The 57671-nt window shown below is 54.9% G+C and carries 43 protein-coding genes (2 of these 43 cut by a window edge); 23 read left to right on the top strand and 20 right to left on the bottom strand.

The annotated features are described in order from the left end of the window. The 3 genes from BMZ14_RS03075 to BMZ14_RS03065 form a co-directional block, all read left to right on the top strand. Positions 1-7777, top strand: partial view of a SpvB/TcaC N-terminal domain-containing protein gene (locus BMZ14_RS03075; protein ID WP_074794493.1) — the 3' portion only. The gene continues 23 nt to the left of window position 1, outside the view; the window shows 7777 of its 7800 coding nt (coding positions 24-7800); its start codon lies off the left edge, out of view; its stop codon occupies positions 7775-7777. Positions 7778-8177: 400 nt separating this feature from the next. Continuing rightward, positions 8178-18149 (top strand): Tc toxin subunit A-related protein, encoded by a 9972-nt coding sequence (locus BMZ14_RS03070; protein WP_074794490.1) that lies wholly within the window; start codon positions 8178-8180, stop codon positions 18147-18149. A gap of 308 nt (positions 18150-18457) precedes the next feature. Then, positions 18458-19897 (top strand): carboxypeptidase-like regulatory domain-containing protein, encoded by a 1440-nt coding sequence (locus BMZ14_RS03065; RefSeq protein ID WP_074794487.1) that lies wholly within the window; start codon positions 18458-18460, stop codon positions 19895-19897. Between the two features lie 44 nt (positions 19898-19941). On the opposite strand, the gene BMZ14_RS03060 is transcribed toward BMZ14_RS03065, so the two are convergent. Continuing rightward, on the bottom strand, positions 19942-21876 hold the full coding sequence (locus BMZ14_RS03060; protein ID WP_143071868.1) for a galactose oxidase early set domain-containing protein: 1935 nt from the start codon (positions 21874-21876) through the stop codon (positions 19942-19944). Positions 21877-21997: 121 nt separating this feature from the next. On the opposite strand from BMZ14_RS03060, the gene BMZ14_RS14980 reads away from it, so the two are divergent. The 4 genes from BMZ14_RS14980 (at position 21998) to msrA (ending at position 24424) form a co-directional block, all read left to right on the top strand. After that, a complete protein-coding gene (locus BMZ14_RS14980; protein ID WP_177186892.1) occupies positions 21998-22162 on the top strand; it encodes a hypothetical protein in 165 nt (54 codons plus the stop codon). Positions 22163-22512: 350 nt separating this feature from the next. Continuing rightward, positions 22513-23040 (top strand): DUF1269 domain-containing protein, encoded by a 528-nt coding sequence (locus tag BMZ14_RS03055; RefSeq protein ID WP_074794482.1) that lies wholly within the window; start codon positions 22513-22515, stop codon positions 23038-23040. Between the two features lie 119 nt (positions 23041-23159). After that, complete coding sequence (gene msrB, locus BMZ14_RS03050) at positions 23160-23684, top strand: peptide-methionine (R)-S-oxide reductase MsrB (RefSeq protein ID WP_074794479.1); 525 nt, start codon at positions 23160-23162, stop codon at positions 23682-23684. Positions 23685-23728: 44 nt separating this feature from the next. Then, positions 23729-24424: a peptide-methionine (S)-S-oxide reductase MsrA gene (msrA, locus tag BMZ14_RS03045; protein WP_074794476.1), complete on the top strand. Its 696-nt coding sequence runs from the start codon at positions 23729-23731 to the stop codon at positions 24422-24424. A 97-nt stretch (positions 24425-24521) separates the two neighbouring features. Here msrA and BMZ14_RS03040 read toward each other — a convergent pair whose 3' ends face one another. Beyond that, positions 24522-25268, bottom strand: a complete 747-nt coding sequence (locus BMZ14_RS03040) for a hypothetical protein (RefSeq protein ID WP_074794473.1) — start codon at positions 25266-25268, stop codon at positions 24522-24524. Between the two features lie 273 nt (positions 25269-25541). On the opposite strand from BMZ14_RS03040, the gene tmk reads away from it, so the two are divergent. The 6 genes from tmk (at position 25542) to BMZ14_RS03010 (ending at position 30113) form a co-directional block, all read left to right on the top strand. Next, on the top strand, positions 25542-26177 hold the full coding sequence (gene tmk, locus BMZ14_RS03035) for a dTMP kinase (protein WP_256208344.1): 636 nt from the start codon (positions 25542-25544) through the stop codon (positions 26175-26177). Next, positions 26174-27307, top strand: coding sequence for a DNA polymerase III subunit delta' (holB, locus tag BMZ14_RS03030; RefSeq protein ID WP_074794467.1), 1134 nt, complete (start codon positions 26174-26176; stop codon positions 27305-27307). Before tmk ends, holB begins: the two co-directional genes overlap by 4 nt. 71 nt (positions 27308-27378) lie before the next feature. After that, positions 27379-28149 carry a TatD family hydrolase gene (locus BMZ14_RS03025; protein WP_074794464.1) on the top strand — a complete coding sequence of 257 codons (771 nt, stop codon included), beginning with the start codon at positions 27379-27381 and terminating at the stop codon, positions 28147-28149. Between the two features lie 2 nt (positions 28150-28151). Next, positions 28152-28802: an ankyrin repeat domain-containing protein gene (locus BMZ14_RS03020; RefSeq protein WP_074794461.1), complete on the top strand. Its 651-nt coding sequence runs from the start codon at positions 28152-28154 to the stop codon at positions 28800-28802. Positions 28803-28842: 40 nt separating this feature from the next. Continuing rightward, a complete protein-coding gene (locus BMZ14_RS03015; RefSeq protein ID WP_074794458.1) occupies positions 28843-29256 on the top strand; it encodes a VOC family protein in 414 nt (137 codons plus the stop codon). 113 nt (positions 29257-29369) lie between these two features. Next, the gene (locus BMZ14_RS03010) at positions 29370-30113 is read left to right on the top strand and encodes an SDR family oxidoreductase (protein WP_074794455.1); all 744 of its coding nucleotides are present in this window, start codon (positions 29370-29372) and stop codon (positions 30111-30113) included. A 20-nt stretch (positions 30114-30133) separates the two neighbouring features. Here the strand turns inward: BMZ14_RS03010 and BMZ14_RS03005 are convergent, their stop codons facing one another. Continuing rightward, complete coding sequence (locus BMZ14_RS03005) at positions 30134-30400, bottom strand: hypothetical protein (protein WP_074794452.1); 267 nt, start codon at positions 30398-30400, stop codon at positions 30134-30136. A 319-nt stretch (positions 30401-30719) separates the two neighbouring features. Here BMZ14_RS03005 and BMZ14_RS03000 point away from each other — a divergent pair, with 319 nt between their 5' ends. The 3 genes from BMZ14_RS03000 to BMZ14_RS02990 all read left to right on the top strand — a co-directional run bounded on the left by BMZ14_RS03000 (position 30720) and on the right by BMZ14_RS02990 (position 32411). Further along, on the top strand, positions 30720-31412 hold the full coding sequence (locus BMZ14_RS03000) for an MgtC/SapB family protein (protein WP_074794449.1): 693 nt from the start codon (positions 30720-30722) through the stop codon (positions 31410-31412). A gap of 88 nt (positions 31413-31500) precedes the next feature. After that, positions 31501-32019, top strand: coding sequence for a YybH family protein (locus tag BMZ14_RS02995; RefSeq protein ID WP_256208343.1), 519 nt, complete (start codon positions 31501-31503; stop codon positions 32017-32019). Then, positions 32010-32411: a VOC family protein gene (locus tag BMZ14_RS02990; protein WP_074794446.1), complete on the top strand. Its 402-nt coding sequence runs from the start codon at positions 32010-32012 to the stop codon at positions 32409-32411. The genes BMZ14_RS02995 and BMZ14_RS02990 overlap by 10 nt, the downstream gene beginning before the upstream one ends. Before the next feature lie 60 nt (positions 32412-32471). Here BMZ14_RS02990 and BMZ14_RS02985 read toward each other — a convergent pair whose 3' ends face one another. Continuing rightward, positions 32472-33506: an NAD(P)H-quinone oxidoreductase gene (locus BMZ14_RS02985; protein ID WP_074794443.1), complete on the bottom strand. Its 1035-nt coding sequence runs from the start codon at positions 33504-33506 to the stop codon at positions 32472-32474. 297 nt (positions 33507-33803) lie between these two features. Between BMZ14_RS02985 and BMZ14_RS02980 the strand changes: the two genes are divergently transcribed. Next, positions 33804-34493 (top strand): type 1 glutamine amidotransferase domain-containing protein, encoded by a 690-nt coding sequence (locus BMZ14_RS02980; RefSeq protein ID WP_074794440.1) that lies wholly within the window; start codon positions 33804-33806, stop codon positions 34491-34493. Positions 34494-34589: 96 nt separating this feature from the next. Then, on the top strand, positions 34590-34808 hold the full coding sequence (locus BMZ14_RS02975) for a hypothetical protein (RefSeq protein ID WP_074794437.1): 219 nt from the start codon (positions 34590-34592) through the stop codon (positions 34806-34808). Positions 34809-34938: 130 nt separating this feature from the next. Here the strand turns inward: BMZ14_RS02975 and BMZ14_RS02970 are convergent, their stop codons facing one another. Then, positions 34939-35664 carry a glycosyltransferase gene (locus BMZ14_RS02970; RefSeq protein WP_074794435.1) on the bottom strand — a complete coding sequence of 242 codons (726 nt, stop codon included), beginning with the start codon at positions 35662-35664 and terminating at the stop codon, positions 34939-34941. Positions 35665-35856: 192 nt separating this feature from the next. On the opposite strand from BMZ14_RS02970, the gene BMZ14_RS02965 reads away from it, so the two are divergent. Beyond that, a complete protein-coding gene (locus BMZ14_RS02965) occupies positions 35857-36057 on the top strand; it encodes a hypothetical protein (protein WP_074794432.1) in 201 nt (66 codons plus the stop codon). Between the two features lie 294 nt (positions 36058-36351). On the opposite strand, the gene BMZ14_RS02960 is transcribed toward BMZ14_RS02965, so the two are convergent. The 13 genes from BMZ14_RS02960 to BMZ14_RS02900 form a co-directional block, all read right to left on the bottom strand. Next, positions 36352-37893, bottom strand: a complete 1542-nt coding sequence (locus BMZ14_RS02960; protein WP_074794429.1) for an NADH-quinone oxidoreductase subunit N — start codon at positions 37891-37893, stop codon at positions 36352-36354. Next, positions 37890-39392, bottom strand: coding sequence for an NADH-quinone oxidoreductase subunit M (gene nuoM / locus BMZ14_RS02955; protein ID WP_074794426.1), 1503 nt, complete (start codon positions 39390-39392; stop codon positions 37890-37892). The genes BMZ14_RS02960 and nuoM overlap by 4 nt, the downstream gene beginning before the upstream one ends. Then, positions 39389-41362: an NADH-quinone oxidoreductase subunit L gene (gene nuoL / locus BMZ14_RS02950; RefSeq protein WP_074794423.1), complete on the bottom strand. Its 1974-nt coding sequence runs from the start codon at positions 41360-41362 to the stop codon at positions 39389-39391. The genes nuoM and nuoL overlap by 4 nt, the downstream gene beginning before the upstream one ends. A gap of 1 nt (position 41363) precedes the next feature. After that, positions 41364-41690 carry an NADH-quinone oxidoreductase subunit NuoK gene (gene nuoK / locus BMZ14_RS02945; RefSeq protein ID WP_256208342.1) on the bottom strand — a complete coding sequence of 109 codons (327 nt, stop codon included), beginning with the start codon at positions 41688-41690 and terminating at the stop codon, positions 41364-41366. Next, a complete protein-coding gene (gene nuoJ, locus BMZ14_RS02940) occupies positions 41677-42246 on the bottom strand; it encodes an NADH-quinone oxidoreductase subunit J (protein ID WP_083396595.1) in 570 nt (189 codons plus the stop codon). The genes nuoK and nuoJ overlap by 14 nt, the downstream gene beginning before the upstream one ends. Positions 42247-42278: 32 nt before the next feature. Further along, complete coding sequence (gene nuoI, locus BMZ14_RS02935) at positions 42279-42803, bottom strand: NADH-quinone oxidoreductase subunit NuoI (RefSeq protein ID WP_074794420.1); 525 nt, start codon at positions 42801-42803, stop codon at positions 42279-42281. Between the two features lie 31 nt (positions 42804-42834). After that, a complete protein-coding gene (gene nuoH / locus BMZ14_RS02930; protein ID WP_074794418.1) occupies positions 42835-43791 on the bottom strand; it encodes an NADH-quinone oxidoreductase subunit NuoH in 957 nt (318 codons plus the stop codon). Further along, a complete protein-coding gene (gene nuoG, locus BMZ14_RS02925; RefSeq protein ID WP_143071867.1) occupies positions 43788-46607 on the bottom strand; it encodes an NADH-quinone oxidoreductase subunit NuoG in 2820 nt (939 codons plus the stop codon). Before nuoG ends, nuoH begins: the two co-directional genes overlap by 4 nt. Position 46608: 1 nt before the next feature. Further along, positions 46609-47880, bottom strand: a complete 1272-nt coding sequence (nuoF, locus tag BMZ14_RS02920; protein WP_074794414.1) for an NADH-quinone oxidoreductase subunit NuoF — start codon at positions 47878-47880, stop codon at positions 46609-46611. Next, positions 47858-48382, bottom strand: a complete 525-nt coding sequence (nuoE, locus tag BMZ14_RS02915; RefSeq protein ID WP_256208341.1) for an NADH-quinone oxidoreductase subunit NuoE — start codon at positions 48380-48382, stop codon at positions 47858-47860. Before nuoE ends, nuoF begins: the two co-directional genes overlap by 23 nt. Beyond that, positions 48369-50189, bottom strand: coding sequence for an NADH-quinone oxidoreductase subunit C/D (gene nuoC / locus BMZ14_RS02910; RefSeq protein WP_074794411.1), 1821 nt, complete (start codon positions 50187-50189; stop codon positions 48369-48371). Before nuoC ends, nuoE begins: the two co-directional genes overlap by 14 nt. Further along, the gene (locus tag BMZ14_RS02905) at positions 50155-50751 is read right to left on the bottom strand and encodes a NuoB/complex I 20 kDa subunit family protein (protein WP_442755791.1); all 597 of its coding nucleotides are present in this window, start codon (positions 50749-50751) and stop codon (positions 50155-50157) included. Before BMZ14_RS02905 ends, nuoC begins: the two co-directional genes overlap by 35 nt. Before the next feature lie 72 nt (positions 50752-50823). Then, positions 50824-51228: an NADH-quinone oxidoreductase subunit A gene (locus BMZ14_RS02900; RefSeq protein WP_074794405.1), complete on the bottom strand. Its 405-nt coding sequence runs from the start codon at positions 51226-51228 to the stop codon at positions 50824-50826. Between the two features lie 555 nt (positions 51229-51783). On the opposite strand from BMZ14_RS02900, the gene BMZ14_RS02895 reads away from it, so the two are divergent. The 3 genes from BMZ14_RS02895 to BMZ14_RS02885 all read left to right on the top strand — a co-directional run bounded on the left by BMZ14_RS02895 (position 51784) and on the right by BMZ14_RS02885 (position 53459). After that, a complete protein-coding gene (locus BMZ14_RS02895; protein ID WP_143071866.1) occupies positions 51784-52287 on the top strand; it encodes a hypothetical protein in 504 nt (167 codons plus the stop codon). 279 nt (positions 52288-52566) lie between these two features. After that, positions 52567-52887: a PEP-CTERM sorting domain-containing protein gene (locus BMZ14_RS02890; protein ID WP_074794400.1), complete on the top strand. Its 321-nt coding sequence runs from the start codon at positions 52567-52569 to the stop codon at positions 52885-52887. A gap of 227 nt (positions 52888-53114) precedes the next feature. Further along, positions 53115-53459, top strand: a complete 345-nt coding sequence (locus tag BMZ14_RS02885; protein ID WP_074795510.1) for an NrfJ-related protein — start codon at positions 53115-53117, stop codon at positions 53457-53459. A gap of 47 nt (positions 53460-53506) precedes the next feature. Here BMZ14_RS02885 and uvrB read toward each other — a convergent pair whose 3' ends face one another. After that, a complete protein-coding gene (gene uvrB / locus BMZ14_RS02880) occupies positions 53507-55594 on the bottom strand; it encodes an excinuclease ABC subunit UvrB (RefSeq protein ID WP_074794397.1) in 2088 nt (695 codons plus the stop codon). Between the two features lie 102 nt (positions 55595-55696). On the opposite strand from uvrB, the gene BMZ14_RS02875 reads away from it, so the two are divergent. Next, entirely contained in the window at positions 55697-56890 is a 1194-nt protein-coding gene (locus BMZ14_RS02875) for a pyridoxal phosphate-dependent aminotransferase (protein WP_074795508.1), read from the top strand. A 31-nt stretch (positions 56891-56921) separates the two neighbouring features. On the opposite strand, the gene BMZ14_RS02870 is transcribed toward BMZ14_RS02875, so the two are convergent. Beyond that, a protein-coding gene (locus tag BMZ14_RS02870) for an alkaline phosphatase family protein (protein WP_074794394.1) crosses the window boundary here: on the bottom strand, positions 56922-57671 show its 3' portion. The gene runs 624 nt beyond the window's last position; the window shows 750 of its 1374 coding nt (coding positions 625-1374); the start codon falls outside the window, past its right edge; it ends in the stop codon at positions 56922-56924.

Genomic DNA, 57671 nt, shown 5'->3' with positions numbered 1-57671 from the left:
CAATCAGGATAAAGACCAGCAGAAGCTCGCTGCCCCCTCCATCTCCCTGCCCAAAGGTGGCGGCGCGATCAGAGGCATAGGCGAAAAGTTCGCCGCTAATCCGGTAACCGGCACAGGTTCGATGTCGGTGCCTATAGCAACCAGTCCAGGTCGTAGTGGGTTTGGACCGCAACTCTCCCTTTCCTACGACTCCGGCTCAGGTAACGGCCCGTTCGGGTTCGGCTGGAGCCTGTCGTTGCCCTCCATCACTCGCAAAACAGACAAAGGCTTGCCGCAATATTTCGATGCCGAGGAATCCGACATTTTCATCCTTTCCGGCGCCGAGGATCTCGTGCCCGAACTCCTGCTCGACGGCAGCCGGTTCGAGGATACGACAACTGATCCTGCCTACACCATCCACCGCTACCGCCCACGGGTAGAGGGTCTGTTCGCCCGTATAGAGCGATGGACCTCAAATGAAAACGGAGACATTCACTGGCGCTCCATCTCCAGGGACAACATCCTCACCCTGTACGGTAAGGACACCAACTCGCGTATTGCGGATCCCTCCGACCCGCTGCGTATTTTCAGTTGGCTGATTTGCGAAACGCGCGACGACAAGGGCAATGCAGTTCTCTACAAATACAAGGCAGAAGACGACATTGGCGTCAACCTCTCCCAGGCACACGAGCGTAATCGCGGGGAACATGTCAGCCCTCAGCGCACTGCAAACCAGTACCTGAAGCACATCTTTTACGGCAACCGTACTTCGCTGCTGGATGAGACCGGGCGCCGTCCTCGTGTCCTGACCCAGGAACAGCTCGATAACGCCGTCTGGATGTTCGAGGTTGTCTTCGACTATGGCGAGCACGACGCCGAGAACCCGAAACCTGGAGATGCGGGGGACTGGGCACATCGCGCCGACCCGTTCTCCACTTACCGTGCGGGTTTCGAGGTGCGTACCACACGCCTGTGCCAGCGGGTCCTGATGTTTCATCATTTTCCGGGCGAAGAAGGAGTGGGCAGCGATTGCCTGGTGCGCTCCACGGACTTCACTTACTCGCACGAAGAAGATCCGACGAACGCTCGCAACCCGGTCTACACCTTCCTGCTGGCCGTTACCCAAAGCGGCTACAAGCGCAATAATAGTGGCTATCTCAAGCACAGCCTGCCTCCGCTTGAGTATGAATATACCCAACCCATCGTGCAGGATACGGTGCATGAGGTGGATCCCACCAGCCTGGAGAACCTGCCTATTGGGGTGGACGAAGCAGCGTATCAGTGGACCGACCTGCACGGCGAGGGCATCCCGGGCATCCTCACCGAGCAGGCGGATGCCTGGTTTTACAAACGCAACATCAGCCCTATCAGCGAGAAGCAGGTTGAGTTCGCGCCAGTGGAACGCATTGCCATCAAGCCAAACGTAGGCGTGAATGGCGGAGGTGCGGGCGGGCAGGCTCAGCCAGCGGCACAGTTCATGGACCTTGCCGGTGACGGCCAGCCAGACCTGGTGGTGATGAATGACCCGGTGCCAGGCCTTTATGAACACGACGAAGGGGAAGGCTGGACATCTTTCCGCCCCTTCCCCTCGCGGCTCTATCGCGATATGCGCGATCCCAATCTCAAATTCGTTGATCTGGATGGGGACGGCCACGCCGACGTGCTGATCAGCGAGAATGACGCTTTCATTTGGCATGCGTCCCTCGCGGAAGAGGGTTTCAGCCCGGCACGGCGGGTACAACAGGCGCTGGATGAAGAAAAAGGCGCCCGCCTCGTGTTTGCCGATGGCACAGAATCGATCTATCTCGCCGACATGAGTGGCGACGGACTGACCGATCTCGTGCGTATCCGTAACGGCGAGGCCTGCTATTGGCCCAACCTGGGCTATTGCCGGTTTGGCGCGAAGGTTGACATGGATAATGCCCCCCACTTCGACAGGCAGGAGCAATTCGAGCACAAGCGCATCCGCCTGGCCGATATTGACGGAACCGGAACCACCGACATCATCTACCTGCACCAGGATGGCGTACGCCTCTATTTCAACCAGTCCGGCAATAGCTGGGGCCAGCCCCAACCGCTACCCGTCTTCCCAAGAGTGGACGAACTGGTCAGCATCCACCCTACCGACCTGCTCGGCAACGGCACCGCCTGCCTGGTCTGGTCGTCGCCGTTACCCGGCGATGCGCAGCGGCACATGCGCTATGTCGATTTGATGGGCGGGCAGAAACCGCATTTACTGGTCAAGAGCATCAATAACTTAGGTGCCGAAACCCGCGTTCACTACGCTTCCTCCACCAAATTCTATTTACAGGACAAGCGCGACCGCAAACCCTGGATCACCCGCCTGCCGTTTCCCGTGCATGTGGTCGAGCGGGTTGAAACACACGACCATATCAGCCGCAACCGCTTCGTCACCCGCTACGCGTACCACCACGGCTACTTCGACGGCGTGGAACGCGAGTTCCACGGTTTCGGCATGGTCGAGCAGTGGGATACGGAAGAATTTGCCACGCTCGCGGAGGGAGGGGCACTGTCGGAGTCCACCAACATCGACCTCGCTTCGCATGTGCCGCCAGTCCATACCAAGACCTGGTTCCACACCGGTATCTATGTGGGGCGCAACCATGTGTCCGATTTCTTCGCCGGGCTGCTCAATGGTAACAACAAGGATGAGTATTACCACGAACCGGGGCTGAGCCCGGACCAGGCACGGGAACGCCTGCTACCTGACACCGTCATGCCGTCCGGATTGACGCTCGAAGAAGAGCGCGAAGCCTGTCGCGCCCTCAAGGGCTCCATGCTGCGGCAGGAGGTCTACGCTCTCGACGGCTCGACCAAGGAGAAAGACCCCTATACCGTAACCGAGCAGAACTTCGCTATTCAGGTATTACAACGGCGCGGTCAGAATCCTTACGGCGTCTTTTTAACCCACGCGCACGAAACCATCAATCACCATTACGAGCGGAATCCTACCGATTCTCGGGACGCTCACGTCCTGACACTGGAGGTGGACAACTTCGGCAACGTGCTGAAACAAGCTGCGGTAGGTTACGGCCGCCGCCAGCCGGACTCCGATCTGGATGCGGAGGATCAGGCGAAGCAGGCTCAGATGCTGATTATCTACACGGAGAATGGCGTCACAAATACCATCGACGCCGCGGATGATCATCGCACGCCCCTCCCTTGTGAAACCCGCACCTATCAGTTGACCGGTGTGGATGCACCCGCCCCTGCGGGGCGATTGACGTTTGCAGAGGTGCTGGCGGCTGGCATCGCCGCTACCGCTATAGATTATGAACAGAGTCCCGCCGACCAGGCGTTGCAGAAGCGATTGATCGAGCATGAACGTATATACTACCGCCCGGATGACCTTGGCGTAGCCGCTGGCGATGTACTCGCCCTTCTGCCGCTCGGCATAATCGAGCCGCTCGCCCTGCCAGGGGAGAGCTACAAGCTTGCTTTCACGCCCGGACTGATCACCACGGTATATGGCGATAGAGTCTCCGATGCCATGCTGGAAACCGACGGCCGTTACGTCCACACCGAAGCTGAAGACGAGTGGTGGATTCCTTCCGGGCGCGTCTTTCTCTCGCCGGACAGTGGCGACACGCCCGTGCAAGAGTTTGCCTACGCGCGCCAGCATTTTTTCCTCCCGCACCGCTACCGCAATCCATTCCATACCGATGCGGTCAGCACAGAGACCATTCTCACTTACGACGCGTACGATCTGCTGCTGTTGGAGACCCGCGACGCACTGGATAACCGCGTTACCGTCGGAGAACGGGATACTTCTGGCACCATAACGCGAGAGGGTAACGACTACCGGGTGCTCCAGCCCTGGCTGATTAGCGACCCCAACCGCAACCGTACAGCGATGGCCTTTGATGCGCTGGGCATGGTTGTGGGTACGGCAGTCATGGGCAAACCGACTCCCGCACTGGTGGAGGGCGATTCGCTGGAAGGTTTCCTGCCTGACCTCGATCAAAGCCAGATCGATGCCTTCTTTACCGACCAGAGGGGGCCCATCACCAACACCCTTCTCGCAGGAGCAACGACGCGCATCATCTACGACGTCGATCGTTACTACCGCCTCGGCGATGTCGCGAAACCAGTATATGCCGCCACGCTCGCCCGTGAGACCCACGTGAGTGACCCGCTACCAGCGGGAGAGCTGAAAATCCAGGTGAGCTTCAGCTATTCCGACGGCTTCGGGCGCGAAATCCAGAAAAAGATACAGGCGGAAGCGGGTCCGGTGATCGAAGATGGCCCGGTTGTAAGCACTCGCTGGGTTGGTAGCGGCTGGACCATTTTCAACAACAAGGGCAAACCGGTACGCCAGTACGAGCCTTTTTTCGACGACAGCCACGACTTCCGCTTCGGCAAGCAGGTGGGCGTGAGTACGGTACTGTTCTATGATCCCGTCGAGCGTGTGGTCGGCACCTTGCACCCCAACCACACTTGGGAAAAGGTGGTTTCAAATCCCTGGCGTACCGAAACCTGGGATGTCAACGATACGGTACTCATCGCTGATCCCAAGACCGACCCGGATGTAGGCGACTTCTTCCGACGCTTGCCGGAGGAGGATTATTTGCGGACCTGGTACGCCCAGCGCGAAGGTGGCGCGCTCGGCCCGCAGGAACAGGCCGCCGCCTTGAAAACTGCAGTCCATGCTGCAACCCCAACCGCTACCCATGCCGACTCGCTCGGGCGCAGCTTTCTTACTGTCGCCCACAACAAGTTTAAGCGCACTGATACGGCCGAAGCCGACCCACCCATCGAGGAGTTCTACGCGACGCGTGTCATTTTTGATATCGAAGGCAACCAGCGCGAAGTCATCGACGCCAACGGCCACATCGTCATGCGCTACGACTACGACATAGCTGGGCCAGCGGAGGACGAAGAAGCAGCCCAAGCCCGCATCCATCAGGCCAGCATGGAGGCAGGCGAGCATTGGGTATTGAACGATGTGGCGGGCAATGCGATTTATGCCTGGGATAGCCGCGATCATCGGTTCCACACGGTCTACGATCCGTTGCGGCGTCCGATGGATTCCTTCCTGCAAGAAGGCGAGGGTACGGAGCTGCTGGTCGGGCATACCACCTATGGCGAAACGCAGCCCGACCCCGAAAGCGGCAACCTGCGGGGCAAGGTGGTCCAGTTCTTCGACCAGGCGGGCATTGTGACTACGGACGAATACGACTTCAAGGGCAACGCCCTGCGCAGCCAGCGTCAGCTTGCCATCGAATACAAGACCACGCTCGACTGGTCTGGCGATATTCAGTTAGAAGCTGATATCTACACCAGCCGCACCCGCTACGACGCGCTCAACCGGCCAATTCAATTGATTGCGCCCCACAGCAACCAGCCAAACGCAAAGATCAACGTTATCCAGCCTATCTATAACGAAGCGAACCTGCTGGAAGAAATGCATGCGTGGCTCGATCACGGCAGTGAGCCTGAGGATTGGCTCAACCCCGACACCGCCAATTTTCATGCGGTGACGAACATCGACTACGACGCCAAAGGTCAGCGGATGCGTATTGACTATGGCAACGGCGCGAGCACACTCTACGATTATGACCCCCTGACTTTCCGTCTCGTTCACCTGCTTACCCGGCGGGACGCTACTGCCTTTCCCGACGACTGTCCCCAACCGGCTCCGGCCGGCTGGCCCGGCTGCCAGGTGCAGAACCTGCACTATACTTACGACCCGGCCGGCAACATCACCCATATCCGCGATGACGCCCAGCAGGCTATCTACTTCCGCAACAGGCGAGTGGAGCCAAGTGCCGACTACATTTATGACGCTATTTACCGCTTGATCGAGGCCACGGGGCGTGAGCACCTGGGACAAATGGGAGGAGCGCCCATTCCTCATTCCTATAACGACGCGGGCCGCGTGGGTCTGCTGCACCAAGGCGATCGTAACGTGATGGGGCAGTATGTCGAGCGCTACCTTTATGACGCGGTCGGCAATTTCGAGGAGATACAGCACCGCGGCACCGATCCCGCCCATCCCGGCTGGACGCGCACCTACGACTACCTTGAACCCAGCCTGCTCGAACCCACCCAAAAAAGCAACCGCCTCACCAGCACCACCATTGGCGCGATTACCGAAACCTATAGCACCAATGGCGATGGGTACGACCCTCACGGCAACATGCTGCGCATGCCGCAGTTGCAAGTCATGCAGTGGGATTTCAAGGACCAGTTGCAAATGACCCAGCGCCAGGCGGTAAATGCCGAGGATGAAGATGGTACGCAGCACCAGGGGGAGCGCACCTGGTACGTCTACGATGCCAGGGGGCAGCGCGTACGCAAGGTTACCGAAAGGCGAAACGGTACCCGTAAGAGCGAGCGGATCTATCTCGGCGGTTTCGAAATCTACCACGAATTCAATGGCAATGGCAGCGACATCAAGCTGGAGCGCGAGACGCTGCACATCATGGATGACAAGCAGCGCATTGCCTTGGTCGAGACGCGAACAACTCGGGGTGAGGACGATACACCTGCGCAGCTCATCCGCTTCCAATTCGGAAATCATCTTGGGTCAGCCTCCCTGGAGTTGGATGACCAAGGGCGGATCATTTCATATGAGGAGTACAGCCCTTACGGCAGCACTTCTTATCAAGCGGTGAGTGGCCAGACGGAAACGCCAAAGCGGTATCGGTATACGGGGATGGAGCGGGATGAGGAGAGCGGATTTAACTACCATGGGGCGAGGTATTACATGCCGTGGCTGGCGCGCTGGGCGAGCACAGATCCTTCTGGATTGATAGCCGGTCCGAATCTCTATCTCTATGTAAATGGCAATCCCATCATCGCGTCGGATCCCAGTGGCAGAGAAGAAAAGCAACTCTGGCTGATGGAACAGAAGAGGTTGCAGATTCACCCGATCGCAACCCGAGTGTCGCGAGGCATAACGAGTCTCCAACGAGCGGCACTGCGCGTTCTCGACACATGGTTTGGCTCTCAAGCAGGCGCCAATTGGGCACATCCGAAAGGCCAATCATTCAATACGCAACCCGCAGGAACCCAGGTTCCACTGCAGCCCGAACCCGGCTCCAAGAACATGAGCGCACAGCACGAAAGTAAAGTTGCTGGAAAAATTGCTGGCGCTGCCGGAGGCTTCAGACGGAAATGGGACGGAAACCATTCCGTGGATACCACCGTTCCGGCGGGGACAAAAATAAAGCAACCGCCACCCGAGCCGCATGTTAAGGCGCTTGCGCCGCTAGCGAAGAATTTGCCGAAGAGGACGGAGGCAGTGGTGGCGCCACCTCCTGCACCTCCCGCGAAAAGCACTTCAGCGCAACTCAAATTGCCATTCGCGCACAGTGGAGCCCCCGTAAAAGCGTGGTCAAACCCCACCGCGACGCAGCAGCAGACTGCGTTCGCCGTAAAACCGCAAAGCGTGCAGAAACCGCAATTCATCCCCACAAGTGGGCAGGGTGTCAGAACACTAGATCCAGCGCCAAGCCCGAGGGGTGCGATAAGGGGTACGATCGCCGGGATAATCGCTGCTGAAGCTCCAGGTCTGGTAGAAAAAGGTATTAGAAAATTAGGTGGGAGTGAGACGGCGGCAAAAACAGGAGGATTTCTAACTGCCGTAGGAACTGCCGCTGCTCTCGGTGCGGCGGCAGGCGCGCCTGCGGGAGGAATAGGCGCGGGGCCCGGCGCAATAATCGGTGCAGGGATTGGTGCGGTGAGCTATGGATGGGACGAACTGGGGGACGCACTGTTTGGGGGACCCAGCATCTGGGAAATGATGGAGGAATACGAGAAAGAAATGCGTTGATCAACGGAGTTCATCGATCAAAAATCGATGGGGTCGGGCAGAATCAATGGGGTCAGAGTCATATGATCAAGAACTTGCCAACCCTTCCCTTTGAGTAGATCAGATAAGGCTCCGCACCATAAGCCTTAGTAGGATGAGTGGAGGCTGAAAGCCGTAACCCATCATTGACCCAGCATTGAATTGAATTGATGGGTTGCGTTTCGCTCCACCCATCCTACAGCAATTTTTATCATAGACGTAATCAATGGGGTCGGAGTCGATAGAAATCAATGGGGTCAGAGTCAATTGATAGGGAAGGAAAGTGATAAGACGAGCTCGGGTCTGACGCTATGGTTTGGCCTTATATCGTTCCAGACCTCGGAGACCAGCAGTCTAGGTTAAGAATCAAAGGAGAGCTACCTTGAAAAAAATAATCTCGTTCCTGAAATCTCAGATGGAAGGCGCCGATGTCGAGGATTTGCAGGCCGCGCTCCGACGTTTTCTCAATAAGGGTTTAATTCTCAAGGAGGACCCTGAAGCTCGCCGGGAGCTATCCACCAAGCTAATCCTAGCTCAGGCCGAGCAAAAGTTTGACGAAGCGACGTCAAAGCTGGTGCGCAGATTTCAGGAAGAGCATGGCCTTGAAGTGAGCGGTGTAGTGGATGAACCCACTGCCAATGCCATGAACCGCTTGCTGGATGAACTGGGCGATTCACAGGACGGCCAGGGAGGTGAAGCGACACGCAGCGTGGGGGGCACGGTGCGCTTTTTCGATGGCTTTCCGGCCGCAGATATCATTGTTGTCGCCGTCGACCGCGATTTGCGCAATGAAGAGTTTCTGGGGCAAAGCAAGACTGACCGGCAGGGCAACTATCAGATTCAGTATTCCGAAAGTCAGTTTCGCACCGCCGAAAAAAGGAATGCCGACCTCGTCGTCAAAGCCCTTGCGCCTAGCGGCGCCGAGCTGGTGGCTTCGCCCATACTGTTTAACGCACCGCCTGCTGCCACGGTCGACCTGACCATTCCCGCCGAGGCGACGGAACTGCCGACGCTGATTGAAAGAATAGAGTGCACGCTCAAGCCTTTGCTTGGAGGCGTGACGGTGGCGGAACTGGAGGAAGACGAAAAGCATCAGGATATTAGCTTTCTTTCCGGCGAAACCGGCTTCGAAAAAAAAGACCTCGCCCGCTTCGTGTTGGCGCACAGATTGGAGCAGCAGCAACGGTTTCTTCCAGCGGAGTTCTGGTTTGCATTGCTGGGCAGCTCCATCTACGAATTCACCGAAGGTAAAAGCTTGGCGGAGCAGTTGTCCACGCTGCTGGATGCGTTGCCGTCGCTCGATGGCGCCGCTGTCAGGAGGGCGCTAGCCAGCAGTTTCAAGCAGAAGGAAATAGCCGAAGTCCCTCAGGAGAATGTGGATGCCTGGATAGACGCCTTTTTGCAATTCATCGCCGGGCGTATTTTGTCTGACGAGAAGCCGACATTTGTGAAATCGGCCCTGGCCCATGCCGGGATCACGGGCGGACCGAAGCAGCAAAAATTTGCCCGCCTGTTCAATCAATACAAGGCCTCCACACCTGAGCTACTGGATGCGCTTGAAGAAGATCCATCTTTCGAGAAATCTGAAATTGCCGATCTGCGTACCTCCTTTCAGCTCACCCAACTGACGCGGAGCGATTTTTCCGTAGTCAAGGTATTGAAAGAGGAATTCGATGTCCGGCGGCCTGAGCAGATCCGCACCCTGGCGAAAAAGAGCGAGGCTGAATGGGTGGACCTGATCAAGACGCGACACGCGGACGGAGTCATCAAGCTGCCCTTCGAGATGGGGGCGATTCCCGGAGATGAGAAATTCCCGGATGCGGAAGTCTATGGAAAAACGCTCGCACGGGAGTTCAGGCTCGCTTTTCCCACCACCGCGTTTTCAGGCGGGCTGGACCGCGCCCTGAATAATGGCGGTGCTCGTGGAATGCCTCACGCCGAGTCGCTGAGGACATTTCTTGACCGTAACCCGGAATTTGAATTGCTGAACACGCCAGTCGATGATTTTTTGAAGAACAGCGATCGACCCGGCTTACAGGCATTGGCGGACGATGAGAGTTTCCGACTGGAACTGAAAGCCGTGCAGCGCGTGTTCAAGCTCGTTCCCACTTTTGAGGGAACGGACGCGCTCCTGGCGGATGGCCTTCATTCCGCGCAGAAGGTTTATCGCATGGGCAAGAGCGAGTTCGTGCGCCGCTATGCCAGTCAGCCTGGCTTCACTCCCAATACCGCCCGCCTTGCCTGGAATCGCGCTGCCGATACCCATGCCGCCGTGCTGACAATCGTTGCCGATCTCAAGGGGCTGGAAGCCGAGAGGCTACCCCTGGCACTGAAAAACAATGACGAGGCGTTGAAAACCTTCCCCAACTGGGAGAACTTGTTCAGAACGGGCGATCTGTGCGAATGCGAGCACTGCCGCTCCGTGCTCGGCCCTGCCGCTTACTTTGCCGACTTGCTGATGTTCCTCAAGGACCGCGAAGCATCGAATCCCGCGCAGCCCGGCCAAACGGTAAAGGACGTGCTGTTCGCTCGCCGCCCCGATCTGGGCTTCATTGAACTCAATTGCGCCAACGCGTTGACAACCTTTCCTTACATAGACGTGGTGTGCGAAGTGCTGGAAGACGCGATAGATGCAGAAGGCGAAAACGACCTGGAGATGGTCGGTTTCACCGCCATTCCTGCCGATCCTGCCGCCGCGAAAGCGGCCGTTGCCCAAGCCTTTGAAGACGCGTTTCTCGATCCAATTAATGAGGATAAAGAAAAGATAGCCCTGGGCGCTGATTTTTCACTCTCGCAGGTTAACCCCACAATTCCAGACCGGTGGGTGGTGCATGGCGACGACGTGACTTATCTGTTGAAGAAAAAAGGGACGGCAAATTTTTTCGCGGAAATCCTCCGCAACACGAAAGCCACCGCTGCCGAGCTGCGGGCTTATCCGCAGTACGTGAATCCCAAAGCTTATGGGAAATTAAGTACAGCCAAGTATCCATCAAGCCTGCCGTTTGACCTGTTCGCCGAGGAGGTGAGGGCGGGATTTCAAAAATCCGGGCTCCAGCGCTGGGATTTGATGCGCACCCTGAGAAGTTCGGCCTCGCCCAACGATCCTTCCGAAGGCGATATCGCTGCCGAGTATTTTGGTATCAGCACGGACCCGGACGCTGATTTCGATGAAAGACGGCTCATATTGGTAGCTGACCCTACAGTAGACGGGCAGCAGGCGGTTTGGGGAGAGAAAGAAGCGAACTGGCTTGAGATAGTCGGAAACGTCAAGAATTTTCTCGACAAAACGGGACTGGAGTACAACGATCTGCTTGCCTTGCTGGATTTGAAATTCATCAATCCCGCGGGCGATATCGTTGTTCATCACCGTGACCCCTCATGCGACGCTGAACAGAAAGCGGTTCAAGCGCTCGATGCGCCAATGCTCGATCGCATCCACCGCTTCCTGCGGCTTTGGAGAAAGCTCAAGGGCTGGAAGATGTGGGAGCTCGATCTTCTCATCCGGCAGCCCGGTGTCGGCAATCAGCCTGCCGACGGGGAGTGGCTGCTGAACGATGCTTTTTTGATCAATCTGTTCTACTTCAACCGATTAAAAAACCGCTTCGGCGCCAAAGCCACTGTGGAGCAGGTGTGCGCCTTGTTTGGCAACCTGAATACCCGGACTCAATTCACGAAAGCGTACGAGAAGAGAAGCGATGGGCTTTACCAGAGCCTGTTCCTGAACAAACGGCTCATCAACCCCCTCGACCCGGCGTTTGAACTTGAGCCCAACGGCGATCTGCCCGGTGGGGAGAATATCACTGCACACCATCCGGTTGTGTTGGCCGCGCTGGGGATTCGCGAAGCCGATCTGGTTCTGCTCAAGAAACTGACCAAGGCAGACGGTACGAACTATATCACCGATGATCTGAAACTGAGCAATCTTTCATTTCTCTGGCGTCATGCCTGGCTGTCGAGGTTACTCGGGTATAACGCGGAAGATTGGAAGGTTTTGTTGAAAATTATTCAACAGGACGTTTTGTATTTCGCGGACCCGAAAATGGCGTTGGAGTTCGTGGAAAAGATCGACCACGTAAAAAATACCGGGTTTTCTCCGGACGAGCTCAACTGGTTGCTTGCTGCGGACCGCGACGCAAGAGCGGCGATCAAAGAAGCGGATGCGAGAAAGTTCCTCGCCAGCCTCCGCAAGCAGTTGCAGGCTATCCGGACAGAATATGACGCCGCCCAATACGATTTCCTGTCCAATCCCACTGATGAGGAACGACTGACCGCCTTGCTGGTCAGCCTGCTTCAACAACTCGGCCGGAATGAAGCAGAGGCGGAAGCCTTCCTGAATGTCGTAAGAAAAGGTACGCCTGTCGCGGGAACTCCGGCGGAAATGCGGGTCAAGTTCTACGAGGCAAAATTTTCAGAATCACTGGCCAGGCTGCCCGAAGTGATAGATTTTGCCGCGCAACTGCCTGCCGAGCTTGCCGCTAAAATCGCCTATGATTCGGAACAACGCTTGCTGCGCTTCACCGGCATCATGAGCAGTGATGAGCAGGCCGCGCTCCTTGCGTTATCGAACGAGACAGCTTATACGACGGCGGTGAATAAGCTGGCAGCTCAGCCCCAGGGTGCCAATCCACCGGACCCGCGCGTGTGGCTGACGGACGTTGACATCGACGCTACCCGACCCGGAAATGACACTTTTGCAAGGCGTCTGGCAAATGCGGCGATCAAGGCCCTGGATTATCTGTCCACAACAGCGGTGGAAAAGGCGGCGGTACAGTTGACCAGCGCACAGCTGGGCCTGACCGAGGCGCTGACTTACCGCCTGCTGACACACTACCCCCGCCTGCCTGAAACCCTGCTGGCGCGCGTGACGGCCGAATTTACCATCGATGAATCCACCCTCAATGGCTGGTATTGGGCGAACCGGGTTGCGACTATCTGGAAGAAATGGAAAATCACCCTGGCTGAATGGGAGATGATCATCGCTCTGACAGACGGCGCGAAACTGCTTGAGTTCATGACTCTGCCGCTGGATAAACCTGGACCTCCTCCCGATCCTGACCCCCTTCCCGATCTTGACCGCATCCTGCGAACGAGCCGCCTGATGCGCCTCCGCGACAGTCTTCCGGAAAAGCAAATCAGTCTGCTGGAAGTGCTGGAAAAATTGAATGCGGGCGAATACGCCGATAAGGCGGCCTTTGCCGCAGACGTGGAGCGGTTGTACGAGAACTGGCCAGCCGCTGATGTGGAAGCACTGACCACCTCGCTCGATCTGGTCTACCCTGCGGAGTTCCTGCTTGCGGAAAACTGGGAGCGTTTGCGGCGAGTGTTTTATTTCCTCGGCAACCTGAACGCCAGCGCTGGCACAGCCCAAAGCTTTGCGGCGGCCACCATGGCTTCGGATCATGCAAAAACGCTGAATAAACTGTTGCACTCCAAGCTGGGCGCCGAGACGTGGCTGATATTGAGTGCCGAAATACAGGATGTATTGCGCGAGCGCAAGCGCGACGCCCTTGCCGCCTGGCTGCTGACCCAAACCCCGCCGGCGGACGCGCCGAGCGAAAAGCGGGAAAACATGAACGACCTGTATGCCTACTATCTGCTCGATATCGAAATGTCTTCCTGCCTGTTGACGAGCCGGCTGGCCCAGGCATCGGGCTCGGTGCAGTTGTTCGTGCAGCGCTGCTTCATGGGCCTGGAATCCAACGTTAACGTGAAGGCAGAGGGCGACGACGGCGACAGCCCGTGGCGCTGGTGGACATGGATGCGCAAATATCGCGTATGGGAGGCGAACCGCAAGGTGTTCCTATGGCCGGAAAACTGGATCGAGCCGGAATTGAAAAAAGACCGGTCGTCCTTTTTCAAGGATATGGAAAACGAATTGCTGCAGAATGAAATCAGTCAGCATACCGTTGAGACCGCGTTCCTGAACTACCTGGAAAAATTGAACGGCGTGGCGCAACTTGAAATCGCCGGTTTCTACCAGGAGGACGATGGCGCCGATACTGTCATTCATGTGTTCGGGCGCAATTCGGGAGCGGAGCCTCACCTTTATTACTACCGCCGCTACGATTATCGGCAGTGGACGCCTTGGGAGAAGGTGGATCTGGACATTCAGGGAGATTTTCTTATTCCGGCAGTGATAAACAAGCGTTTGTTTCTGTTTTGGCCGGTATTCACGGAAGTGCCGGATGAAGGAAGAAACGCGACCGTAGACGTACCTTCCGGGGGTGAAAAAAACGTCCCACTGCCATTGGTATACAAGCGCCTCCGAGGGCAAATGGTGTCTAGTGAATGCTGGCAGGGGAAATGGATGTCAAAACGCACATCAAAAGATTATTTTCAAAGAGAGGCCTATTACCTAAGTCGTCAGGACTTGGAGAAGGAAGGCCTTTTCTTGTTTATAGACAGGAGTGATAGGGATGGCCGCGTTGGAATAGAGTACCAAGCGCTTTCTCACGCTACCTATACGCACCGAGCGGCTTTCGAAATTTTCGGGTGTGAAGGAGTACCTGAATCCGCGCGCTCTTTAGGAGATTTCAGGACGGCGCTTCAGCCCGAAGTGCCAGCTGCTGGCTGGGCGACCATCTACGCGAAATGGAAAGAATTGGAGCTTCGGTGGGATGACGAGAACGATTTCACGCTACATAACAATTTTGCTACCCAATCTAACACCGGTTCAGATACCCAAATTCTATTGGAGACGCCAGGAATTTTCAAAATGTCTCCGGGTTGGCATTTATCGTATTTCGATCGAATGCTGCTGGTGAGTGAACCACTAAATGGTCCTTTTCCACTTCCTGCTCCCCTTCCTACGCCTGTAGGAGTATGGTTGCCCTATTTTTATAACGACGAGAAACGGACCTTCTTCGTGCTGCCCTTGCTCGACATCATACTAGACCTTCCCGGCACGCCCGGCGATGTGAGGCTGTATTACCCGGAACTCAAGAGTGGATACCGGGCCTTAGAGGCTCACTACGAGAGCCAGGTGGAAACGTGGCTGGATAACCTTGACCCTTCGAGTTGGTCTCCCAGCGAACGGCAATATTGGGAGCAGTATTTGCATCAGTACTTTCCGGAGGAGTCGCCGCCTTACGAAGCCGATCAGATCAAGAATCTATTCGAGCGCTTGTACATGCGAGGCGTACGCTATGAAATAGGCATGCAAGCATCAGCGCTGTTTCAATCCCGCTCACGCCTGTTCCACTTCAAAAATTTTTATCACCCCTTCGTTTGCGAGTTCGCAAACCTGGTTTCTAACCCGAGCAAAGGTATTCCTGCCCTGATGAGCCGTGAGACCCAATTGAAAAACACGGGTTTTAAGTTCTTCAATAGCTATCGGCCACAAATTTCGGTATTGGAGTACATCAACGATCCGAACAACCCCCAATCTAATCCACACTCGAAATACTATCCACAAGAAATGGTCGATTTTTCTTCGGATGGCGCCTATTCGTCCTACAACTGGGAATTGTTCTTCCACGCACCCTTGCTCGTTGCCAATTCATTGAGCAAAAACCAGCGTTTCGAAGAGGCACGCGATTGGTACCACCTCATATTTAATCCGCTAGGAGTGGAAAGCTCCATGCCGGGCGGCTCCGAGATGAGCAAGTACTGGATTACGAAACCATTCTTTGAGACGACGGACCCGGAATATATCCAGCAGCGCATCGACCATATCTTGCGCATGCTTGCCGGCGATACGAGCCTGCCGGACTATTCCGCCGAAGCAAAGAAGGAATTGGAAGACCAGGTGCTGGATTGGCGTCGGAACCCGTTCGAGCCGCATCGCATTGCCAACTACCGGACGGTGGTCTATCAGAAGACGGTGGTTATGAAGTACCTGGATAACCTCATTACCTGGGGTGACAACCTTTTCCGCCAGGACAGTATGGAGAGCATCAACGAGGCAACTCAACTATATATTCTCGCGGCTGAAATTCTGGGCCCCCGCCCCAGGAAAATTCCACCCCAGGCAAAGCCTCCACTGGAAAGTTTCAACGAATTGGAAACCGAGTTCGACAAGTTCTCGAACGCGATGGTGGAAGTGGAGAACCTCGTCCCCGTGCTGCCCGGTGACGAATCGGACGGCGGAGACCCGGCTCCGCTGCCGATGCTTTACTTCTGCATACCGCAGAACGACAAGATGCTGGGCTATTGGGACACCGTTGCCGATCGGCTATACAAGATTCGCCACTGCATGAATATCGAGGGTGTGGTGCGCCAACTGGCGCTCTTCGAGCCGCCGATCGATCCGCGTGCACTGGTGAAAGCGGTGGCGGGTGGCGTGGATATCGGCAGCGCTTTGGCTGACCTGAATGCTCCTCTATCCCTTTACCGTTTCAATCTCCTGCTGCAAAAAGCCAATGAAGTATGTAATGACGTGAAAGCCCTCGGTGGCGCCTTGCTCGCCGCGCTGGAAAAGAAAGATGCCGAGGCGCTGGGGTTATTGCGCCAGGAACTGGAAATCAGGGTGCTGGAAGCGGTTAAAGCCGTGCGGGAAAGGCAGATTGAGGAGGCGAAAGAAAATCTGGCAGGAGTGATGCGTTCCAAAGCAATCGTAGAGGAGAGAAGAAACTATTACCGAGATATTGAGAAGGTCAATGCTTGGGAAGAATTATCCATGATCACGCACGGGCTTGGAATTCTCTCTGAATTGATCGCTACTACATTGAATGCGACAGCAGGTACCGCACATTTGGTACCTGAGATTACTATCGGTGTTTCTGGCGCTGGAGGATCACCCGTTACAACAGTAAAGTACGGCGGAGGAAACGTAGGTGAATCTGCATTTAATTGGGCCGCTTTTTTTAGCGGACTCGGTGGAACGTTGCACTCGGGAGCAAATCTTATGGCAACCCAGGCGGGCAACGAGCGCCGTTGGGAGGAATGGAAATTTCAGGAACGTTTAGCAGAAAAGGAGCTTGCTCAAGTTGATAAGCAAATCACCGCTGCCGAACTCCGAGTTTCCATGGCGGAAAAAGAACTCGAAAATCACATCCTCCAGATAGAGAACGCCAAGGCTACGGATGCCTTCATGCGTTCGAAGTACACGAACCAGGAGCTGTATCAATGGCAGGTGGGGGAGATTTCCGGCGTATATTTCCAGAGCTACCGGCTGGCGTACGACCTGGCGAAACAGGCGGAGCGGTGCTTCCGCTTCGAACTGGGCTTGCAGGACAGCAGCTACATCAGTTTCGGCTACTGGGACAGCCTTAAGAAAGGATTGCTGGCGGGCGAAAAGCTTCAATATGACCTGCGCCGACTCGAAACTACTTACCTGGAGCAGAACCGGCGCGAATTTGAACTGACGAAGCATGTTTCCCTGGTGCTGCACGAGCCGCGGGCAATGGTTCAGTTGCGGGAAACGGGGCGCTGCCTCTTTGATCTGCCTGAAGAAATCTTAGACCTCGACTACCCCGGCCACTACTTCCGCCGCATCAAGTCCGTGAGCATCACCCTGCCTTGCGTAGTCGGTCCTTATACGGCGATTTCCTGCACCTTGCGTTTGCTGAGAAACAGCATTCGAATTAATACAAATATCGGTGATGGTGGTTACCCTCGAAACAGGGATGAGCAGGGCGGGCTGGCGGATGATGAGCGCTTTATCGAGAACAATATTCCCTTTAAAGCCATTGCTGCCAGTAATGCCCAAAACGATAGCGGCGTGTTCGAGTTGAGTTTCCGCGACGAGCGTTACTTGCCGTTCGAGGGTGGGGGCGTTATCAGTAGATGGTCGCTGGAACTGTTCAACGACTCGAACCCAGATTCAGCGGACTTCGGCAGACCGCTGCGCCAATTTGATTACGGCACGATTTCGGATGCCATCCTGCACATCAAATATACCGCCCGGGAAGATGCCGGACCTTTCAAGAATGCTGCGGTCAGGCATCTTCGGGACTATTTCCAGGTTGATCAAACAACGCCGTCTTTGCGAATGTTTGACCTGCGCCAGGAGTTTCCCACTCAATGGCACCGCTTCCTCCATCCTGTTGATGCGGCCAATGGGAATATCTTCGAACTGGAAATGTCGCCGGAACGCTTCCGTATCCTTGATCAGGGAAAAACGCTTGCGGTCAACACGATATTGGTGCTGGCACGCTGCACCAAGGATGGAAACTATACGGTTTTCCTGACACCTCCTTTGCCGGAGACCGAGACCCTGACACTAACTCCAGTGGCAGATTATGGCGGGTTGCATTTCAGCCAAAAGGATGTCGCAATCGAGATGGCGCCGGCGGCTCCGCCTGTTACCTGGCTATTGAAAATGACCAATCCCGCCGGTGAAAATCTGGAGGTAGACCCGGCGGAGGTGGAAGACTTATTGTTGATCGTCGGCTACACGTGGAACGGGCCATAGCGACGGGTTTTTTATATGCCCATTTTACGGAACGCTAATTAACACACGATCTGTCTCAGGCGCTTTCACTAGCGGGAAGTTATGCGTAGATTAAGCTGTCTTCCCCCTTGTTTCTCTGTTTGTGCCACGCGTCCTGTTACGGCCGCAATGAAGTGGCTACAAGATCAAACCGATTTATATCAGGTCCCTGGGCAAAAAAAATCAGCTGGCTGCTGCGCTATAATTGCTGATGGGCTACACTTGAATAGGGCAATTACCTGATGGGAAAGAACTTGCGATTTATCTGGACAATAAAAAGGAAAACGTAGATGCGAGCTACCATTCAGTTTAGTCATCCGGACAAAAAATTCGCTATTCTCCAAAAACTGCTGACTGTCGTCAAAGGTATCAAACACCTGCGCCAGCACATTCTTGCCCGCGGCATATTGCTGGAAAGGTTGAGCGCAAGCGAAATCGAAAAATTGAAAGAAACCCTGGCAGGGTCGAATAATTTCAAATGTGTAATCGCGGGCAACTCCGCGCGTGTCATCATTATTGGTGGAGAACTGCGCGCCCTGTCCGGGCTTGTCCTACCTATTCCTCGCCAGAGCGATTTCGCCCGTATCTTCTGGGAACGGGGCTTTACCCTTGAAGAAGTTTCATCAGATCAGGCCGAAAGCCTCAGGGATCAGCTCGATACCATCGCTGCCGTGACGGTAAGCCCCGATATCGCTCAAATTCGCATTTACACGGTTAGCGGGCAAGTCTGTCAGGATGATGGCGCCCCTCTCACCGCTCGCGGCTTTACGGTTCGTGCCTTCGATTCTCTTCCCGCCCGGGGTCTTTTGCCCTGTGGTAGCGCGGCTGCGCTCCAGCCTGACGGGTCTTATCGAGTTGACTACGCCTGGCGATCAAACGGACGGACAGGACCTGATCTGGTTGTTCGCGTGTTTGATGCAGAACGTAGCGTTGTGGCTGAATCCAGGAAGCCGTCAGCCGCCATTCAGGAATTCCTCGACATTACGGTCGAAGCGTTATGCATTGTCCGGGGCAGAACTCGTTACCCCGATGGCGCACCACTTCCGAACGTTATCGTACGCGCCTTCGACCGGGATTTGCGATCGGAAATATTGCTCGGGCAAACCGTTACGGATGCGGATGGATTTTATGAAATTCCGTATAACACCGGACAGTTCTCGACGAAAAAAGCAAGAGCCGATCTCATTATCCGCGTTTTCGAACCTGATAGTGGAATGGAAGGGCAGGGCGCAGAGGGCGGGGCAGACGGAGGAGAGGAAATTGCCGTTTCGGATATTGTATTCAATGCCCCGTTGCAGCAGGCGATCGATCTGGAAATAACTTCAAGCAAATTTCTTGGCCCATCCGAATATGAGCGCCATATGGACGAGCTGAAGCCGCTCATTGGAAATGAACCCGCTCAAGAATTGACTGATGACGATTTGAATTTCCTTAACGGCAAAACAAGCATTTCTTTTGAACAACTCCACTACGTGCGACTGGACACGCAGTGGTCATTTCAGTACGAACTGGAACCCGCGGTGGCCTATGGTTTCTTTCGTCAAGGACTTCCAACCGAGCTTGACCATTTGCTCACCGAGAAGCCCTCGCGTCTGCGAAATGCACTGGAGGCGTCACTGGCGCAAAATATTATCCCGGCTGTAATTGCTGGGCAAATTGATCAGAGCATCGATCAACTCCTATCCCTGGCCGATTCGCGGGTCGTTGAACTGGACAGGAAGGCCAGATAGAATTCCGGGATGAAGGGAAATGGTGAAATCAGGGAACCCGGCGTTCAGGCAAGCAGCAGGAAACTGGCTTGCTCACAGGGACGCCCCTGCTGATCGACAATCCACAACATATAGGGTCCTGGCGGCGCGATGTCGCCGCCCGGTGGCGCCACTGCCTGAAGCACGCCAGGTGCAACCAATTCGAACTCCATCCCGATATAACGCTGGTCTCCATCCCACGCGTGCGTTACGGAACCACAGCGCATCAACGCAGTCCGCGCGATCTTGCTCGCCTGTGGCGAGATTACCTGAAAACTCTCGCCGTAACCCAACGCTGAGGGTGAACCGGTGATTCTCGGTCGATCCGGATCGCCATCGTACCAGGGTGAGTACATTTCCAGGCGATACTCTTTGACATCATCGCCGCCGCTGCTGCCGTTGATGTTGGAACCTGCCGTCAGGACAAGGCCGTTTGGCAGCAATAGTGCTACCGAATGATAGTTGCGGGCGACGGAGGCGGGTGGTGTGGTTGTCCAGGTCTCATCGGCAAAATTGTAGGTATTGGTTTTCCAATCGATACCCGGACTATAGATCTCTCCCTCAAGCACAGCGGAATTATCAGGACTGCCGCCCTCTGTCTGATCATGATCGAGTCCACCCGTGAAGAATACCTCTCCCGTCGGCAGCAGAACGCTGCAACCATGTCGCCGGAGAGGTGGATCGGCGGGCCAGTCGCGAACACTCGCGGGCTCCCAGTTTGGCGGATTCTCCGGATCGATCATTCTATCTATGCCGCCGAGCGAAATTCTCTGTGCGCTCTCGTAACCGAGAAACAACACGTGCGCGGTATAACCATCACCCGGGAGGAGGGGCAGCAAGACAGCAGTATGGTTGGTCTCTGCGTAGCCCCGGCCGTCGTGCGGCGGAGAATCAAGCAGTAGCGGAGCGATCAAGCCGGTTGCCGGATTGTACCACCCGCAATTTCCATCGTTGGGTGAGGCAAGAAATACCTCGCCTCCGGGCACCACAAACAGCCGGGGATAGTATAGATAGTTGGATACGCCCTCGGGCCGGACCTGCCCTTCGGGCAACTCGACCTGGGGCGGAACATCGACCCAATCTACGTATAACCAATGGCCGGCAGTGTATGTCCAGGCGTTGGTGGCGGCATCGTATATCTCCGGTAGCCAGGACCCATGCCGGCCGTCATTGACCGCCGGGTCCCCAGGATCTACACGGGGATGACCACCAACTGCCAGTATACGGCCATCCGCCAGTGTAATTAATGTCGGGTACCAGCGGCCGCCGCCGCGGGTGGCCTGGCCTGGCTCGGGTAACATAGGGGCCACGCTGCTCCATTGCTCATCAGCGGGCTCGTAGGCGGCGCATTCACGCGTTCCGCTCCAATGATTGCGGGGATTCCCATGAATATCGATATGTTCATCTTCTAAGCCAGGGTCGTTCCATTCCTCCGTGCCACCTCCCACCAGCCAGCGGCCGTCCGGCAAAAAGGCATGGCCGCAACAAAATGTATCTGCTTCAGGCGAACCGACATCGCGTACTTCGTTAATAATGAAGTCATAAAACCGCGTGTTATGGATATCGCCGCCATCCGCGTTGGATTTATCGTGCTCATCCCCACCCATCAGCAGGACTCGGCCCGGTCCAACCGGGACCAGCGCGGCGTGTACCGCAAGAACTTCGGCATCTTCAAGTGCAAGTTCCCAAGGGTTGCGTTCGATAACTGGCAAGGAATCCAGGTTGTTGCCGGGAAGGGAATCAGGGCTGGTCCGCAGGTAATTTCCCTGCGGGTCGTTAACCACAATGATTCGACGCAAACCGTTGTTCTGGCCGAAAACAAAATACTCATGCCGGTGCAAAAGAATGTCGGAAATGGCCCACTCTTTTCTGCGTTGAGTCCACGCCTCCTCAGGATTGCAAAGGGCGAGGGTGTCTCCGTTCTGATTACGGATGACGTGAGTTACAATTCTTTGCGCCATGAAATCCTTTGGTGCCTTCAAGGAAGCCGAGCTTCCCAATCAAAAATGACTAGGTTCCCTGGCATTTTGCCGGCTCGGGTCTATATTAATATTATCTTGTTCGCGAAGAATTTCCACATACATGATTAGAAATCCTCGGACCAGGCGGTTTTTATCTGTCGTGCTGCTCATACTGGGGGGCATACTGATGTTTTTTGCGCCAGAAAATATCTGGATCGGCGCAGTTCTTTTCGCCCTCGGTCTGGGTCTGGAAATAGCGGGGTTGGTACTCGGACATCGTAAATGAAGAAATTCGGTGCAGGCCGCGGTGCTCCGCCGAGTTATTCCGGTTAGTAGACTGAAGCCGGTAATGCATCGGCACTCCTGAGTTGAGCCTCGATCAGCAGGGCCTAAAAAAACCCGAAGACGGGCAAACCGGCTTCGGGTTTCAAGTTTCCACTTACAAAGGAGGGTATCACTTATACAACGTGTATTATGATATAACCATTATTGATAAAGTCAAGCACAAGTTTCGTCCCGCTCGGAAATCAACCTTTAACCTTGGTCATCCGCAACCCCTGCCATAAGTTATGCTGCCCGGCATTTCCGGCACTTATTATCCCTGCCACGCATCGCAGCTTTTGAAAGGAGAGCAACATGTCTGATCTGGTGGTAATTGGTTTTGAAAATACCTTGAAAGCCGACGAGGTCTTGTGGAGGCTTAAAGCCCTGAAGAGGCAGCAGTTGATAGATCTTGAGGACGCGGTTGTTGTAGTCCGTGACGAGTCAGGCGAGGTGCACCTCAAGCAAAGCATCGATCTTACCGCTCTTGACGCGTCTACCGGCTTGCTTTCCGGGGGTCTCCTGGGTGCCTTCGTTGGGCTGCTGTTCTTGAATCCAACTGCGGGATTCTTGATAGGAAGTATTTTTGGCGCCAGTGCGGGAGCGCTTTCGGGCTCCCTTGGCGACTATGGTATCCCCGACGACTTCATCAAGTCACTAAGCGAAACGGTTCCGCCAAACTCATCGGCCCTTTTCGTACTCGCGCGGAAGGCGGAACCGGAAAAGGTTTTGGCCGAACTTTCCGATGTTAAAGGCAAGGTACTGCGAACAAACCTGTCGCCGGATCAGGAGAAAAGATTACGGGAAGCGCTCGCGGGGTATGTATCGCGGCCGCAGCAATAAGGCCGTAACCGGTCGTGTCACTGACAGTGCCACCTGCCGAAAAAGGGGCACAAAACACCGCGGAGAAACCATAACGGCCGCGTATGGTCAAAGTTTCTGGAAACGCAAGGAGATCCCCTATGAAACGACGCGCCATACTGCAAGGTCTCGCCACGCTGCCAGTGCTGCCCTTGATTTCGGCGTGCTCCGGCAACAAAACAGCCGCAAACACGCCGGCCGCGGTAACGGTACAACCTTTGAACAAGCCGCATGAAGAATGGCGAGGCCTGGTTTCACCCTCCGCGTATAAGGTGTTGTTCGAAGAAGATACGGAACCTCCGCGCAGCAGTGCCTTGAATTACGAAGATCGGGATGGGATCTTCATTTGCGCGGCATGCTATTTGCCACTGTTCGATAGCGCGCACAAATATGAAAGCGGTACCGGATGGCCAAGTTTCACGCAACCTATAGCAGGGCATATGCAAACAAAGCGTGACTTCAGGATGATCATGCCGCGCACCGAGTACCACTGCGCACGCTGTGAAGGTCATCAGGGCCACGTATTCAATGACGGTCCCCCTCCGAGAGGAGAGCGCTGGTGCAACAACGGCCTGGCACTCCGGTTCGTGGCGAAGGGTGAAAAACTACCGGCGCTAAGAGGTTGATCAGCTTCGAGATACCATTGTCGAGGTCATCCATATTTCGTGACATGGCTTCCACTTATCATATTCACCGGGTAATTGATGGCTTGCTGCTGGGCATTGCGCTGGTTACCCTGGCGGCGTGCGAACAGCCTGCCGCGCGCAGTAAATCGATAGGCGACTCATCCGCTGCTTCATCCGCGAACTCGCCCGCAGGCCCAACCGGCGAGTCTTCCATGGTGGGCATCGCCACCTTTGCCGGTGGCTGCTTTTGGTGCACGGAAGCCGATTTCGACAAGGTCCCGGGGGTAATTTCCACTACATCCGGATATATTGGCGGCACCAAGGCCAATCCGACCTACCGGGAGGTCTCTTCCGGCAAAACTGGTCATATTGAAGCGGTGCAAGTGCGTTTCGATCCTAAAAAGACCAGCTTCGCCAAGCTGCTGGTTGCGTTTTGGCCGACGATAGATCCGCTTGCCTCCAACGGTCAATTCTGCGATAACGGCTCGCAATACCGCAGTGCAATTTTTTATGAAGATAGTGATCAGCGCATGCAGGCGGAAGCATCCAAGGCAGAGCTTGCCGCCTCGGGCCGTTTTACGGAGTCGATCGCGACCGAGATTTTACCCGCTACCGAGTTTTATCCCGCTGAGGAATACCATCAGGACTACTACATCAAGAATCCGATCCGCTATTCATATTATCGTAGCAACTGCGGCCGCGATGCACGCCTGGCCGAGATCTGGGGGATTTCACGATAATCTGGCGGTCTGTATTCATTCCGTAATTGCTCTGCCCGTCATCGTTTTGGCGTTGGGCGGGGCTCGACTTGCTCCTGGTATCCCGCAGCCCAAGGTGCTATCGGACGATATTCAAACTTGGACCCGCATCTGATCCCGACGTTGTGGCGGGAGGCCGGGTTCCGTCCCGCCTGGCCCTCAGTTCTTCAGTATCCATATCCATAACCCGTGGATCTTTAATTGCTGAATCGTCGTTCACCTTCGGTTCCTGGTTTTTGGGTTCTCCGGCCTTTGCATTCCTTCTCTTCGATTCCTTTCCCTTCGAGTCTTTTAAGCTGGAGTCTTTGGTTTTTGCCTGTTTCACTTTCTCGCCTTTGATCTCTTTGCCCGTGTCTTCCCGCTTCCTTGAATCTTTGATAGCGTCGTGCTTAACCTTCAGGTTATTGTTCAGTGCGGCGTAATTGCGATATTCGTTCTGCATCTGAGCATACAGTTGGGAATATTGAGTACTGTAGGAAGCGCGCATATTTTCCAGCTGACGTAATCTGGTTTCCAGCAAGCGCCGATTATGGGAACTATCCTTGGCTTCAACGGTTTTGGCGGCCAGCGAAACATCTTGAACGTTTTGATTCAATTGCTTGAACAACTGGGCCATATTGTTGGCAGCCGTACTATAGCGTCGATGATGCACCTCCATTTTCTCGAAGTCCGTCAACGGTTCACCCATAGGATGCGAAGCTGGCTCGGACATATCTGCTGTGGCCTCTTCCATTTGTTCTGCAAAAACAGGGGGTAAGCACAGTCCGAATACCAGGGCAATCAAGGCAGTGTACCGGGCCACTAAGCTTCCAATATCCCAAATCATGGATAAACTCCTGATGTAATTATGTTTAAGCGCCTTTTCCGACGGTTTATCAGTCTTTTCATGACGCTACGGTTCCTCGACCAGTATACCCGATTGCGGGATTCCACTTTGGGGCGAGCCGGTTTGTTTTTTTCGGCTCAAATTCAAAAACATCAATATCAGACGATACTATTGTCGCTTTAGGCTAAACTTCATATTGTCCTGATGAGTAGCGTCCTTCTGATCAGCAGCAGCCCCATCAGCCTCAAGGGGCGAACCTAAAAAACTTCACGATTGACAACTTTGAAAACGAGCAAGGGCAGGTTCATCACGCTGGAAGGCATAGACGGCGCGGGCAAAAGTACTCACCTCAGCTGGGTCCAGAGCATCTTGGAGGATAGAGGCAAAAACGTTATCGTGACGCGCGAACCGGGGGGCACGCGACTGGGCGAGGCGCTGCGCGAACTCCTGCTTGATAATAGCCTGGCAATACACGCGGAAACAGAGGCGTTACTCATGTTTGCCGCACGGCGGGAACATCTGGATAAAGTTATTTTGCCGGCGCTCGATCGCGGCGATTGGGTAATTTCAGACCGTTTCACCGATGCCAGCTTTGCCTATCAGGGCGGTGGACGGGGACTGGCAACGCAGAAACTCGAAGAGCTCGAATATTGGGTGCATGGAAACTTCCAGCCCGATCTAACGCTTTATTTCGATGTAACGGTCGAATTGGGCAGGCAGCGAATAAGCGCCATCAAACCAGCAGACCGGTTCGAAAAAGAACAGGACGAGTTTTTCGAAAGAGTGCGAGACGCATATCTGGAAAGGGCTTATAAGTTTCCGGATCGGGTAAAGGTAATAGACGCCAGCCAACCCCTGGCATCAGTCAAGAATTTAGTTGAAGTAGTTGTCGCAAGATATTGCATATGATAACTATTTATCCCTGGCAAAAAGAAGTTTGGCGAAAACTGGCCCTTGACACCCGAAGGAATGCTCGAGGAGAAAGCACATCGTCTGCTCACGCCTTGCTGCTGCGGGGCAGGAAGGGCCTTGGCAAGCTGGCGTTTGGAGTTTTTTTCGCTAAATCCAGGCTGTGCGAAAACATTTCTGATGAAAGCGACGCGTGTGGAATCTGCTCAAGCTGCCGGTGGTTCGAACAAGGCAGCCACCCGGATTTTCGTTTGATCGAGCCTCTGGCGTTATCGAACCCTTCAACAATATCTGGATCCGAGCGCAATGGAAGCGATAGTGATGCCGACACCGAGCCAGCTGCGATGGCAGAGGTCACAGATGCCGTGGCGGAGTCTGGCAGTGCAAAATCGAGGAAAAAGCCGAGCAAACAGATCAGTGTCGCCCAGATACGCGAGCTTGCTGATTTCATCAATGTATCCAGCCATCAGAATGGTTATAAAATCATCCTGATTCATCCGGCGGAAGCCATGAATCCCGCCGCCGCCAATGCCCTGCTTAAGAATCTGGAAGAGCCACCTCTTAAGGTTCTGTTCATACTTGTTACCCACCAGGCCCAGCATTTGCTGCCAACGATACGCAGCCGCTGCCGGCAGATAGCCATGCCTGCGCCTGACCCCGCTATTGCCACCGCCTGGCTCAAGCAGCAGGGCGTCAAAGAGCCTGAAGTTTGCCTGGCTTCGGCCGGATACGCTCCATTGGCCGCAATGGAATTCAACGACGACAATTATCTTGAACGGCACGGCGCCTTCATCCGGCAAATCAGCTCACCGGGAAATTTCAATCCCATTGCATTGGCGGAGGAAATGCAGAAATCAGACTTGCCCACTGTCGTCAACTGGTTGCAAAAGTGGTGCTATGATTTAATGAGTTTCCGGATGACCGGAAAAATCCGCTATCATCCGGCTATGCTTGCCGCCATCGAACCACTGGCATATAAAATTGCACCTAGACCACTGGCGGCCTATCTGCGTACACTGGGCGAAACACAACAGCTGGCAAGCCATCCGTTCAACCCCCGGTTGTTCCTGGAAGAATTACTGTTTTCTTACCTCAGGGCACTATCTCTGCCACCTCGCCATCGCGAGTAGATGAATTGATTGAGGAATATTAATTGCGATGTGCTCAACCAATCCCATGTCCTGCACTTGCCTGTCGCGCCATGTTTATTGACTCTCACTGTCATCTGGATTTTCCCGACCTTGCCAGCAACCTTAACAAACTGCTGGCGGGAATGCAGGACAATGATGTCAGCCACGCGCTCTGCGTGAGCGTTAATCTCGAAGACTTTCCCCGAGTGCTTGCATTGGCGGAAACTCATCCTAACCTGTTTGCTTCCGTGGGCGTTCACCCCGATTACGAAAATCTGACGGAGCCGCAAGCGCAGCAACTGGCGTCTCTGGCTAATCATCCAAAAGTCATCGCCATCGGGGAAACAGGCCTTGATTATTTTCGGCTGAAAGGCGATCTGGAATGGCAGCGGGAGCGTTTCCGCCAGCATATCCGCGCAGCGCGAATATGCGGCAAGCCACTCATTGTCCACACCCGCGAAGCTGCGGCGGACACGCTGCGCATCATGGCGGAGGAGGGCGCGGATGCCGTCGGCGGGGTGATGCATTGCTTCACGGAAAGCTGGGAAGTGGCGCAGCAAGCAATGGAAATGAATTTCTATATTTCTTTTTCCGGCATTGTCACTTTCAAGAATGCCGTTGCACTGAAGGACGTAGCCAGAAGAATCAAACTGGAGAAAATGCTGATAGAAACCGATTCACCTTATCTTGCCCCGGTACCTCATCGCGGCAAGATAAACCAGCCAGCGTTTGTGCGGCACGTCGCGGAAGAGATAGCGGCATTGCGCGGTATCAGCATCGACGAGGTGGGTACAGCCACCACCGATAATTTTTTCAACTTGTTCAAGGCAGGGGCGGCCTGATCATGATTTCATCAAAATTCTTTTTCGCGGCCGCTGTGCTATTCGTTGCCAGCCTTTGCCAGCATTCGATCGCGGTAGCTGGCGTCTATGAAGATTTACGCTGGGCGGTTGAAGACAATAACACCGGAGACGTAACGAAGCTGCTCGCCAAGGGCGCAGACCCAAATACTCCGGATGAGAACGGGAATACGCTTCTGATGGTTGCGATCAGGAATAAGAATCCCGCGCTCGCCGATGTGCTGACAAATGCCGGGGCCAAGCTCAACCTGCGCAATAGATATGGAGAAACCGCCATCATGCTTGCCAGTTATAACGGACTGGAGAGCGTCGTCGAGAAACTTTATATCAAGGGAGCGGAAATCAATCATGAAGGATGGAATCCGTTGATTTACGCGGCATCGGGCGGCCACCCAAAGATCATCCAGCTATTATTGGAAGGTGGGGTGCCTGTCAATTCAGCTTCCCGCAATGGCACGACTGCGTTGATGATGGCAGCAAAGGGAAACCATCTTGATGCCGCCCGGGTCCTCTTGAAAAATGGTGCGGACCCCAACATCAGAAACGAATGGGGCAAATCTGCGTTGGACTGGGCTTCGAGCAAGAAAAACACTGATTTCGTCGAATTGCTGAAGTCCCATGGAGCAAAGGAATAAGCAGAAGACTTGGGCGAATTTTCACTGTTAGAGTAATCCCATGAATACGATTGGCTTTAATCACTATAATTTATGCGCCCCGCGTGCGTTGATGGACGAACTTAAAACATTCTATTGCGAAGTAGTAGGGCTCGCGCAAGGTCAGCGGCCGCCTTTTGACAGCTTCGGGTATTGGCTTTATGCCGGTGATCAATGCCTCCTCCACTTGAGCCAGGCAAATCCCGATGAGGTAAGACATACGCATGTAGCTACCACTTTCGATCATGTAGCATTTAACTGCACGGGGCGCACGGAAATGGAAGAGCGCCTGAAGCGGCATAATGTCGAATTCAGGACCGGCCGGGTACCGGAATTGGGCATAGTCCAGCTGTTCTTGAAGGATCCGGCAGGCAACGGCATAGAGTTGAGCTTCGCAGAACGCGATGGCAGGCAGGAGAACAGAGTCGCCTGCTAAATGTGCAGGCATTTTTCCAGCAGAATTGCAAAGATTGGAAGCGTGTGAATAAAATCTGTCGCTCCCGGTAAAGCTAGCGTCAGCGCCCATTCATTCATCGGAAAACATTCAAAATGACGAAGCCGCTTCAGGATAAAGTCGCAGTCATCACTGGTTCGTCACGGGGCATCGGCGCCGAGATTGCGCGATCGCTGGCAGGCGCTGGCGCAAAAGTCATTGTCAACTACGCAGGGAACCGGGAAGCCGCGGACGCGGTATGCGCTGCAATAACGAATGCGGGGGGTGAATCGTGGGCGGTCAAGGCGGATGTCAGCGACCCGATTCAGGTGCGGATGCTGTTTGACGCAGCAATCGAGCGCTTCAAGCGCCTGGACATCCTTGTTAACAATGCTGGCGTGCTTCTTTCCAAAAAAATCGCCGAGATCGGCGACGAGGAATTTGACGGGGTGTTGAGCATTAACGTGAAAGGTATTTTCTATGCCTTGCGGGAAGCAGCGACACGAATGGCGGACGGCGGCCGCGTTATCAGCCTCTCAAGCACCGTTACCCGGCTGATGTTGCCGGGCTACGGCGCATACGCAGCCAGTAAAGGCGCCGTGGAGCAACTGACGCGCGTCTTCGCGAGAGAAGTCGGGGAACGCGGAATTACTGCCAACATCGTTTCGCCAGGACCGGTCAATACCGAAATGTTTAATACCGGAAAAAGCGAGGAAACAATCAAGCGGATGGCAGCGATGTCTTTTCTGGGCCGTGTCGGCGAGCCGGAGGATATCGCGCGCGTAGTGCTTTTTTTGGCCAGCGATGGCGCGGGCTGGGTTACCGGACAAAATATCAGCGCCAGCGGCGGCGCTGCTTGATTTAGGCCCCGGCAGCTGTCTCAATTCACTAAGCGATCCATTCCGGTTCCCCGGTTTTTTGCCACGCCACTTAAGCCCTGGCACTTCACCTTATCCATCATCACGCAGAAATCCCTCATCTGCATGCAATCGAGAACCCATTCTCCGGGCTCCGATTCCTGTATTGCATCTTCCATCGTTGATGCAGCGGCCTCCCAGTGGCCGTGAGCTATCTCCACCATGGCAATTTTGCATCGCGTGACTTGCGCCGGCGGCGCCGCCATCAAAATTTCGTAGATGGTCTTCATGGGCGACCTCGACCTCCTGACTCAGAAACGCACGATCAGTTAGCTATAAAGATTTGACCATCATCCTCTGATCGATGTTCCGCTAATGAAGGCCCACCCCATATTTTTTAGTGGCGGAATCTGTAAGGTGGTTAGGTAGAATAATATTCAGTATAATCATTTATATACTGAATATTTCTAATAATTTTAATTATCGTGGAACGCATATATTTAATAATTTACATTACCGTGAAACGCGCGCAATTATAAGAATAATCGAAAAATTGAAGATTAATGTCTACTCTATAGTTGTTCAGAAAGAGAAGTTCTTGGAGACAGTATGAACATTGACGATTCCTTGACTGTCGTCATTCATCTTTTCGGAGCGTTGGTGGCAGGTGGCGTCATCGGCCTCGAGCGAAGTTGGCATGGGCATCCGGCGGGTTTCAGGACACACGCGCTGGTGTGCCTGGCATCCAGCTTACTGATGCTGGTAACGCTCTTTCAATCGAAGTGGCTGCCGGGCATTCCCTTGGATGCCATACGCATGGACCCGACCCGAATGGCCCAGGGAATCATGACGGGGATTGGTTTTCTCGGTGCAGGCGTAATTTTCAAGGAAGGCCTGAGCGTACGTGGATTGACCACCGCTGCTTCCATCTGGACGACGGCCGGGATCGGCATTTTGATGGGAATCGGATTTTTCTTTCCCGCCATTCTTGGGACCATCCTTACGCTCGGTATTCTCTCGCTGTTCCGTCTGATTGAAAACAAACTTCCGCGTTTGTCCTACGCGCAATATTATGTCGGCTTTGATAGAAACAACGTAATGCCGGAAAACGAAGTCCGGAAATTGGTGGCCGACCATGGGTTTGAAATTGCCACCATGAGTTATCGCATTACGCAGGCAGGGCTATTTGAATATCGTATGGATATTCGAACCACAGACGCCGGCAGAGCCTCAAGCCTGGCGGAAGTATTGCTTAAAATGGAATCGGTCCGCTCATTCCGGCTCTCTACGACAGGCAACTGATGACATGACATCCTTAATCCTGTAACGTGCTTATAACCATCATGGTGAATCCGGCACGATCCTATCCGTTTCATGAAGTAGGATGATCATGATCAATACAGCAAAAGCGGAGGATGATATCCATGAATTGATGGATAGCTGGCAGAAAGCGGTCCAGGCGAAGGATATTGATGGGATAGTGTCCCATTATGCGCGGGATATCCTCGCGTTCGATGCAATATCCCAGCTTCAGTTCAAAGGAGTGGATGCATACCGAAACCACTGGGAGGCATGTGTTTCCATGTGTCCGGCCGGCGAGATGGTCTTCGAAATAGATGATCTGAAGATTGCGGCGGCAGATGACACGGCCTTCTCCCATTGCCTCAATTGGTGTGGCGTAAAAGACGAAAACGGCAAGGACAACGCCTGCTGGATGCGTGACTACCTGCTACCACAAGCTAAATGGAAAATGGAAGGTTGTGCAAGAACACTTTTCCGTGCTGTTCGCGGTGGAAAGCGGCAAGGCTCTGTTCGATCTCGAACCATAGCCTTTGCCGGAGCAAACGAGAATATTACCAACGGTGAACTATCGTATTTTTTCACGCAAGGGAGCGCGTTATGCAACTGAATCCTTATCTTAGTTTCAATGGGCAATGCGAGGAAGCATTCAGATTCTACGAGCAATGCCTTGGCGGCAAGATCGGAGTAATACTCAACTACGGGAGCTCCCCGATGGCGGAGCAAACGCCGTCGGAGTGGCACAACAAAATCATGCATGTCCGTTTAGCAGTAGGAGACCAGGTATTGATGGGCTCTGATAGTCCGCCCGAGTATTATGAAGAAACAAAAGGGATGTCCATATCGCTCAACACGAGCGATACGGCAGAAGCGGAACGCATATTCCAGGCATTGTCAGAAAATGGAACGGTGCGGATGGCGCTTCAGGAAACCTTTTGGGCAGCGAGGTTCGGCATGCTTGTCGATCGGTTCGGCATACCCTGGATGGTAAACTGCGAATAATCGGACTCAGATATAAACGAAGGCTTGGGCGAACGGCTCAACTGTATTGCTTTATTTTGACTACCCGCGGCAATCCGTTTCAAGAGCAGCCGTCGTCAAAACAATTTTTCCAATATGCGAGCCTGACTCCATCAGTGCATGGGCACGTGCTGCTTCTTCGAGCCTGAATACCTTGAATATCACGGGCTTGAATTTCCCCTCTTGCAACAGGGGCCAGACTTGCTGTTCCAGTTCCTGCGCAATCTGTGCTTTCTCCGCAACGCTGCGAGACCGTAATGTAGAACCCGTATGCGTAAGGCGCTTGGTCAGCATCGCCATCAGGTTCAGTTCCCTGGCTGGACCATTCTGGACACCGATCTGGACAATACGGCCGTTCAGTGCGGCAGCCTTGTAATTCCTTGCAACATAATCTCCAGCAATTATATCCACAACGACATCGACCCCTTTTCCACCAGTGAATTTCCTGGTTTCCTCGACGAAATCCTGCAGGTGGTAATTGATGGCCATGTCGGCGCCCAACGCAAGGCATGCCTGGCGCTTCTCCTCCGTGCCTGCTGTTACCAGCACGATGGCGCCGAATGCCTTCGAGAGCATGGTAGCGGTTGTGCCGATACCGGAGGAGCCTCCGTGAATCAGAACCGTTTCCCCGGCTCTAATCTTGCCTCGCTGAAACAGGTTCGCCCAAACGGTGAAGAAAGTTTCCGGCAGTGCCGCCGCTTCAACGATGCTGAGACCGTGCGGCACCGGCAATGCGTTACTTTCATGCACCGCACAATATTCCGCATAACCGCCTCCTGCGACGAGCGCGCATACCTTGTCGCCCAGCTTGAAGCGCGCCGCTCCCTCACCGTTCGCGATGACCTCTCCGGCGACTTCAAGCCCGGGGATTTCGGATGCTCCCGCTGGCGGCAGGTAAAGTCCCCGCCTTTGCAGCATATCCGGGCGATTGATGCCGGCCGCCTGGACTTTAATCAGAACATTGCCGCTTTCCGGCTGGGGAATGGGACGCGCAGTGCACACCAATACTTCTGGCCCTCCGTAGCTCGGAATATGAATTGCCAGCATGGTCTGTTTACCGCCGGGTTTGAAAGCCATGCTTATTCCTGCTATTGGTAAACTGGCTGGGGCAGGGTAGGCGCAATCTTTGACGGCGCGGTTCTGTGCTCTTCACGCGACCGCAGCCCGTATATTGATGTCACGGTTTTCTCATGAACCAGGAAAAACTATACTCTCGAATGCTGCAAGCCGCCAGACACTGGATCCGTTGGGGACTGTGCTGACCCTCGAGACAGAGCAAGAGGCCGGTAAGCCTGGTGGAGAAGGAGGATTACCCGCACTCTGCTGCAGTACACTGGGGTTTCATGACGGTTGTCAACCGAAAGGAGGTATTCCATGAAGGTTCTCATTGTTCTCACGTCTCACGACCAGCTCGGCAATACAGGAAAGAAAACCGGCCTATGGCTGGAAGAATTCGTTGCTCCTTACTATGTGTTGAAGGAAGCCGGTGCAGAGATAGTGCTGGCCTCGCCAAAGGGAGGCCAGCCACCTATCGATCCAAAAAGCGATCTACCGGAAAACCAGACTCACTTGACAAGGCAATTCCGTACCGATGGCACTGCACAGTCTCAGTTTGCCAACACGGAAGAACTGACCTACATTTCAGCAAGCGATTTTGACGGAGTCTTTTATCCTGGAGGACATGGCCCGATGTGGGACCTGCCAGACAATGCGATATCCATTGCCCTGATCGAGGATTTCGTGAAGTCAGACAAACCAGTCGCCGCAGTATGTCACGCGCCGGCGGCGTTGATAAATGTAAGAGGAAAAGACGGCGAATATCTGGTAAAAGGAAAACGCGTGACCGGGTTTGCAAATACAGAAGAAGAGGCGGTGGGCTTGACCTCCGTGGTCCCTTTTCTGCTGGAAGACCAGTTGAGGGAGCGGGGCGGCATTTACAGCAAGATGGACAACTGGATGCCCTATGTTCAGGTGGACGGCATGCTGATAACCGGCCAGAATCCCGCGTCCTCACGCCCCGCAGCAGAAGAACTGCTGAAGCTATTGCATACATCGGGGCACTAGGCCAGAGGGTAGGGCGCTTCAATAATTGTCTCGAATAAGGAAAACGCGGCACATGGTAGGGGTGTTGGTAACCCATACTGAAAACCGTAAAACAGTGTGAACAAGAGCGAGTGGTATTTTGAAATAGGGTATGTGGAGATATTGTATGCGGCGATGGTGGTCGGCATTTTTATCGCCCTGCATTTCTTCCGTCGGCTTAACCGCGCGTCTGGCTTGGCCCCTGACATGATTGGGGAGCGCAATAAATTGTTGGGCTTGCTTGCGCTTGCCGTGGTGCTTTTTGTGCTCAACAGGGTGCTGGGGGACTTATGGTGACATGAGCCTCTGAAGAGGCGCATGAGCGCGATGAGTGAAAGCCGCAGGGAAGGCGCCCCTGAGAGAGATTCGCAAGTGTGTCAATATCAATGGACATACCCACGTCTTTCTGGTGACTTTCGCGAGGCAATCAACGCCGTCCGTCATACCATACCGACAAGTGCTTCTTGTCTTGCAACGTCCGCCGGGGGCTCAGAATAACGCGGAGGATTTGCCCGGCGATTTCCCGGCCCGAGTAGAGCCGCACCTTGCGAGACGACGACTCCAGGGGATGCTTTGTCAGGATCACGAATTGAAGGCCGCGTTGTCGTCCCCACTTCTTTAGCTTCTGGCTTAGCGTGACTTCATCAGCCGCATAGAGTTCCTGGTCGAAACCGCCCACATCGCGAAACGCATCGCTTCGGCAAACAACCAACGCGCCAGCGGCCCAACTAAACAGGATCGACACACTCGTCCATAGTTTCAATGTCCAGTCGGCCCACCACGGTAATCCCTGCATTTGTATGGTGCTGCCACAACCTACACTCTTGCCGTCTTCTATAAGCCGCAGGATGTCAGCAAGCAACCCGGAGTTCAGAATACTGTCGGCATCGACAAACAGCAACCAGTCGCCTGTCGCCGCAACGGCGCCGGTATTGCGCGCCCGGCCGATCTGATTGATCGGCTCAAAAACCACTTGAGCGCCGGCCTGCCTCGCCAGAGCAGCCGTGTTGTCGGTTGAGTTGTTGTCCACCACGATGACCTCGGATGTAAAACCGGGCTTGTAATTCGCAGCCAATGATGTAGAAATGGATTGCAGGCAGCTTTCAATCAGAAGCTCTTCGTTGAAAGCCGGAATGATAATTGATAGATGCATTGAGAAAATGGAGCCTGGTTTGCCTGAATCGGAAAATATTATTATCCTCCAAAAAGTGCGTATGCATGAAAAAGACAGCGACTATTCGCCCACAAGGCGAAATGGCAGAAATGACGGGGAGAGATAAAACTTGAAACATGAAAGCGTTTTTAGCTACCCTGAGAAAAATAGTTTTCCATATATGGAGGTGATATGAATGAATTCGCGATCCTGCAATGGTTAATAGTATCGGCACTCTTTTTCGTCTTTCCGCTGTGGAAGATTTGCGGGCGCGCAGGCTTTAAACCCGCGTTGTCGTTCATTGCATTGGTCCCCGGAGGCATTCTGGTTCTTCTGTGGGTTATTGCGTTTGCCAGATGGCCTGCGCTTGCGGAAGAGAAAAAAGAACAATAGGAAACGTGCTTTTATTATTTCACAGAGGTACCGGTTAAGACACTATTTAACATAATATACATTATGCGCAAATCACATTATTTTGAATCTCGGCCGATGATTTTAGATTTGTTAAAAATATTTAGATTTGTTAAAAATAATTACCCTTATGTGCGGTCGGGTACAGAGCGTTGGAAGCAGATCAGAGATACTACACTTTGGCGTCCGCTTTTTTCTCCCTCTTGTAGTGGATGCCACTGGCCCGGCACAGGCCAACTACTCCTTGCCGGGCCTCTTTTATTTGCCTTATCCCTCTCACACCCCGGTAACCAAACCGGCTAATGCAAAGAATTCAGGAACCCCGGCCAGGTGTACGACCGTTGTTTCAAGCAACTGAATAAGCAGCGTCGGATAAATACCCAGCGCTATTAGCAGCAATGTTAGCGTAGCCAGCGTTACACTTTCCGCCAAGGAGATCGTACCTGCAAATTTTGCCTCTGGTACAAAGCCCACCTTCGCGTCATGCGCAAACAACGCGGCAATAATTCGCAGGTAATAATACAGCCCGATCGTACTGCCAACAACCACCGCGATTACGGGTATCCATAACGATGCTTTCACCCCGGCCGTTAAAATGTAAAACTTGCCGATAAAGCCCATAGTCAACGGGATTCCAGCAAGCGACAGCAGCATGGCGGTAAATATTCCTGCCAGCCATGGCCTGTGCCAGAAAAGACCGGCATAATCGGCAAGCCGGTCGCTATCCCGTTCTGCTAAGCCATCGGATCCATCATTTAACCCGGCGGACAGTACCGTTATCACGCCGAAGGCGCCCAGCATGGTGACAAAATAGGCAGTGAGATAATAGGCAACTGCCTCGATTGCCAATCCACCGTAAGCCAGAAATCCAACGAGCAGATAGCCAAGCTGCGCAATGGAAGAATAGGCAAGAATCCGTTTGACGTTATCTTGCAACAGCGCGAGCACGTTGCCAATCAGGATCGTCATGACGGCAACCAAGCTCAATGCCAGCGTGATTGGCTGCGACTGATACGCTCCGGCCACCAGGAAATAGCGCAGCATCAGTACAAGCATGGCGCCCTTTGAAACAGTGGCGATAAATGCGGCAATCGGTGCAGGCGCACCTTCATATACATCCGGAGTCCACATATGAAAAGGCACCAGCGCCAGCTTGAATCCAACACCCGTCACGATCAGTGCGAGCCCAGCCATCCCGTAGAGTTCCAACGCCTCGTCAGGCGCAGCAAGCATTGTTCCGATTTTCGCAAACTGCATCGTTCCAAGTTGTGCGTAGACCAGCGCCATGCCAAACAAAAGCAATCCGGACGAAAACCCTGCCAGGATCAGGTATTTAATTCCCGCTTCGAGAGGAAGCTCCCTGAATCGCGGATAAGCGATCAATGCAAACAGTGAAATGCTGAGCAGTTCCACGCCCAGCAAAAACGAGGCAAAATGGCTGCTCGCGACGAGAACCCCGCCGCCGAGGGCAGCAAGCAGCAGCAGGATGTAAAGGGCCTCGTGCCGGCTTTCGCCACCGCCGAAGTAGCGGTAACACAACACCGCGACGACAAACGTCGCGGCAAGGATGAGTCCGATAAAAAACAGCGCATAGTGATCCAGTACCAGCAGAGCCGTAACCTGACGAGACCCTAGGCCTTGGGACAGAAACAATGATGCAAATGACAGAACCAGCCCGGTGAGCGTCAACATCACGACGGGTCTAGGATGACGATAAAAGGCTGCCGCCAGCATCACCACTACCGCGGACGCGGCAAGGAGGATGAGCGGGAATAAGGCCATCAGGTTGGAGGGTAGCGCGGACGGTGGCGTGTTCATTCCGCGTTCCCCTCCTGGTGGGCGACGGCAATCGCGGGCGGACCATTTGCGATGCCCGGCGCGGCATCGAGCACCGGTTGCGGGTACAGCCCCAGCCAAAGGGCAATGGCCGCCATTGAATACAGAGTCGCCATTTCCCGGCCCGATAGATCATTTAGTTGCCAACCATGCGTATTCTCGCCATAAAAAACTTTCTGCACCAGCGCAAGCGCATACACGACACTGGCAACAAATGCCGCGGCCGCGACGGAAGCAAGCACGCTGCTGACGCGGGATAGTCCCAACAGCACCAGGAATTCGCCGACGAAATTACCCATTCCCGGCAGCCCAAGCGCGGCAATGGCAAAAAACAGTCCCATTGCCGCCAAGCGCGGCATGACACCCCACAGGCCTCCAAAGCGATGCATATCACGGGTGTGCGTCCGTTCCTGCAAAATGCCTGCAATTACAAACAGTGCTCCCGTACTGATGCCATGCGCGATCATTTGCATCGCGGCTCCCCCAAGCGACCAGGGATTCCAGGCGAATATCCCGAGCACCACAAAACCCAGGTGACTCACGCTGGTGTAGGCCACGAGGCGCTTGAAATCCGTCTGGGCGAACGCCAGGAGAGCGCCATAGACAACTCCGGCTGCTCCCAACGACATCGCCACAGGGGCAAAATACCCGGCCGCCTCGGGAAATAGCGGAACAACGAAGCGCAATAGCCCGTAGGCTCCGGTTTTCAGCAGCACCCCTGCAAGAATCACGCTTCCTGCTGTCGGGGCCTCGGTATGGGCGTCCGGCAGCCAGGTGTGAAATGGCACGATGGGCGCCTTGACTGCGAACGCAATGAAAAAGCCGAGCATGATCCATAATTCCGTGGAGGGAGACATGGGGGTATTCAGAAGTTCGAAATAATCGAATGTCAGGACTCCGGTGCTTCTGTAGTGGACGAATACCAGTGCAAGAATTGCCACCAGCATGAGCAGGCCGCTCCCCTCGGCAAAAATGAAGAACTTGATCGATGCGTACTGCCGCTTCTCATGGCCCCAGATCGCAATCATGAAATACATCGGCACCAGCATCAGCTCCCAGAAAAAGAAAAACAGAAACAGGTCCACCGCAAGGAATACGCCGACCGCCCCTGCCAAAGTCCATAGCAGGTTGAAGTAAAAGAACCCGGCACGCTCCTGGATTTCCGTCCAGGAACATGCCACCGATACCACCCCCAAAAAAGCGGTCAGCACGACCAGGAGGAGGCTTATTCCATCCATGGCCAGATGAAAGCTCACCCCAAAACGCGGAATCCACTCCGACCTGGTCTCCGCAAGCCACCCCCCATGAGCGGGAAAAGCCATAGCGCCGGCCGACTGCAGCCAAAGCCATATCGTCAATACGAGCTCGATGCCAACCGTAGCCAGCGCAACCCACTTCGCCGAGCCCCGATGCCAGCGATCCGCCATCCATGACAGCAGGCCGCCGGCCACCAGGATGAAAATTAATGCGGAGAGAATCATGCGAATAACCCGATGAATATAATACCGACCGACCCCGCGGCAATCGCGGTTGCATAGCGGCGCACCTGCCCGTTTTGCGTTGCACTCAAGGCGCGATAGAGAAACAGACAAAGCCTGGCCAGGGCGCTGTAGATATAGTCGACCACGTCGTGCCGATCGACCTTCCGGAGCCACTTGAGTGTGAACGACATCACTATTTTGTAGATATTGTCGATCACGTCGTGCCGATTGGCGTGCGCAAGCCAGACATAGGGCCGGACGAACACGAATTCATAAAACCGGTCGAATCCCCAGCCAAAGTGCCAGAACTTCCGGATTCTTGCGAATGCCGGGATCAGCATCAGCCCATGGAGAAAGGCGGGATATCTCAAAAACAACAGGTGCGCCAACGCGATGCTGCCAAGAGAGGCGGCAATTCCAAGCAACTCCAGAATGGTTTCGTCATTTTTACCGTCAAGAACAACCTGAGCCGGCGGCAAGGCATGGTGAATAAAGCTGGAAAACAGCGTCAAGTTGCCGAGAAAAGATGGAGTTTCAATCCACCCGCCGACCAGAGAGAGAGCGGCAAGAACTATAAGCGGTATCGTTATCCGCAGCCCCGGCCGCCTGGTTTCGGGAGGCGTCGCAGTCCTCGCTTCGCCAAAAAAGACGAGAAACACCACGCGAAAGATGTAGAGGCCAGTCAATATTGCACCTCCCCATCCCGCGGCCCATAACCATGGACTCCCTCCTGCTGACGACCAGACCTGCCAGAGAATCAGGTCTTTGCTGTAGAAGCCCGCCGTGATGATCGGCAGCGCCGCGAGCGATGCGCTGCCGATCAGAAAAGTCCAGAATGCAACGGGAAGTTTTTTCCTCAGCCCCCCCATCCGGAAAATATCATGTTCCTCGTGCAGGCTGGTGATGACCACACCTGCGCTCAGGAACAGCAGAGCCTTGAAGAAGGCGTGGGTCATCAGGTGAAAAATGGCTGCCGACCAGGCCCCCACTCCCAGTGCAAGGAACATATAGCCGAGCTGGCTTATGGTCGAATACGCGAGCACGCGCTTGATGTCTTTTTGGGCAAGTGCACTGAACCCTGCCAGCAGCAGGGTAAGAGCGCCTATTACTGCTACCGCCAGTTGTACGGATGGCGCAAGCGAAAAGAGCACATGCAAGCGGGCGATCAGATAGACACCCGCCGTTACCATCGTCGCAGCATGGATCAGCGCGCTAACCGGCGTGGGGCCGGCCATTGCGTCAGGCAGCCAGGTCTGCAGCGGGAGTTGGGCCGATTTGCCCACCGCACCGACAAGCAGAAGTGCGGCTGCGAGAATAGCGAGCTCCGACCCCTCCGGCCACTGCTGCGTCACGCGCTGCATCAAGGGCTGGATGTCAAGGGTTCCCAGATGAGTGAACAGCAGAAAAAGGCCGATCGCCATAGCGGTATCGCCGATCCGGGTCACGATAAATGCTTTGCGCGCAGCGCGCCCGTTGACGGGGTCCCGATACCAGAATCCGATTAGCAGGTAACTGCAAAGTCCCACCCCTTCCCAGCCAAGGTAAAGAAACAGCAGATTGTCGGCAAGAACCAGGATACACATCGAACCGACGAAGAGATTCATATAGGCGAAAAAGCGCGCGTAGCTCTCATCGCCAATCATGAATTCCGTGGAATAGAGATGGATCAGGAAACTGATGATGGTCACGACCAGGACCATTACCAGTGATAACGCGTCGAGATAAAAGCCGATCCTCGGCGAGAAACCGGCGATGGCAATCCAGACCCACGCTTCCTGCTGAAAGGCGAGACCCTCCGGTCTTGCAACGATGAAGTCAATCGCGATCAGAATGGCGATGAGTGCCGAGAGGGCTACGGAGCCAGTTCCAATTACTGCCACACCGCGCCGGCTCAAATGGCGTCGGCCCATCGCCAGCGTCAGGAAACCAGCTAGAGGCAGCGTGGGAATAAGCCAGAGCAGGGGCAACACGTTATCCCCGCATTTTGCTCACCGCGTCTGCGTCCAGCGTCTGGAAGCGGCGGTGCAACAGCAGCAGCAATGCCAGGCCGACAGAAACTTCAGCCGCGGCCACAGACAGGATAAAGATGAACATTACCTGACCGTCGGCCTGCGCCCAATGCGAACCGGCAACCACGAAAGCAAGCCCGGCGGCGTTCAGCATGATCTCGATCGACATCAGGATGAAAATCAGGTTGCGCCTGACCAGAATTCCGGCCATCCCCAGCGCGAACAGGATGGCGGCAAGCATCAGCCCATGATGCGTGGGGATCGCCGCAATGGCTTCAGCCGTTCTCACGGCTGGGCCCGTCCGCTACCACCCCTCCCTGCCCTGATCTTCTTGCCAGTCCCGCGCCATCCCCTTCACGCTCCTCGTGCCACCCCAGATGACAAGCCCCTACCAATCCTGCCAATAGCAGCAGCGACGCCAGCTCAACACCCAGAAGGTACGGCCCGAAGAGGCTAATGCCGACTGCTTTCGCATCAACCACCACGGTAGGAGACGTACCGCCGTCCTGCGCAAAGATATAAAGCAGTTCGGCCAGCAGCAACGCCGCGAGAATGGCGGGACCCACCCACATGCCGGGGTTCAGCCAGTCCCGTTCCTTTGCCGCTGCGGCTTTGCCGAGGTTAAGCATCATCATGACGAAGACGAACAGCACCATGATCGCGCCCGCGTAGATGATGACTTCGAGCGCTGCGGCAAAGGGTGCGCCCAGCACAAAGAACACTATCGCCACGGCGAGCAGGGAGACGATCAGGTATAGCAGCGCGTGCACCGCACTCAAGCCCGTGATGACCATCAGCGTGGCCGCGATGGCGATGGCCCCGGACAGATAAAATGTGATTTCCATGACGCCTCCCGTATTTCGGGTTTTTTTGGAACTCAGGGCAACAGGTGGTGCAGATCCACGGGTGGTGCTTCATTCTCGGCCTCACCCTTGTTCTTGCCTCCTTCGCCAGTTATGGCAAGCCCCGCTACACGATAGAAGTTATAGTCCGGGTACTTGCCGGGGCCGTCGATCAGCAGATCCTCTTTTTCGTACACCAGGTTCTTCCGGTCGTATTCGCCCATTTCGAAGTCCGACGTGAGCTGGATCGCGTCGGTAGGGCACGCTTCTTCACAGTATCCGCAGAAAATACAGCGCGAAAAATTGATCCGGAAGAATTCCGGGTAGCGTCGCCCATGCTCATCCTCCGTGGCCTGCAGTGCGATGCAATCCACGGGGCAGGCCGCCGCACAGAGGTAGCATGCAACGCAGCGTTCCTCCCCATCAGGATCGCGGCTCAGGATGATGCGCCCGCGCCAGCGGGGCGGAATATAGGGTTTTTCATCCGGATACTGAACCGTCACCGGACGGTGGAACATGTGCAGAAAGATGGTCCACATTGTCTTCAGAGCATTCCACATGTCATCTTCCCCTACCCCAAGCGCGACGTCGTCATAATCCCCAGGCCAGCACGATTGCTCCCGTAATCAGCAAATTGAAGAGCGTCAGCGGCAACATCACTTTCCAGCCATAAGCCATTAACTGGTCGTAGCGGGGACGTGGCAATGAAGCCCGCAAAAGAATGAAAAAACCGATGATGATGGAGGTTTTGAGCAGGAACCACATCAGCGGAGGCAATAGCGGCCCCAGCCAGCCACCAAAGAACAGCGTGACCATCATCGCCGAGATGACGATGATACCGACATACTCGCCGATAAAAAACAGGCCGAACTTCATGCTGGAATACTCGGTGTGGAACCCCGCCACGAGCTCGTTCTCCGCCTCCGGGAGATCGAAAGGCAACCGGCGGGCCTCGGCTATGCCAGCCACGGTAAAGGTGATGAGCCCGAGGATTTGCGGGATGCAAAACCACAAACCTTCCTGCGCCGTGACGATATCGCGCAAATTGAACGAACCGGCCAGCATGACGACGCCCATCAGCGACAATCCCATGAAGACCTCATAGCTCAACATCTGGGCGGCCGCCCGGAAACCTCCCAGCAGGGAGTATTTGTTGTTCGAAGCCCATCCCCCCAGAACGATGCTGTAAACCCCCAGGGAGGACATGGCGAGGAAGAACAACAACCCGATATTCAGATCCACCACCCCGATACCCGGCGCGACGGGAACAACAGCAAACGCGAGCAGCGTCGTGATGGCGATGACAGCTGGTGCCAGCACAAACAGCGCCTTATCGGCGAACGGCGGTATCCAGTCCTCCTTGGCAAGGAGCTTGATCGCATCTGCGACGCTCTGTAGTACGCCGAACGGCCCTACGCGGTTGGGTCCGTAGCGGTCCTGCCAGACGCCGAGCAGACGGCGCTCTATCCATGACAGCAGCGCCGCGAAACTGAACACGAAGATCAGAATCACGACAACGTTTGTCCAGGTGTGCGCCAGTTCGCTCATGGTGGCGCACCCTGCTTCATTCCGATCTCCAATCGTGTCACCTTGCCCCATGCGGGGAGGATGATTCCGGCGAGGCCAGGCAGACCGGCAGGCAAACCGGCAACGCCCCGCTGCAGCTCGGGCTTCAACTGCACCGGCAAGCTGTAGCCCGTGCCGTCCGTGGCCCGCAACAACTGCAGCCGGGATTCATTCCCGGCAGCCAGGCCGAGCTCTGCCGCATCGGCGGGATTGAGCGCAAGATAAGGTCGTGCTGCAAGTTCAGCGATGGCGGGCGCGAGCACGCTGAGCTCGTCCGAGCCGAAGACGTGATGCAGCGGAACGACCAGCCATTCGTCGGCGTGCCGAGTGAATGCCGTGGGCACATTGCTGAAGTACTCGGCTTTTCGGGCTGGCACGGGCTCGATCAAACGTACTCCCGGATCACCCCCGGCCAGTGGTAAGCCCACCTCGTCCTGAAACTTGTTGACCGCCTGCCCTGAGTTCCAACCCGGCGCCCAGAAACGGGGTATGAGTGCCGAGGGAGGATGGCCCAGGTATCCTTCCATTGAAAACGAGAGTGGCGCGTCTGGATCTTCGGGCGGTTTGGGCTCATGCACGCTGATATCGGCCCGCATCGCGGTGCGCCCGCTATAACGGTGCGGCTGGCGGGGAATCTTTTGACCGCCGACGCGAAAATCCGCCGGCGGCGCGGCGTGCAGGATGGGTTGTAACAAAGGGATCGCCGCGGCGCAGGAGGCGGTGATCTGGTCCAGGTTCATCCAGGGTTGACCTTTGCAGCTTCCGGTTATGGTCATGATATCTTGCGCCCAACGCCAACTTTCCTGAATATCGCCTTCAGGGACAAACACCTGAAAGAAGCGCTGCGCCCGGCCTTCATTATTCACAAGGGTGCCGTCCGCTTCCGCGAAAGTGCCTGCCGGCAGCACAACATCAGCCCTTGCGCAGGTCGCATTATCCATGTGATCGATTACCACGACGTGTTTGGCGGCTGCCAGAAACCGGTCGACTACCGCAGCGTCGGCGCGCTGGTAAAGATCATTTTCCAGTATGATAATGGTGTCGACGGAAAAGTCAGCGGTCACGTCAGTGGAAGCTTCGGCAGCGGCATCAGCGGTATTGTCGTTACAGGCAGCGCCGCTAACAACCGTTTCGAATGCGGATTCGAAGCTGACGCCGCCGGTCATCGCCGCGCCAAGGCTGTTGCATTCGGGAACCGTGAAGCAAAGCTCCACCGGGTGACCGGTATTGCTCAGTGACCACGCCACATTGGCCGCTGCCTCGATGACGGCCCTGTCGCCGCAGCCCATGCCCGAGATGATCATAGGGCGTTCCGCGGTCTTCAGCGCTTCCGCAATAGTAACGGCCAGTTCTTGCAACGCATCCGGCATATCCTGCACGGGGGGTGCACTGGAATCGAGCGCATGCGCCACTGCGAACCCGAGACGAGCCAAGTCACCGGGTGCCGCGCGGAAGGTTCGCGTGGCAACATCATCGAGCTTGGTGCCGGCGACGGTAGCAATAAATAGCGGCCCTCTTTCCTGCTGCACTGCCTCGCGTACGGCGTTGTCGTTCCAATGCGGAATATGCATCTTCTCGGCGATCTTCTGCGGCTGGGTCCGTACTGATTGGCGCAGCGCGAGTGCGAGCAGCGGTGCGGTATTGCATACGTCCTCGCCCAGTACCAGGACGGCGTCGGCAAGTTCTACTTCGTGCAGGGAAGGCGAACGCGCGGGCCCTTGTCTCAAAATATCCAGTATGGAAGCAAGTAGGCGATTATCCTGCTCGGAGACCCCGGCATAAAACCGTTCGGGCCCAACCAGGGTGCGCAGCGCAAAGTTGGACTCGACCGAGGCGCGCGGGGATCCAATGCCGATCACCCTGTTTCCATTGGATAACAGTGCAGCAATGTGCTGAAGTGCATCGTGTTTAATAGCGGATTGCAGCGCCGCGCCTCTGGCCTTCCGCAGCAAGGGTTGCCTGATCCGATGTTTGTTGTTTACGAACTCATATCCGTAGCGTCCGCGGTCGCATAAAAAATAGCCATTGACGGCGCCGTTGAAACGATTACGGATGCGACGTAATGTGCCATAACGCTCGCCAGGTATCGTGTTGCAGCCCAATCCACAGTGCACGCATACCGAGGGCGCCGTTTGTAAATCCCACTTTCGCGTGTAATGCTGCTTCAGGGTCTTGTCCGTGAAAACCCCGGTGGGACAGACCTCCACCAGATTGCCGCTGAACTCGCTCTCGAGGATGCCGTCCTCATGGCGGCCAAAGTAGACCTGATTGCGCAATGCCAGCGCGTCCAAATCACGGCCTCCAGCATAGTCGCGATAAAACCGGGTACAGCGGTAGCATTGGATGCAGCGGTTCATCTCGTGATTGACGAGAGGGCCCAGGTTCTGGTTGTGAAACGTGCGCTTTCGGCCTCGGTAACGGCGATAGGCATGCCCCGTCATTACCGTCATATCTTGGAGGTGGCATTCGCCGCCCTCGTCGCACACTGGACAATCATGGGGGTGGTTGACCATCAGCCATTCGACCACGCTGGCGCGGAACTCCCGCGCCTCGGGGTCGTCGATGGAGATGCGAGCGCCATCCGTGACTGGCGTCATGCAAGCCATCACAATCTTGCCGCGCTGGTCATCCTCGTTCTTGAACTGCTTGATTGCACATTGACGACAGGCGCCCACAGAACCCAGCGCGGGGTGCCAGCAAAAATATGGCAGGTTGAATCCCAGCGAGAGACATTGCTGCAACAGGTTGTCACCATCTTGAGCGATATAGGGCCGGCTATCGATATGGATCGTCGTCACGTCATCTCCAGGGGCAACGTTTCTCACGGATGTGCCGGTGGAAATCATCCCCGAAATGCTTGAGGCCGCTTTGCAGCGGCTCCGCAGCGCCCGGAGCCAACGCGCAAAACGTGTGCCCCGGTCCCAGCAGGCGAGCATGAGATTGCAACCGTTCCAAATCGGACGACTGTCCACTCCCCTCTTCCAGCCCTTGCAGGATTTGTTCAATCCATGAAAGCCCGGACCAGCAAGGCGTGCACCAGCCGCATGACTCCTGCGCGAAGAAGTGTTCGAGATTGAGCAGCATGCCAACGGGACAGGTTTTATCGTCGAGAATTATCATGGCCCCCGTGCCCAGGCGGCTGCCTGCCACTTGCATCGAATCAAAATCCATTGCTACGTCGAGCTGATCGGCGACCACGAAATTGGTTGAAGCCCCGCCTGGCAGGAGGCCGCGAAAGCGATATCCACCCTGCATGCCTCCCGCATGCTCTTCCAGAATCTCGCGGATGGGAGTGCCCATTGGCAATTCCCACAGCCCCGGCTTCTTTACTCTTCCGCTCACTCCGTACAGTTTGGTGCCGCCATCGGCGCTGCGGCTCAGGTTTTTAAACCATGCAGCACCCCGATTCACAATATGGGGTACGTTACAGAGCGTCTCGACGCTATTGACAACGGTAGGCTTGCCCCATAAACCGCTTACCTGGGGGTAAGGGGGCTTGGCGCGGGGATTAGCGCGCTTGCCCTCAAGGGCGTTGAGCAGCGCGGTTTCCTCCCCGCATATGTAGCGCCCGGCGCTGACATGCAGGTGCAGCTCCAGGCTGTACTCCGAGCCAAGAATATTCTTGCCCAGGTAGCCCTGGCGGTACGCCTCGGCGAGGGCGGACTCCAGCCGCTCCGCCGCCAGCTTGTAAGCCCAGCGCAGAAAAATATACGCCACGTCAGCCTGGACCGTATATGCGCTAATGATCATCCCTTCTATCAATTGATGGGGATCACCTTCGAGCAGCAAACGGTCCTTGAATGTCCCGGGCTCCATCTCGTCCGCATTGCAGATGAGGTATTTTGGACGCGGCGCATCGTCGCCCATCGGTACGAAACTCCACTTCTTCGCAGTAGGAAAGCCCGCCCCGCCACGTCCGCGCAGGTTCGACTCTTCCACTATCGCCATGACTTCCGCAGGCGCCAGGCGCAGGGCCTTGCGCACGGCCGCATAGCCGCCCGCATTCTCATACTGTCTGAGATCAGCCGGTTCTTTTCCCGGTGAGATGTTATTGGTCAGTGGTGTTTCCATCAGCGCGCTCTATATCTTGCTGCCGGTACATCGCAAGGATTTCGTCTATCTTTCCGGCATCGAGATCCTGGTAATGTGCGTTGTCTATCATCATCACAGGTGCATGGTCGCAGGCGCCGAGGCATACGTTTGGCAGTAGCGTAAACTGCTGGTCGACGCTGGTTTCGCCCAGTCCGACGCCCAGCCGGGTGGTCAGGTGCTCGCGCAGACGCTCGTAACCCATGATCCAGCAACTCACGCTGTCACACAGCAGAATTACGTGCTTGCCCACCGGCTTGCGGAAAATCATGTTGTAGAAAGTCGCCACGCCCTCCAATTCCGCTGGCCTGAGCTGCAGGGCCTCAGCCACGTCCGCGATGCCTTCGTCCGTCACCCACCCGCGATGCTCCTGAACTATCTTGAGCGCCTCGAGAGAAAGCGCCCGCTTGTTCGGGTAGTGGTGTACCTTTGCCTCTATCTGCTGTTTTTCCTGTTTGCTCAACATGGTTTCAACGGTCCACATCCGCCATTACAAAATCAATGCTGCCCAGAGTCGCGATCAAATCCGAAATCATCCCCCCCCGGCTGATCAGGGGGATCATCTGCAGATGCGGGAACGATGGCGTGCGGATGCGCACGCGATAGGGCATGGTGCTGCCGTCACTGATCAGATAATAGCCATTGTTCCCCTTGGTCGCCTCAATTCCCATGAATGCTTCTCCGGGCGGGATGACAGGCCCCCAGCTCACGCCAAGGAAATGATCGATGAGAGTTTCGATATCTTGCAAAGTGCGTTTTTTGAGTGGCGGTGTGGTAAGCGGATGATCCGCCTTATAGGAACCGGCCGGCATGTGGTTCAGGCACTGCTCGATTATCCGCAGACTCTGGCGGATTTCCTCGACGCGAACTGCACATCGATCGTAGCAATCACCCCTCTTGCCCGTCGGTATATCGAACTCGAACTGGTCATAGCCTGAATAAGGCCGTGCCTTGCGGAAATCCCATTCGAAACCGCATGCTCGCAAGCCGGGGCCGGTCACTCCCCACTCTATTGCCTCGTCTACCGAATAGCTGCCTACATCCCGGCTGCGGGCCTTCAGTATGCGATTACCCAGCGCGATCTTGTCATACTCATCAAGCCTGACCGGCATATACTCGAGGAAGTCCCGCACCAGCCCATCCCACCCGTTGGGCAAATCCTGCGCTACACCGCCGATTCGATACCAGCTTGGGTGCATGCGTCCGCCACAGATGGCCTCCACAATATCGAACACGCGTTCGCGGTCGGTAAACATGAAAAATACCGGCGACAGCGCTCCCACATCCTGTGCATAGGTACCGTAGAACACCAGGTGACTGGCGATGCGAAAAAACTCGGCCATCATCACGCGAATTACCTTCACCCGATCGGGCACTTCGATGCCAGCCAGTTTTTCTACCGCTAGCACATAGGGAAGGTTGTTCATTACCCCTCCCAAATAATCGACGCGGTCGGTATAGGGGATGTAAGTATGCCAGGACTGGCGCTCGCCCATTTTTTCAGCGCCGCGATGGTGAAAGCCGATATCGGGCACGGCGTCGACGATTTCCTCGCCATCGAGCTGCAATACGATGCGAAAGACGCCATGCACGCTGGGGTGGTTAGGTCCCAGATTGAGAAACATGAAGTCGGCACCATCGTGCGCGCGCCGCATTCCCCACTCTTCCGGATGAAAGCGCAACGCCTCCTGCTCGGCGTTCTGCTTGTCTTGGGGCAAGCGGAACGGCTCCATCTCGGTAGCGCGTGCCGGATGATCCTTCTGCAATGGATGGCCTGTCCAGGTGGGCGGGAGCAGGATTCTGCGCAGGTGCGGGTGACCGGCGAAGACGATGCCGAACATGTCCCATATTTCGCGCTCGTACCAATTCGCTGCGGGCCAGATGTCGGTAATCGTGGGCAGTTGCGGGTCAGCGACGGTGAGCGCGATTTTGAGACGGATGTCTGCGTTTCGCTCGAACGACAGAAGGTGGTACACCACGGTAAAATCGCTTGCAGGCTGGCCCTCGCGGTGGGCGCGGCTTCGCTCGTCAATGGCGGTGAGGTCATATAGCATGCGGTAGGGCTGCTCCGCTTCCAGTTTCAGGTAACGCAACACATCGCGCACGCTATTCCTGAAGATCCACTGAGTGGGAATGCAATCGCGGGTTTCCTGGACCGGACCGATCATTGTGCGGGGGATCGTCCGAAAGCGATTTCGCAATTCTGTGAAAACGTTCGAACCCAGGGCAGCATCGGATGAAAGTTGACTCAAGGTTTCAGACCTCGTCAGGCGGACGTAACACCCCTTCATGCATTCTCCCGGCCCGTTTGCGGTCCCGCTGCGATGACCGGTCCGAACGCTCTATACCTTGCGGGCCAATGACCCAGCTCAACGGACGTCTTTCCTTGCCAATCGCGTCCTGCAGCAGGTTCAGGCCCTGCATGAATGCATCAGGACGAGGCGGGCAACCTGGAACATAAATATCCACCGGAATGAACTCGTCCACGCCCTGGACTACGCTGTAAATATCATACATCCCGCCGGAATTGGCACAGGAACCCATCGAGATAACCCAGCGCGGTTCCAGCATCTGCTCGTAGAGTCGCTGGAGCACCGGCGCCATTTTTATGAATACGGTGCCGGAAATTACGATCAAGTCGGCTTGACGAGGTGAGGCACGGATTACCTCGGAGCCGAACCGGGCCACGTCATACTTGCTGGTGAAGCTGGTTGCCATTTCAACGTAGCAACAAGAGAGGCCGAAGTTGTAGGGCCAGACGGAATTCTTGCGGCCCCAAGCGATGAGATCCTGTAGCCGCGCAAGTAACACGCTTCTCCGGACATCTTCTTCAAATCCATTAGCGTCGCGGATAGCTGACGTTTCAGGCCGTGGCCCTGTCGGCTTGCTTGGCTCGGTTGCTTTACTCAGCGACCATCGCATTATTCACCTCTTTTTTGGAAGAGTACGCACGTTTGAGGTCCAATCCAGCGCGCCCAGCCGCCACAGATAAGCCAGGGCCGCCCCCAATACACCGATAAAGATAATCGCCTCGATATAACCGGCCCAGCCCAGCTCACGAAAAGCGATAGCCCAGGCAAAAAGGAACACGGCTTCCACATCGAAAATCACGAAGAACATTGCGATCAAATAAAATTTGGCGGATAGACGCACCCGCGCGCGGCCGACAGTGACGATACCGGACTCGAAAGGCTCATCGGCGGCACTGGCGGTATGGCGTTCGCCGATGACGTATGACAGTGCCAATATCCCTGCCACCAGAACGATGACGAGAAGGAAGTAAGCCGCCAGAGGCCAAACATTAATCGATTGTATTGCTGAAGTATCCACGGATCAGGTCCCACCGATTGTTCGTTGAGAGTTTCCGCGTTGCCCAAAGAGATCGGGGCCACAAGTACCACCTTCGCTGGATGCGAGGCTTTCCAGTATCACAACGCGTTATACTCGTCGCAACAATGCAGATTTAAGGTCGGCAAGAATCGCGGCTTCTTGCTACCACCGAACGATAAATCGAAATTCGTCAGCGGGTTTAGTAGAGGGTATTGATATGCCTAAAGTGCGCACCGTTCAGTTCGATAGCGCACAGAGGGCTGGCCAGTCTTGTCCGAGCATACTGGTTTTTTCGAGCATCTGGACGGTGCTCAGGGCTTTCTGGGCGAAAGCATCAGACTGGAATACACTGGATTTTCGGAATCTGACAAGCCTGCAAACTAACAACCAGCACTGATACCTGGCTTCTGCATTTCTATCTACTGCTCTGCACCGAAGCATGAAACCAGATTTTTAACGGAATGAAAATTCAGCTATAGCCTCAGGCAGTCCATGGTTTTTTTTCTGAAAATGCCCATCTATAATTGTGTGCCTCCATTAACAAAAGGAGAAATCATGAAATTCATAGTAGTGGCTGTCGTCGCGATGATTACTAATGCCGCATGGGCGGCGGAAACCTCTCCCATATTTCAAAAACCAGACGCTCAAAGCAAATTCAGGGATGCGCAGCGCCACGTCAATGAACTGATGAAAACCGGGCAGTACAAAGAAGCATCTGAATATATGACTGTTTACCAAAAATTGGCATGCGAAGCCTCCGAGCAGAAAGCAGGCAGAAGCGTAGAAGAAGCAACCGAAATTTGCGCCCGCAAACATAGTCCAGCAGGTTTCAACACCAGTAGCGCACTGCCACAACACGGGCAATCTATTTCGGACCCGCTCGCTTCCAATGTTGTGGCGCCGGGTATTACTGTGATGCCACGCAATGTGCCAGGCACGCCGACGCTGGTGGATGGCTCGACTCCCTCGCTTTTCATGTTTGATCCGCGAGATGCACCACAGGAGACTGACTCCGCCCGGACTCATCGGCCGGTCGACCCCTGGACGGGTACCCCCTAGTTCACCTCCTCTTTCCGATTCCTGCCGCGTTCACTGACGGTGACTTTCACCCCGCGGCATTACTTCTCCTTGTTGTTCGCGCTTGGACAATTCGATGTAATTGCCGGAAACTTTTACAGCTGGCAATTCGATGAGCTACCCAGCCCGATACTTTCCCAACGTTTTCATAGGTATATATAAACCTGCACGCGTGGCGCGATTATTGCTTAACTCATTATGTGAGGTACAACCCTTCACGGCATGATGATAACCTGGCAACTATAAGAAGGAATAATAGCCATGCGTACAATTGTAATCACGATACTCGTAGGAATTCTTACCATGGGCGGAGTGCAGGCATCGGATACATCAGATAAAAAAAAGGATACTTTACCTAATCAAGCGCGGGTTAATGCATCGGGTAAAAAATGGACTCCCCCGCCTGGGCGCCTCTCGGACACCACAATTGCCGGCCTCACCTGGGATAGTGATCGAAAAAAACCTCAGCAGCAAATGCCGGGGAGTTTTGTTAATGTGAATTCAGTACCCGAACCCAGCAGTCTTTTGCTTATCGGTATTGGCTTGATTGGAGTCATCGCATCACGCAAGCGCAGGAAATAAAGGTTGTATAGTCAACCCGGCGTTCCCCCTGTTGCGTTACACGCTTTACCGAGCAATGAATCTATCCGGCCGCCCAATTGAGATAACTTCAATTAGGCAAACAACCTCTAACACAGTAGCGATAGGGACAGAAGCAATATACTAGGTACATGGCGAGTTTCGATTGGAACTCAAGGGATAGGAGTGTATTATTCGCGTCTGTCGATATACTTATCCTGGAGGCTGTTTTGAAGATATCTTACCTGGCAATAGCTTTCTCTATTGGACTTGCGCTGTTAAACCCCTCGCAAGCGCTCGCGGAAAAGACAGGCGGCAATAGCGCCAACGCGGCAACCGGGATGCCGGCCAACGAAGGAAAAGTTCTTTCCACGCTTGATGCGCCCGGCTATACCTATATGGAACTGGCGAATACCGAAAAACGTTTCTGGATCGCCGCCCCAACCACCCGAGTGAAAGCGGGCGACCGTGTTCGCTTTGAACAAAGCCTGGTCATGAAAAATTTCAATAGCAAAACGCTCAATCGTACGTTCGATGAGATTATTTTTGTCAATTCGGCAACTGTAATCAACTAGACGAGATATCACCTTAACTTCCCATGGTAATAATTTGAGCTGAAAGGCTATTTGATCGCCCTTCTCGTCTTCTGGGGTTTGAGCGCCTTTTCCGGGCCCGTCCCGGATTCCGGTTCAACAAACCCCACGAACAGCTTGTTTTTCAACTTTTTTAATTCGTCCCGATATTCTGCCGCTTTCTCGAATTCCAGGTTTTTCGCTGCATCAAGCATCTGTTTTTCGAGAACCTTGATTTCCTTCGCCAGTTGTAATTCGCTCATTGAATCATACCGAGCCTGCACTTGCGCTGCCTTGAGCTGCTGCTGGGCGGTTTCGATGCTGTAAACACCGTCGATCAAGTCCTTGACACGTTTGTACACGCTCCGCGGTGTAATCCCGTGCTCCTGATTGAACAGGATCTGTTTGTTGCGCCGTCGCTCGGTTTCGTCCATCGCGAGACGCATCGAGTTCGTAATTCTGTCGGCATAAAGAAGCGCGGTGCCGTTAATATGACGCGCGGCGCGGCCTATTGTCTGTATCAATGAGCGTTCCGACCGGAGGAAGCCTTCCTTGTCGGCGTCCAGTATGGCTACCAGCGATACTTCCGGTATATCCAGGCCCTCGCGCAGCAAATTGATGCCTACCAGTACGTCGAATTTGCCCAACCGGAGGTCGCGGATGATCTCCACCCGTTCGACGGTGTCTATGTCGGAATGAAGATATCGTACCTTGATGCCGTGATCGGAAAAATAGTCGGTCAGGTCCTCGGCCATGCGCTTGGTGAGTGTGGTAACCAGTACCCTCTCGCCTTTGACCGTGCGCAGGCTGACTTCCGACATAAGATCGTCTACCTGGGTCGTGGCTGGGCGAACCTCTATTTGCGGATCTACCAGGCCGGTGGGCCGCACCACCTGCTCTACCACCTGTCCGCTGTGCAAGCGTTCAAACTCCGCCGGCGTTGCTGAAACAAACACGGTCTGCGGCATGATTTTTCTGAATTCGTCGAACCGCAGCGGACGGTTGTCCAGCGCCGAGGGAAGCCGGAAGCCGTAGTCCACCAGATTCTCTTTGCGGGAACGGTCGCCCTTGTACATGCCGCCTATCTGCGGAATGGTCACGTGACTTTCATCAATAACCATCAGCGTTCCTGGCGGGAGGTAATCCATCAAGGTCGGCGGCGGCTCTCCCGGTCGTTTTCCGGACAGGTGCCGGGAATAGTTCTCGATGCCTTTGCAGAAACCCAGCTCATTCAGCATTTCCAGATCAAAACGGGTGCGCTGTTCGACGCGCTGCAGCTCTACCAGCTTGTTGTGCTGGTGAAAGAAATCCACGCGTTCGCGCAATTCGGCCTTGATCGTTTCGATCGCGCGCAAGGTCGTACTCCTGGGAGTTACGTAATGGCTGGACGGATATACCGTATAGCGCGATACTTTTCTCAAAGTACGCCCGGTAAGCGGATCAAACAGCGTCATGCTTTCGACCTCATCGTCAAACAGCGATACGCGCACAGCGGTTTCCGAGCTTTCGGCCGGGAATATGTCGAGCACATCCCCTCTCACCCTGAAGGTTCCCCGGGCAAACTCGAACTCGTTGCGCTCATACTGCATTTCGATCAAACGCTGTATGGCTTCCCGCTGGGTTATCTTCTCGTGCTCGCGCAAATGCAGAATCATGCCGTGATAATCAACGGGATCACCTATCCCGTATATGCACGACACGCTGGCAATAATAATTGCGTCGTCCCGTTCGAGCAGCGATTTGGTGGCGGATAGCCGCATCTGTTCGATGTGCTCGTTGATGGCCGAATCCTTTTCGATAAACAGGTCGCGCGAGGGCACATACGCCTCGGGCTGATAGTAATCGTAATACGACACGAAATACTCGACGGCATTTTCCGGGAAAAACTCCCGCATTTCAGCATATAGCTGTGCAGCCAGCGTTTTGTTTGGCGCCATGATAATTGCGGGGCGTCCGAGAAGTGCGATGACGTGCGCCATCGTGAAGGTCTTGCCGGACCCCGTGACGCCCAGCAGCGTCTGGAACGCAAGGCCATCTTCTATCCCTTCCACCAACTTGTCGATGGCTTGAGGCTGATCGCCAGCGGGCTTGAACAACTGATGCAGCTTGTAAGGGCTATTGGGGAAGGTAATGATCACGGGTATACTTCGGGGTTCAGTTTATTTCCAGAATATCTCTTCCGGCTAATTTTATCATGCAGGCGCTGCCCGCATTTGCATAAGGACAATAAGGACATTATCGTGGAACTCTCGAAGCGCGTTCAGGCTATCAAGCCCTCCCCCACCCTGGCTGTGACGGCCCGTGCTGCGCGGCTTAAGGCGGAAGGCAGGGATATCATCGGGCTTGGCGCCGGCGAGCCCGATTTTGATACCCCTCAACATATCAAGGACGCGGCCATCATCGCGATCAACAAGGGTTTCACAAAATATACGGCGGTAGGCGGGACGCCGGGGCTGAAGAACGCCGTTATTGCCAAGTTCAAGCGCGACAATGGATTCGATTACACTGCCGCGCAAATCCTCGTATCGTGCGGCGGCAAGCAAAGCTTTTTCAATTTGACGCTGTCGGTCATCGATCCCGGCGATGAAGTCATCATACCTGCGCCCTACTGGGTTTCCTATCCCGATATCGTTCTGATCGCCGAGGGCAAGCCGGTGATCGTCGAAGCGGGTATCGAGCAGGATTTCAAGATTACCGCGGCGCAACTGGAACAAGCCATCACTCCCAGAACCAGAATGTTCGTTATCAACAGCCCAAGCAACCCTTCCGGGGCGGTGTATACGCTGGACGAGCTCAAAACCCTCGGTGAAGTTCTGCTCAGGCACCCGGAAATCCTGGTTGCCACGGATGACATGTATGAGCACATCCTGCTTTCGGAAGGCAGGTTCGTGAATATCCTGAACGCGTGTCCCGAGTTATATTCCCGCACCATCGTGCTCAACGGCGTCTCCAAAGCCTATGCCATGACGGGGTGGCGCATCGGCTATTGCGGAGGGCCCGAACACATCATTACCGCCATGGAGAATATCCAGTCTCAAAGCACTTCCAGTCCTACGTCCATTTCGCAGGTGGCCGCCCAGGCAGCGCTTAGTGGCGATCAATCCTGTATCGCGCCCATGGTTTCGGCATTCAGGGAACGCAACCGGTTTGTTACCGATGCGCTCAACGCCATTCCCGGCGTTAAATGCCTGTTGTCGGGGGGTGCGTTCTATGCCTTCGCGGACGTGCGGGAGACGATCGGAAGATTGCACGCAAAAGGTGTAATCAAGGATGGCAGCGATATCGCCTTGAGCGAATATCTGCTGGAAAATGGAGGGGTCGCAGTAGTGCCGGGGTCCGCTTTCGGAAGCGAAGGATACATACGGCTATCTTTCGCCACTACCATGGCCAACCTGGAAAACGCACTTGGCCGTGTCGCAAAAGCGCTGGGTTGAAGAGATGAAGGGGCACTGATTATATTGCTTGTCACCTTCGCCGGGCTGGAGGCGTTTCCTCCGGGAGGTGCACAAGTTCCGGATATTTCTCCAGCGCTCGCTTCCGGTCATACTGCAAAAGGTCTTTGGCAGCCTTGGTAAAAGCCTGTTGATTATCGGTCTGCGGCTCAACACCCGGCGTCAGCTTCACCGTGCTCGCAATCGTAATCGACGGCGGTGCCGGAATATCATTTCTCGGCTCGGCAAACGCCTGCGCCAGCACTTGCGACACGCTTTGTATGCCTGATTTTCTTCGCTGCGCAACCCCTTCATTATAATCCGGCGTGCCCGCGAACTTCTCCGACAGCAGTTGCAATATCGATGTGTGGTCCATGGGGCCACTGAAAACAGTACCGGGGGAAATCCACGGCGATGCGACAAGAGCCGGGACTCTTGGGCCCGTGCTCTCGAAGGCGTCGGTGTAGTCAGCGCCGGGCGGAACAACGGCAGGAATAGCAAGGGGCGGAACATGATCAAAGAATCCGCCGTGCTCATCATGTGTAGTGATCAGCAACGTGCGATTCCATTTAGCGCTATCGCGCGTCAGCAGGGTGTAGATATCGCGCAGAAAGTATTCCCCGGGGCCAATGGGAGTGGGCGGATGGCTGTCGTTGGGTGTCCAGCCAAAATGGGTAGGCGAATCGCTGTATTCGGGTTCAATGAATATCACGCTCGGCATCTCTGACACTGATTCCGATTCAAAATCTGCGGGAAAATGCCTGAAGCTGCGGAAATTCGGCCC

Origin of the sequence: Nitrosospira briensis (genome assembly GCF_900115125.1) — a bacterium.
GTDB classification, from domain to species: domain Bacteria; phylum Pseudomonadota; class Gammaproteobacteria; order Burkholderiales; family Nitrosomonadaceae; genus Nitrosospira; species Nitrosospira briensis_A.
The sequence above is the reverse complement of the archived record's forward strand: the minus strand, read 5'-3'. Positions and strand labels throughout refer to the sequence as shown.

Coding starts and splice junctions, on each gene's coding strand:
- BMZ14_RS03065 (WP_074794487.1), top strand. CDS start 18,458: ATGCGAGCTACCATTCAGTTTAGTCATCCGGACAAAAAATTCGCTATT.
- BMZ14_RS03060 (WP_143071868.1), bottom strand. CDS start 21,876: ATGGCGCAAAGAATTGTAACTCACGTCATCCGTAATCAGAACGGAGAC.
- BMZ14_RS14980 (WP_177186892.1), top strand. CDS start 21,998: ATGATTAGAAATCCTCGGACCAGGCGGTTTTTATCTGTCGTGCTGCTC.
- BMZ14_RS03055 (WP_074794482.1), top strand. CDS start 22,513: ATGTCTGATCTGGTGGTAATTGGTTTTGAAAATACCTTGAAAGCCGAC.
- msrB (WP_074794479.1), top strand. CDS start 23,160: ATGAAACGACGCGCCATACTGCAAGGTCTCGCCACGCTGCCAGTGCTG.
- msrA (WP_074794476.1), top strand. CDS start 23,729: ATGGCTTCCACTTATCATATTCACCGGGTAATTGATGGCTTGCTGCTG.
- BMZ14_RS03040 (WP_074794473.1), bottom strand. CDS start 25,268: ATGATTTGGGATATTGGAAGCTTAGTGGCCCGGTACACTGCCTTGATT.
- holB (WP_074794467.1), top strand. CDS start 26,174: ATGATAACTATTTATCCCTGGCAAAAAGAAGTTTGGCGAAAACTGGCC.
- BMZ14_RS03025 (WP_074794464.1), top strand. CDS start 27,379: ATGTTTATTGACTCTCACTGTCATCTGGATTTTCCCGACCTTGCCAGC.
- BMZ14_RS03020 (WP_074794461.1), top strand. CDS start 28,152: ATGATTTCATCAAAATTCTTTTTCGCGGCCGCTGTGCTATTCGTTGCC.
- BMZ14_RS03015 (WP_074794458.1), top strand. CDS start 28,843: ATGAATACGATTGGCTTTAATCACTATAATTTATGCGCCCCGCGTGCG.
- BMZ14_RS03010 (WP_074794455.1), top strand. CDS start 29,370: ATGACGAAGCCGCTTCAGGATAAAGTCGCAGTCATCACTGGTTCGTCA.
- BMZ14_RS03005 (WP_074794452.1), bottom strand. CDS start 30,400: ATGAAGACCATCTACGAAATTTTGATGGCGGCGCCGCCGGCGCAAGTC.
- BMZ14_RS03000 (WP_074794449.1), top strand. CDS start 30,720: ATGAACATTGACGATTCCTTGACTGTCGTCATTCATCTTTTCGGAGCG.
- BMZ14_RS02995 (WP_256208343.1), top strand. CDS start 31,501: ATGATCAATACAGCAAAAGCGGAGGATGATATCCATGAATTGATGGAT.
- BMZ14_RS02990 (WP_074794446.1), top strand. CDS start 32,010: ATGCAACTGAATCCTTATCTTAGTTTCAATGGGCAATGCGAGGAAGCA.
- BMZ14_RS02985 (WP_074794443.1), bottom strand. CDS start 33,506: ATGGCTTTCAAACCCGGCGGTAAACAGACCATGCTGGCAATTCATATT.
- BMZ14_RS02980 (WP_074794440.1), top strand. CDS start 33,804: ATGAAGGTTCTCATTGTTCTCACGTCTCACGACCAGCTCGGCAATACA.
- BMZ14_RS02970 (WP_074794435.1), bottom strand. CDS start 35,664: ATGCATCTATCAATTATCATTCCGGCTTTCAACGAAGAGCTTCTGATT.
- BMZ14_RS02965 (WP_074794432.1), top strand. CDS start 35,857: ATGAATGAATTCGCGATCCTGCAATGGTTAATAGTATCGGCACTCTTT.
- BMZ14_RS02960 (WP_074794429.1), bottom strand. CDS start 37,893: ATGAACACGCCACCGTCCGCGCTACCCTCCAACCTGATGGCCTTATTC.
- nuoM (WP_074794426.1), bottom strand. CDS start 39,392: ATGATTCTCTCCGCATTAATTTTCATCCTGGTGGCCGGCGGCCTGCTG.
- nuoJ (WP_083396595.1), bottom strand. CDS start 42,246: ATGGAAATCACATTTTATCTGTCCGGGGCCATCGCCATCGCGGCCACG.
- nuoI (WP_074794420.1), bottom strand. CDS start 42,803: ATGTGGAATGCTCTGAAGACAATGTGGACCATCTTTCTGCACATGTTC.
- nuoH (WP_074794418.1), bottom strand. CDS start 43,791: ATGAGCGAACTGGCGCACACCTGGACAAACGTTGTCGTGATTCTGATC.
- nuoF (WP_074794414.1), bottom strand. CDS start 47,880: ATGGAAACACCACTGACCAATAACATCTCACCGGGAAAAGAACCGGCT.
- nuoE (WP_256208341.1), bottom strand. CDS start 48,382: ATGTGGACCGTTGAAACCATGTTGAGCAAACAGGAAAAACAGCAGATA.
- nuoC (WP_074794411.1), bottom strand. CDS start 50,189: ATGAAGGGGTGTTACGTCCGCCTGACGAGGTCTGAAACCTTGAGTCAA.
- BMZ14_RS02895 (WP_143071866.1), top strand. CDS start 51,784: ATGAAATTCATAGTAGTGGCTGTCGTCGCGATGATTACTAATGCCGCA.
- BMZ14_RS02890 (WP_074794400.1), top strand. CDS start 52,567: ATGCGTACAATTGTAATCACGATACTCGTAGGAATTCTTACCATGGGC.